Source organism: Gracilibacillus sp. JCM 18966 (assembly GCF_055392695.1).
Genome location: NZ_AP043883.1, coordinates 1,499,459 through 1,557,129 on the forward strand (window position 1 = coordinate 1,499,459; position 57,671 = coordinate 1,557,129).

Genomic DNA, 57,671 nt, shown 5'->3' on the forward strand with positions numbered 1-57,671 from the left:
TCTGGAGTAGAAGCCTTAATCAATGCAGGCCTATTGCCGCTTGCGAACATCATCATAGAACCAGCTAAGGTGCTTTTCTTAAATAATGCCATCAATCATGGGATTTTAAGTCCTCTAGGGGTAGACCAAGCCTCTGAAGCAGGGAAATCGATTTTGTTCTTGTTAGAAACAAATCCAGGACCAGGTCTAGGAATTTTATTAGCCTTTATGCTATTCGGTAAAGGAATGGCGAAAAATTCGGCATCTGGTGCAGCAGTTATTCATTTTTTAGGTGGGATTCATGAGATCTACTTCCCATATATTTTAATGAAGCCAGCACTATTATTAGCAGCTATCGGTGGTGGTGTGAGTGGTGTGTTCACATTCAGTTTATTTAATGCAGGCTTATCAGCACCTCCATCACCTGGAAGTATATTTGCGTTAGTAGCAATGACGGCGAGAGGAGATCATCTTGCTGTTATTCTAGGAGTTATTGTGGCAACCATTGTTTCCTTCTTAATTGCTGCAGTGATATTAAGAACGAGCAAGGAGAGGGAAGAAGATCTTACCGATGCTACAAGTAAGATGCAAGAGATGAAAGGGAAGAAAAGCTCTGTGGCAGATAATTTAACGGAGAATAAAGTGATGGGTGAAGTAAATAAAGTGGTTTTTGCTTGTGATGCAGGGATGGGTTCGAGCGCAATGGGAGCTTCATTGCTTCGTGATAAATTCAAAAAGGCAAACATTGATATTGAAGTGACGAATAAAGCGATAAATGATCTTCAAGAAGATGCAGATCTTATTATTACCCATAAAGACTTAACGGACCGGGCTAAGGCAAAAATACCAAATGCCCAGCATATCTCAGTAGACAATTTCTTAAGTAGTCCAAAGTACGATGAATTAGTTAACGAACTGAAAAATAAAAAATAAAATAATCCGTCAAAGGATAGTTAGCCTATTTAAGGCTAATTATCCTTTTTAATTTATACATGAAAACTTTAAGACGATTGTAGAGTGATTAATCTATAGAGAAACTTCTATAATAACAGACTAAGTATAGCTCTCAGATGGCTTGAGTTAGTTTCGAATCCTTAAAAAAATGGACTTTTTATTCTTGACAAGTGATGCTATTATGTATTACTATATACTAGTAATCAGTAACACTTAATATCTGTATTGCAAAATACCTGTGATACAGAATACTGAAAAAATATAGGGAAATACAAATGGAGTGGGAAACTTGGAAAATAACACAGAAATGCTAAAAGGTGTGCTTGAGGGTTGTGTGCTTGAGATCATCAGCCGTGGCGAAACTTATGGCTATGAAATCACGCAACATCTTCGAGAGCTTGGCTTCACCGATGTAGTGGAAGGCACAGTTTATACGATTACTATGCGACTTGAGAAACATAATCTGGTGGACATCGAGAAAAAGCCATCCACTAAGGGACCGCCGAGAAAATTTTACACACTCAACGCAGCAGGTCAAAAGCAACTTGAAATTTTTTGGAGAAGATGGGATTTTGTCTCAAGTAAAATTAACGAACTCAAAACGAATAAAATCAAAAGGAGAGAAGTAAAATGAATATTTTTGAAAAAATTATTGGAAGTCTGGAAGACAAGCGGGAATGGAAGGCGATGGAGGCGCGTGCAAAGACACTTCCAAGTGAATACCACAACGCTTACAAAGCTATGCAAAAATATCTCTTTAACACTGGAGGCATGACAGATTGGCAAGAAACGAAATTCGTCTTTAATCACATCATCGACCTTCTTGAAGAAGCCGTAGCCGATGGCAAGCGTGTTAAAGAAGTTACTGGCAACGACGTAGCAGCCTTCTGTGATGATCTCGTCATTGATGCAAAATCGTGGGTTGATAAACAACGTCAAAAACTCAACGATGCGATTAAATAATAGTACTTTGCTGAACAGCTTAATATCTTAAAGGAGAATACAATGAACTTTTTAGAAAAAATAACCGGTAGCGATATGACTAAAGAAATAAAAGGTTTTGAAGCACGAGCAAAAGTCTTGCCAGCTGACTATCAAACTGCTTGGAAAGAAATTAATAGTAATCTCTGGGTTCACGGAGATTTCACCGGTCGTAATCTGATGCCGATTCTTGACAGTGCTCTTGAACTGCTTGAAGTTACATCAGCAGACGGCCAGAGCGTCGATGAAGTACTAGGAGATGATATCAAAGGCTTCTGCGCAGCCCTTGTTGGTGACGAAGGCGCAAAAACTTATAGAGATAAATGGCGTGAACAACTCAACAAGAACGTAGCAAAAAAATTAGGAGGACTGAAATGAGTATCAAGGGAATCATCGAAGGCAAAAAAGTATGGAGAGCCCATGTTTCACGTGTCAAAGCGCTTCCGCAAGATTACCAAATTGTTTATAAAGAGATCCAAAAATATCTCTTTAAAGTCGGTCCTGTTGAGCTAAACGAAGGTATCGGACTGCTCTCAGAGATTATCAACTTCTTTGAAGAAGGCGTAGCTGCTGGGAAAGGTGTGCTTGAAGTCACAGGAACAGACGTTGCTGCTTTCTGCGATGCACTGATTGAAGACTCAAAAACTTACGCTGATCTTTATCAAGAATCGATCAAACAAAAAGTCGATAAGGCTAAGAAAAAATAGAAGGAACATAATACTAGACGGCAAAATTCTATCGAACTTTTGCCGGAATATCGTTCGAGTTTGCTTCGTACTAATAATATTATGTTTTTTATTTACCCTGTTGCTTTGCCGACGAACTAATGGCAAATCCTAAAACCTATGTCGACAAGTATCGGAAGATTTGAATCAGAGTATTATTAAGCATTGAGAAAAAAGTAAATTCAATAAATAATTCTGACTGAATAGAAAAATATAGGTAAATTAGCGCCTTGTTGCGCTAATATTATGCGCAGTCCAGATACGATTATTACGGTTGCGATTACGCCGATTATAATGATGGTGTTGTTTGTCTACGTATTCGGCGGTGCTATAGAGACAGGCACCGACAACTACGTCAATTATTTATTGCCGGGAATTTTGCTAATCACTATCGCATCAGGCATTGCTTACACTTCCTTACGACTATTTACAGATGTAAAAAGCGGACTGATGGCGCGTTTTATTACCATGCCCATCAAGCGCTCATCGGTGTTGTGGGCTCACGTGTGGACCTCACTTGTTACCAACGTGCTCACTGTCGGTATCGTTATCCTCATCGCGCTCTTAATAGGGTTCCGATCTAATGCGGATATCCTAGATTGGCTCGCGGTAGTTGGAATACTCAGTCTGTTTACACTGGCGCTGACATGGCTCGCGGTCATTCCCGGGCTGACAGCACGGTCAATGGAAGGAGCGACAGCATACTCGTATCCGCTGATTTTTCTACCTTTTATTAGCTCGGCTTTTGTTCCCACCGAAACCATGCCTAAAATTGTTCGTGCGTTCGCGGAGAACCAGCCCGTTACTTCAATCGTAAATTCGATCCGTGCCCTCTTATATGAAGGCCAGGTTAACAATAGTATCTGGACTGCTCTTGCTTGGTGCATCGGTGTCATGATCATCGCTTACATTATTTCCAATAAATTATTTAAACGTGAATTAGGGTAAAACAAAGGAAAACACATTTTAGGTTTATTAAAATGTGTTTTCCTTTTAATTTCCACTTCTACACAAATAGAATTACCTAGCTCCACGTGAATTCCGCATTTCTAACTTATTAAATTTTGTCAACATTTAACCAGAAAATAAAATAATAAAATAACGTTGAAACGATGGGGAAAGCAGGTATAAACTGAAAGAAAGTAATTTAAATTTGTCTGTCTTGTATTGGAGAAAGGGAGGGGTGTTTATTGTATTTATCGGGTAGAGAAAGACGTACTATTGAATTACTCTTATCGAAACAGGAGCCAACCACTATCAAAACCATTGCCAAGAACTTAGAAGTAAGTGAAAGAACTGTACACCGTGATTTAAAAAATATGGAAGACGTTCTATCGCAATATGAGCTCCGTATAAACAAGCGCGCAGGTGTAGGGGTATCGGTTTTAGGAGACGATACTGATAAAAAGGCATTAAAGCATGCGATCATGAAGCTACAATATACCGATTATACACCAGATGAGAGACAGTCGATTATACTAACAACCCTTCTTGAAACAAGAGAGCCAATCAAATTATTTCATTTAGCCAGTGAACTAAATGTAACGATTGCCACGATCAGTCATGATTTAGATATGCTAGAGGAAATCATGACAAAGTATGAATTGAACCTAATACGAAGAAGAGGATATGGTGTCAAAATAGATGGTGCAGAAGAAAATAAACGTGCTGCCATCAGTTATTTAATCTCTAAGCATGTCAGTGAATCAGAGGTTATCCAATTACTACGTAAGAACATTGAAAAAGAAGATCCGTCTAATGCGATATCTAATCGTTTGTTAGGTATGGTTGATCAAGATAAATTAACCTATATCGAACAAACGGTGAATGCTTACCGCGCGAATCTTCCCTATGAACTCGCAGACAGTGCCTATGTTGGCCTTGTCGTTCATTTGGCTCTTGCAATGGAAAGGCTACAGAAAGGGGAAAGAATACAGTTCGATCCCGTTTATTTAAAAGAGCTGCAGGAGACAAAGGAATATAAGATCGCACACGAAATTACTTTTACGTTGGAGGAACAGCTACAGATTGAAATACCTAATGATGAAATAGGTTATGTAACCATGCACTTACTTGGTGCTAAACTACGAAACCATGAATATTTGATGGAAGAGTCCTCTCTAGACATTGCTTACAAGGCAAAGCAACTAATTTCCTTTGTTAGTAATATATTAAATAAAGATTTACTGAGTTTAGAGCATATTCTAGATGACCTCGTTGCCCATTTAAAGCCAGCCATTTATCGGTTGCAGCAAGGAATGAATATTAAGAATCCATTAATGGAAGAAATAGAATCAGACTACCATCAGCTTTTCTTTATATTGGAGGAAGGGACAAAGAAAGTGTTTCCTGATATCCATTTTCCAAAAGAGGAAATTGCTTACCTTGTGCTACATTTTGCTTCTGCTCTCTTACGAATGGATAAAGAAATAACGTTAAAAGTACTTGTAGTCTGTTCGAGTGGGATAGGGACATCCAAGATGCTCGCATCGAAGATTATTCAACAAATTCCTGAGATCACCGAGATTGAAAGCTCTTCTTTATTTGATTTAGAGAATAGAAAATGGTCGAGCTATGATTTTATTATCTCAACAGTGCCGATCAAGCATATGGAGCATGAGTATATTTTGGCATCACCTATTCTGACGACAGAGGATATTCATAAGATTAATAGTCAAATCCGAAAACTTAAAATGAAAGCTGGCCTAAAAAAAGCAAAGATCACTACATTAAAAAACAGGAAAATAACGAAGCAAGAAACGGTTAACCACATAAAAGGTATAAAATCGATGACAAGTGCAGTGATTTCCTTATTAGAAGGCTTTTATCTTCAATCCTATCAAGGAAATCAAGCATTAGCTTTTATTTTACAAGAGATTTGTAAGGAGTTAGAGGAAAAGCAAGTAATCACCGATGCCAAAAGGGTAGCAATCAAATTGCAAGAAAGGGCAGACTTAGGTGGATTAGGTATTCCAAATACAATGCTGGCATTATTTCATACACGTAGTGAAGATATTATGAAGCCAAGCTTTACGATCCATCCTTTAGCAAAATCGATCATCGTTCAAGGAATGGATGGTAATAGTATGAAAATCAAACATTTCTTGATCATGCTTTCACCAATTAACGCAGAGGAAGCAGAAATGGAGATATTAAGCTTTATTAGCAGCTTGTTAATTAGAAATCAAGAGAGTACGGAAATATTTCAATCCGAGGATCAGGAGAGAATAGGTTCTTATCTCGCTATCCAATTACATCAGTTTATTAAAGAGAAATTAACGATATAAAAAGGAGTGCTTATAAATGACAAAGGATATTTTAACAAAAGATAATATGATGTTAGGGGCAGTATTAAACGATAAGGAAGAAGCAATTCGCTTGACAGGGAATATTTTGAAGGAAAATGGATATGTAGAGGAATCCTATGTTGATAAAATGTTAGAACGTGAAAAGCTAACCTCCACTTATATCGGAAATAATGTAGCCATTCCACATGGAACTGATGATGCGAAGGATGCGGTCCTTCACACGGGTCTATCTGTGGTCACTGTGCCTGATGGGGTTGATTTTAATGGAGAAAATGTCCATATCTTGATCGGAATCGCTGGAAAAGGGGAGGAGCACTTAGAGATCCTATCCAAGATTGCATTAGTTTGTGCAGAGGAAGAAAATATTCAAAAATTGATCCATGCTGATACGAAAGAGGACATTTTAGCTATTCTAGAAGGAGTCAACTAAATAGTAGACAATATTGGAAGAATCACCGTCTTTTTCACTTGATCATAAACCCTCCACTTCAGCCAATAGACGCATAAACCTGTCCAGAAAGGAAACCTTTGGTACAGGTTTTTTTGTTTGAAAGACTCTTATTTCTTTTGTCATGAAATACTCCGATTTTCCTTCCTAGTGCATGAATTTTCAAGCTTTCACCCATACTAAAAAATATTATTTCTTTTAGAGAGGGCTGTCAGATGAATAGGAAACGAAAATTATGGTTTGGAAAGAAAAGTGAAAAGAGTCCAAAAACAGAAATCGAACAAATAAAAGGAAATATCCATGGAAATATATCGGATAATAAAGCTGCCTTACAGCAAATATTTCATCAAAGTACAGACATTAAATATCGAGAATTCAACCTACCGCTTCAAGAGCAGAAAAAAGTACTTCTATGCTATTTGGAGGGGTTAATTAATGCAGAAAGTATTAATAAAAGTATTATGGAGCCAATATTAGAGGAGTCTAGTCATTCAGAATCACCAAAAGCTGAGGTAATTCCCTTTATCCAAAATCGTATTGTGCATAACCTGGATGTAAAAGAAGTTACAAATCTTAAGGATATGGTAAAGGGTATTTTAGTAGGGAAGACAGTGATAATGGTAGAGGGTTCTACTGTTGCATTAGTTGTGAATACGATTCGATATGAGTCCAGAGGGATAGAAGAACCAGATACAGAGTCTACCGTAAGGGGTCCGAGAGAAGGATTTAATGAAGTCTTAAAAACGAATACCTCCATGCTTAGACGGATTATCAAAAATCCAAATTTAAGATTTGAAGATATGCAGATAGGTGAACTAACACAAACCACTGTTAGAATTGGATATGTCGATGGAATTGCCAAAGATGATATCGTAAAGGAAGTAAAGAAAAGGCTGAAAGCTATCCAGTCGGACTCTATTTTAGAATCAGGTTATATTGAACAATTTATCCGAGATCATAAATTCTCACCATTTCCCACAGTAGGAAATAGTGAGAAACCAGATAAGGTGGCAGCCAAGCTATTGGAGGGTAGAGTAGCGATTCTATGTGACGGCACTCCTTTTGTTCTGACAGTTCCTTTTTTATTCATTGAAGCATTACAAGTACCGGAGGATTATTATAATAACTACTTGTTTACTACTTTTATTCGCTTTATTCGTATAATCTCCCTGTTTTTGACGATATATACAGCCCCTTTATTTGTTGCGGCCTCCACCTTCCATCAGGAAATGGTGCCAACCTTATTATTAACAACAATGGCAGCAGCAGAGGAGAAGGTTCCCTTTCCAATTATGCTTGAGGCAATATTAATGCTGATTGTTTTTCAGTTATTAAGAGAAGCGGGTGTGCGAATGCCACGACCTGTTGGTTCCGCGATTAGTATTGTGGGTGCCTTAGTAATTGGGGAGGCAACCGTTCAAGCAGGATTAGTTGGGGCACCAATGGTTATCGTTGTCGCACTCACAGCCATTACGGGATTTGTGGTTACGGTCTATAATGGTGTCTCTATCTTGATTCGGTATTTTCTCTTATTATTAGCTGGAACCTTTGGTCTGTATGGTCTACTTATGGGTTCTCTTATCGTGATCACCCATGTCTGTTCCTTGCGCTCTTTTGGAATACCGTATTTAACACCATATGGACCTATTATTCTGAAAGAGTGGAAGGATTTCCCTTTCCGATTACCAATCCAGTTTATGAAAAATAAGCCGAAATCAACAACAAAGAATACGGGTTCTAAGGGAGATGTGTATAGATGATGAAAAGCGGTCATCTTTTTATACGTAAACGATCAGTTAAAATAGTTGCTGTGTTCTTATCTCTATTGCTATTAACAGGTTGCTGGGATCGTTTAGAGCTAACGGAAGTCGGGATTATTACGGCCCTTGCGATAGATAAAAATCCAGAAACAGGTGAATATATTCTAAGTGCTCAATATCTAAGGCCTGCTGCATTAAGTGCTGTTGCTCCATCGCCAGTAGAGCCGTTTATTGTTATTACTTCGAAAGGAACTACAGTCTCCGAGTTAATTCGCAAGGCAGATCAAAATGTAGGGCGTAATGGATTTTATGCCCATAATAAAGTCGTCATCGTTAGCGAAGAGGTCGCCAAGGACGGGTTATTAAATTTATTTGAAACGTTTCAAAGAGATAAAAGGGTACGTAGTTATGTATGGGTTGCAGTAGCAAAGGGCACAATGGCCAGAACCTTCCTTGAAAAAAAGGTGAAATCGATTGCCTCTGTACCAGCTAATTTTTTAAATAGTCTTTTTATTAGCGCAAAATTTGATGCTGTTACCCACAACTTATTAAACTTTTTTAAAAAATCACTAAAGGAAGGGATTGATCCAGTATTAGGTGTATTAAGCTTTGATAAAGCCGAAGAATTGGAAGAGGAATCGATTAAATTGACTGGAGGTGCTGTGTTTCAACAGGATAGCTTTGTTGGATTTCTTAACGAAACAGAAGCGATGGCATATAATTGGGTACGAACAGAATCAACGAACAAATCACAGGGTACATTTAAGGTCCCAATGGACGATGGTTCGATCATTTCCCTTCGCTTAATTTCTAAAAAAGCAAAGATCATTCCTACAATAAAAGGAGAGGAGCCCATTACCTTTACCATCGAGTTAAATCAGGAAACCCAATTAGTAGAACAAGTAGCCAATAGAAAATTTACTAGTAATCAAGAGGTCGTCGAATATGTCAATAAAGTGAAGGAAACAACGGAGAAACAAGTTGAAGAGGATATCATGCGGTTAGTAGAAAAAACTCAAACAGAATTAAGATCAGATATCTTAGGCTTCGGGGAAACCATTCATAAAAAGAATCCAAAGGTTTGGCACAAAATAAAAGAAAACTGGCAAGAGAATTACCCTAATACAAAGGTAGAAGTAAAAGTTAATGTAACGATTAAGAATGCTGGTTTAATTAAAGGGGAATTGGCACCTGGGGAACAATAATTATTTAAATAACCCTTTTACCAAATAAAATAAAATGAACAGACAGATTACTATGACATAAAGGAGTCCTCCTATCATAATAAAGGCTAAAAAATAGTCTTCTTTTAGAACATCGATAATTTTCGTGATTTCAGATTTCATTTCTTCTTCCCTTTCCTTTCATTCCATTTTTTTACAAATGCGAGAATGAGTAAAAATACAGGAATCAAGGAGTATACAACAATATTGTATACTCCTGCCTCCATCCCCTTCCATCTTTGGTGTTCAAGACTTTCAAATTGAAATAGGGCCAATATTGGCAGAAGTAGGCCAAAGATAGCGATCACCCAATTTGGCTTTCGCTTGCCGACCATCCATGTCATCACAATAGAAAAGGCGAAAAAGTGAATGGCAGTTTTGTAAAATCCACCGACAAACATAATAAATACACCCATACTATCTAAATTGGTAAAAATCATACCAATATGGATAGAGAGCAATGTCTCTAATAACGGAATTTCCATATGTGTTGCTAGGTCTGGACCTAAAACAGAAATCATGACAATCACAGAAGTGATTAATATTAAAGTAGAAAAGGTTACGGCAATATAGGTCGTTTTTCGAATCGATTTCTGCTGTTGAACAAAGTGCCAAAATACTAATACCACTACTAATTCTCCAAAAGGAAATCCAAGAACAGTAGGGACCTCTTTTAAAATCGAACCAAAACCTCTGTCTAAAATAGGTAGAAGATTAATAAGATCAAATTCTTCTGCTACAAAATTGAGAACAAAGATTAATATAAGAAAGATAATGAAATACAAAAATACGATTTCAATAGAACGAACAAGTACTTCCATTCCTAGCATCAAAATATACATAATGACGAAGACAAATATATATAAAATTACTGCTAGAGGGGTAAACGGAAGGGCAGTCATTTTAATTAAACTACCAAATTCATAAAAATTATGTAATGCTTGATGGAGAAAATATAGCCCAAAAAGAAAAAGTAACGGTCTTGCTAACATTTTCCCGAACAAATCGTCTAAAATAAAGGCAAAGTCCTTTTGTGGATACATTTTCGGAAATTGAGTATAACACCAAATTAGTACTAGACTCAGTAGATACGCTACCACTATTACGATCCACGCATCTTGTCTTGCCCCAATTCCTATTGCGAATAGAGTAGTACTACCTACTTCGAATATAACGATTAATGTGAAAAGCTGAATATTTGTAATGCGATCCATATATGTATTCCCCTCATGAAAATTGCCTTATGAACAATAGTGAACATTCTTGTGATAAAATGAACTCCTCTAATGGAAGTCACTCCATATCCTTATTTTGCCCAATTATGTACTGGAATATAATTCGCCCTTAACGGTTAAAAAAATCGATTGAAGCTAGTTGCTCTAACTTCAACCGATTCAGCTTAGATATATTGATTGGTTCGTAAATATGCAAGGATTATATCTACCGACTCCTCAATGGAGTTTTGTTCTGTATTCACGACTAGCTCTGGATGCAAGGGCTCTTCATAAGGTGCATCGATACCAGTAAACTGTTTAATTTCACCTGAACGCGCTTTTTGGTAAAGCCCTTTAGGGTCTCTAGCTTCACAGCTTTCTAAGCTGCATTTGATATAGACCTCGATAAAATCTCCTTTTGCTAATAGTTGTCGCACATTATCTCGATCTTCTCGATAAGGAGAAATAAAGGCGGTTAGTGTAATCAGACCTGCATCACTCATTAATTTGGAGACCTCTCCGATACGACGGATATTCTCTTTGCGATCTTCTGGACTAAACCCTAGGTTATTATTTAACCCATGACGAATGTTGTCACCATCCAAGCGGTATGTGCGAATTCCCTTTTCATATAGTGCCTTTTCTAACGCTACAGTGATCGTTGATTTTCCTGATCCAGATAGACCTGTAAACCAAAGCACTGGACTTTGGTGGTCATTTAGCTTTAAGCGATCCTCTTTCGTAATCGCCGATTCATGCCACACAATATTGGTTGCCTTTGTCATGCTTTAGCCCCTCTCTGCAGCCCTTTAATTAATATTTCTGCTACCTCAGGACGAGAGAATTGTCGAGGTAGAGGCTCACCATTACGTAGCTTTTCTCTTACCTTTGTACCACTTAGATGAACATGATCTTCTTTATCATGAGGACAGGTTTTTTGGGTGGCCATGTTCTCACATTTTGTACAGAAGAAGGCATGCTCAAATTTGAAAATGTGAATACCTAATTCTTCCTCATATTGAGCAATTAACTCTTGTGCCTCATAGGTTCCGTAGAAATCACCAACTCCTGCATGATCACGCCCGACGATGAAGTGCGTACAGCCATAATTTTTACGAACAGTAGCATGTAAAATCGCTTCTCTTGGACCAGCATAACGCATAGCTGCTGGATAAATAACTAGTCTCGTACGATTCTTAGGGTAATAGTGTTTTAATATCGCTTGATAGCTTTCCATTCGAATATCTGCAGGGATATCATCAGCCTTTGTCTCCCCCACTAATGGATTTAACAAAAGACCATCGACAGACTCCAATGCACATTTTTGGATATATTCATGCGCACGGTGAACAGGATTTCTCGTTTGGAAGCCGACAACTGTTTTCCAGCCAAGATCCTGGAAGAGCTGGCGAGTTTCAATAGGATCTAAATAAAAATCCTCAAATCCTTCGTGCTCTGGCCGATTCACTAAATGAATCGGCCCAGCTAAGTAAATGTCGCCTTTTTCATAAAGCTTTTTGACGCCAGGATGGGAATCATCTGTTGTACCATAAACATTTTGAGCTTCTTTCTTTTTGTCATAGCGATAGGCTTCCTCCAAATCGAGAATACCGTATAATACACCGTCTTCACCATATAGGGCAACAGGCTTTCCAATCGTTAGTTTATCGACCTCTTCTTCTGTAACGGCAAGTGTAATCGGAATACTCCAGACAGTACCATCAGCAAGGTGTAAATTGTCTACGACCTCGAGATAATCATTCTCTCCCAAAAAGCCCGTGAGTGGACTAAAGCCACCAATCGAAATTAATTCTAAATCAGATACGCCCCATTTATTGATAGTAAGTGATGGATAATCTTGCGCTCTTTCTATTGCTTTTTCTCGTTCCGCCCCTTTTAGTTCTCTGTTAACTAATTTCCCGCCGTGAGCGGCTATTGTTTGCTTTGCTTCTTCTTTTAATACGGTCATTATAAGACTCCTTTCTTTTCTTTGTGGAAGTTTCGTCCATCATAAACAGCATCGACATAGCCTTTACGAATAACGAAGTCACCGAAATACTCATCTTCTTCCTTTTCTGTAGCATATTCTCTAAATAATTCTTGGAGGGTTGCTAGTATTTCTGCTTCTGCGATATTTTCCTTATATAATTGGTTTAGTCTGTCCCCAATAAAGCTTCCACCTAAATAAAGATTATACTTACCTGGTGCTTTGCCGATGAAGGCAATCTCTGCGAGCGCTGGCCTTGCGCATCCGTTTGGACAGCCGGACATACGGATTACGATTTCTTGCTCTTTTAAGCCTTCTTTCTCCAAAATATCTTCAATCTTGTCGATTAAAGAAGGGAGGTAGCGCTCAGATTCTGCCATTGCTAGGCCACAAGTGGGAAGCGCCACACATGCAATCGAATTTTTCCGCAGCCCTGAATATTGCTTTCCCTCTGTTAGGCCATAAGCATCGATGATTTCCTGAATTTTTTGCTTTTTCTGTGGGGTAACATTGGCAATAACTAAATTTTGATTTGGTGTAAGGCGGAAGTCTCCGGTATGAATATTGGCAATCTCACGCAGTCCTGTCATTAACTTATAATCCTCTGTATCCTTCACACGCCCATTCTCAATAAATAAGGTAAGATGCCATCTGTTTTTCCCTTTTACCCAGCCATAACGATCTCCATTATGGTCAAAGTGATAGGGCTTCGCTTCTTCTAGCTCGTATCCGAGGCGATTAGTGAGTTCTTCTTTAAACCAATCCAAGCCATAGCGATCAATCGTATATTTAAATCGGGCATTTTTACGGTCGCTTCGATTACCATAATCTCGTTGGATTGTTACGACCTTTTCAGCTACATCAATTACATTCTCTTTTGCGCAATAGCCAGCAATTCTTCCTAATTGTGGGTAAGTATTTGTATTGCCATGGGTAGAGCCCATTCCACCACCTACCGTAATGTTAAAGCCGATCACTTCATTGTTCTCAATAATCGCAATGAGTCCAAGATCCTGTGAAAAGACATCAATATCATTGGAAGGAGGTGCGGCAATTCCGATTTTAAATTTTCGTGGTAGATAGGTTTTGCCATAGATCGGTTCTTCCTCTTGTTTGGAATCGATGATTTTCTCATTATCTAGCCATATCTCATGATAGGCACCCGTTTTAGGTGAAAGGTAGTCACTAATACGTTGAGCCCAGTTTTGTATTTGTTCATGAACCTCCGACTGGTATGGATTCGGATTACACATCACATTACGGTTGACATCACCACAGGCTGCAATGGTCGTCATTAGCTCTTCATTAATGGTTTTAATCGTGTCCTTTAGATTCCATTTCAAAATACCATGAAGCTGGAATGCCTGTCTCGTGGTTAATTTAATCGAATGATCCCCATATCTTTGGGCAAGATCATCGACTGCCAGCCATTGTTTTGGTGTAGCGACACCCCCAGGAATAGCCACACGAAGCATAAATTGATAGGCAGGCTCTAATTTTTGTTTTCTTCTTTCATCTCTTACATCTCGATCATCCTGCTGATAGCTCCCGTGGAATTTTAAAAGCTTTGTATCATCATCGGAAATAGCGGCAGTTAGTGGGTCTTCTAAGCCTTCTTTTATTGTCCCTCTTAGGAATCGACTATCTTCTTTTAATTTTTCTATTGGATCAAGCTTCTTTTGATCTTGATTTGCCATAAAACTTCTCCTCTCCCTATTTCTTATTAGACTCCTGATTCCTCTGTGTTAATAGACATCACGTTGGTATCTTTTTTCTTGCTTTAATTGATTCAAAAAGGCTTCTGCCTCTGTAGAGCTAAGCTTTCCTTCTTGTTCAATAATGGTTAGGAGTGTTTGATGCACATCCTTTGCCATTCGCTTTTCATCTCCGCAAACATATATATGTGCACCTTGTTCCAGCCAGGAAAATAATTCTTTTGCTTTTTCTAGCATTCGATGCTGCACATATATCTTTTCAGCAGAATCTCTTGAAAATGCAACATCCATCCTGCTTAGATAGCCATTCTTTAGCCAATTTTGCCAATCGACCTGGTATAAAAAGTCTGATCGGAAGTGTTGATCACCAAAGAATAGCCAGGTTTTCCCCTTTAATTCAAGCTCTTCTCGTTCCTCTATATATCCTCTGAATGGAGCAACTCCTGTTCCTGGACCAATCATAATAACAGGTGTGCTATCATCAAAAGGAAACTTAAAATTCGGATTTCGATGAACATATACATTCAATTGATCACCAGGTTGAATTCTCTCTGCAATCTCGCCTGAGCACACGCCATGACGATCACGTCCATGGGTGTGGTAGCGAACCGTAGCAATCGTTAAGTGAACTTCATCAGGATTTGCCTTATAACTGCTTGAGATCGAATATTGTCTTGCAGGAATTTTCCTTAACCAGTGCATAAGGGAGGCAGGGTCCAAATTGCTCGGTGTGAAATCAAGGATTAGATCTAGTAAGTCCCTGCCATGTATATATTCCCTCATCTTGTCACTATCCTCTATTAGCTTGGTAAGCTTTTCATTATCAAAAAATCCTGCAGCTTTTTCGAGCATTCCTTTTGTTAGTTTTGTAATTTCAAAGATAGAGGTTAATGCCTCTTGGATCGAGCGAATTTCCCCTTGCTTATTTATAGGTATCGTTTGTTCTGCATTCCAATCTAGTTTATTGATGACTGCCTGAACAAGCTCGGGATTGTTCTTTGGATAGATAGCTAGACAATCGCCTGGTTCATAGCTTAGGTTAGAGTTTTCTAATGACAATTCAATATGTCTCGTTTCCTTGTTCGAGCCTCTTCCACTTAGGTCTATATTTTCTAGGACCTCTGCTGGGTATGGATTACTCTTGGAGTATATTGGTGCTTCTGCAGGGGAGGAGGCGACCTGCTGCTCTGAAGCCTGAGTTTGGCTGTCCTCGTTTAATACTTTTAATACACCATTCATCCATTCCTCGGCTAATTCTTCATAATCGACATCACAATCCACGCGTGGGTGAATACGTGTTGCACCTAATTCCTCTAAACGTTTGTCAAAATCCTTCCCTGTTTGGCAGAAATGCTCATAGGATTCATCCCCTAAAGAGAGGACAGAGAATCTTACACTATCTAACTTAGGTGCTTTTCTCCCTAATAAAAACTCATGGAATTGTATCGCATTATCTGGTGGATCTCCTTCACCGTGTGTTGCGGTAACAATTAAGAGATCCTCCACTTCTTTTAATTTCTTTGCCTTAAAATCATCCATGCTTGAAATCACGGTTTTTCGATCCGATGCCTTTAATTGATCATTCAACTGTTCGGCAATTGTTTGACTGTTCCCTGTTTCTGATCCATATAAGATAGTAATGGTTCTTGTTGCTGTCTCGCTCGTTTTAGTCACTTGCTTCGTCGTTTCAGGTGGTGCTGCTGATTGAGATGCAGCAAGGTAGCCGGCAAGCCAATTTTTCTGTGCATCGTTTAAGGTTGGCAATAATTGATTTAAAATTTCTGTTTGTCGTTCATCAAATGGGCTGTTAACCACTTGTAAGGCCAATAAGATCACCTCTCCATTATATTATGTTATGGGAATATTATTTGATTTTCATTATTCCGATAGTTTTACTTAGTTATAGACATAAAAATTTAACCATCTATTTTCTATGGTGTCGTTGTAGTGTGTAAACCACATTCTGTTTTGTTAAAGGAACTCCATCTACCAGCACGCTCATCGTCTGAATTAGTGACAGGGGAGGTACAAGGTATACATCCAATGCTTGGAAAGTTCTGATCATGTAAAGCGTTGTATGGGAGGTTGTGTTTTTTGATGTAGTCCCAAACATCATCCCAGGTCCAATAGATAAGGGGACATATTTTAACAGATTGGAATCTTTCATCCTTGTTAACAAATTGAGTCTTCGCACGACTTAGGGATTGCTCTCTTCTAAGTCCGGATATCCAAGCAACAGCTCCGCTCAGAACCTCCTCTAATGGTTTTACTTTTCGAAGGTAGCAGCATTGATCAGGATTTCTCTTCCAAAGAGCGGATCCATGTTTTTCTGCTTGCTCCTCTACTGTTAATTCAGGTTGCTTCATCGTTATTTGTAAGGAAGGATATTTGTTTTTCACTTCATCAATCAGATCATAGGTTTCTTGAAAATGTAAGCCTGTGTCGAGAAAAACTAATGAAGCATCTGGCTTCACTCTAGCAATTAAGTCTATTAGGACCATACTTTCTGCCCCAAAGCTACAAGCATAAACGAGTGAGTCTCCATAGCTTTTGTAAGCCCAATTAATGATTTGCTCAGCCCCTTTTGTCGGGTCATCTTCACCAGGCGTGAACTCATTCCAAAAACTTTCTTCATAATGAGCATAGGTAATTGCTTGTTCTGACATATTTCTCCTCCTTTTAATCGTCTTTCTCATCAAAAAAACTTCTTATCTGTTCAGATAAGAAGTCTTGTAATCAATCTACACTTCTTATCTTTCGGGATACAACCTAAAGCTGTCCCGCAGGATTTGGCACAGTGTTCATTTGTAAGAACCTGTTGCCGAGGATTCACTGGGCCTGCCCCTCCACCTCTCTGGATAAGAATTCCTTTTATGAATATTTAATGTAATGATAAACCGAATAACAGGAAATGTCAACATGATTTTTTGTAAAAATTGTTAATATATATTTTTATATATATGCAAATAGTCCAATAGATGGGACGAAAATGGGCAGCTAGACCGCCCATTTTATCACCTTAACCGAGAATTTCCTCTGTTTTAGCTAATGTCTCTTGGGAAAGTGTGATGCCAGATGCCTTTGCATTTTCTTCGATTTGTTCTGGACGACTTGCTCCCACAAGTGCGCTCGCTACATTTTCTTGACGTAGGATCCACGCAATGGCTAATTGAGCAAGGGATAGGTTTTCATTTGCAGCAATGGCCTTCAATTTTTCTACTTTCTCTAGATTGTCTTCCGTTAGAATACGTGATAGATTCATATCCTTTTGAGCTGCCCGACTGTTTTCAGGAATTGCTTGTCCTTTTTTATATTTACCAGTTAGTACACCCTGTGCAAGTGGAGAGAAGACAACTTGTCCAATTCCATGCTTTTTACCTACAGGGATCACTTCTTTTTCGATGTAGCGTTGAAGCATACTGTAATTCGGTTGATTGACGACAATACGATCAAGCAATTTTTTGTCAGCTAGATGAATAGCTTCTGTCATTTGCTCTGCCGACCATTCACTAACACCGATATATAAAACTTTTCCTTGTCTAATTAAATCATCAAGCGCTCGTAATGTTTCCTCTAAAGGGGTGTCTTGGTGGTATCTGTGACAATAGTAGATATCGATATAGTCAAGTCCAAGTCGCTTTAAGCTCGCGTCACATTGTTCTACGATGTGTTTTCTCGATAAGCCGTGGTCGTTTGGACCATCTCCCATTTTTCCGAAAACTTTTGTCGCAAGCACATAGGAGCTCCTCGGGTATTTTCTTAATGCTTTACCGACGACCTTTTCTGCATCCCCTCGCATATAGACATTTGCTGTATCAAAAAAGTTAATGCCAAGCTCATAGGCTTTATCAATAGAGGCGATTGCTTTCTCTTCTTCAACATACCCTCCATATGTAAGCCAGCTTCCTAGACTAATTTCACTTACTTTTAATCCAGTATTTCCTAAACGGCGGTATTGCATATCGATCACTCCTTGTTATATTTTAAGCGCTTTCTTAAATAGTATAAAATAGAAAGAAGGAGGTTGCTAGTAATCTGTTTTCAGATCATTCACTAAATCAACGGTGCATTTCGTTCACAACCAGTTTATAATAAAGGAAGACTTCTTACCATCGGAGAAATTACAGACGTTAGTTTAAGGAAAATGGAGGATCAAGATGCGTTATTTCTACTGGGCATGGCTTATTATTTGGTTTATCACTTGGACGGGGACAACATGGATGGGAGTTCAAGCGGGAGGTAGTGTTGCCTTTCTATTTATGATGTCCGCTTTTGGCTTAGGGGTTTTATTTTTTACCTCTGTCGTAAAATACAAACAGAAGATGCATTTTACTCTATGGCTGCTTTTTCTCGTGATTATCACCATAGCTTTTATTTTACCTAGTTTTTCAACACTCAATCCTTTCGTTTTCCTTTTATTTCTTCTTGTTTTAGTAAGTGCTGCAGAAACCTTTCAAAAACATTACTTTTGGACGATTATGATTCTTGTTTTTCTTTTGTTAACCATTTTTACTTATCCGTATTTTAGCCTTTTTAATGGTTTAATCTTTTGCTACATCTATGTATTAATAGCCATAGGATTATCGATCTATCAAATGAATGCTACAAGATTAAGAGAATTAGAGCTGCGTTATAAGACTCTATTACATACACACCGGCAATTAAAACGTAATTCGATCACACAGGAAAAGCATATTAGAGAGCAGGAACGAGTAGTAATCGGTCGAGAGATTCACGATCGAGCTGGTCATTCCTTGACCAATTTGCTTATGTTAATTGAAACATTTCGCCTTAAAAACGAAAATGATCCAAAGGATTGGGAACAGGTAAAATCATTAGCGCAGGAAAGTCTTAACGAAACACGCCAAGCAGTAAAGGCACTACAAAATGAACAGATTACTGGGATGTCTGCCGTTATTCAATTAATTCGGAAGATTGAAGCAGAACACTTCCTTTCGATTACCTTTTCTATGAGACAAAATGCGCTTTCTGTATCTTTAAGTCCAACACAGGCGAGTGTTGTTTATCGGTGTATTCAAGAAGCACTAACCAATGTGATGCGTCACAGTGATTCAAAGAAAGCAGAGATCATTTTTGAGGCTCCTGGCAATAGTCATTTTCGACTGGAAGTTCATAATGCGCTATCCCGTCCGATACAATTAACAGAAGGATTTGGCCTAAAATCGATGCGAAAAAGACTTCAAGCAATAAATGGTCATTTGGAGGTTCTCGCATATGATAGTCAATTCATTGTTCGGGGAAGCTTCCCGATTAACCAAAAGGATGAGGAAAATTGATTAAAATCTTATTAGGAGAGGATCAGGTATTGGTGAGACAAGGGATCAAAATGATGATCGAAACAGATCCCGATTTAAAGGTGACTGGAGAAGTAGGCAATGGGAAAGAAGCCTTAAAGCTAAGGGAAATAGAATATTTTGATATAGCCATTTTAGATGTTCGTATGCCGGAAATGGATGGTTTAAAGGCCGCAAGAGAAATGCTTGGAAGATGGCCTGAAATGAAAATAATGATGTTAACAACTTTTAACGATGAAGCATATGCAGTCGAAGCATTGAAAATAGGAGTACATGGATATTTATTAAAGGATGCGGATGCTAGCTGGTTAATTCATGCGATCAAGGGTTGTATGAAGGGTGGATTGCAGTTACCAGGGGAGGTAGCGAGTAAAGTAATCCCACAACTGTTGGAGAAAAAGTCTGCTGTTGGCAAGAAAGAACACCCTAGCTTAACAAGGCGGGAGCAGGATATTTTGTACTTACTAGGGGAAGGGAAGGACAATAAAGAAATAGCAACAGAGCTAGCATTATCCGTCGGGACGGTGAAGAATCATATTAGTCAATTACTACATAAATTAAATCTGAGAGATCGCACTCAGCTCGCGATTTATGCTATTCAAAATGACTATGTATAAAATAGTGACTGGAGTCATAAAAGAAATGACTAGAGACAGTGTTCGTACTGTCTTTTTTTTATTACACTTATTAATAGGAGATATGGTCAAGGACATATAGGAGGGATTGGCATGTTAGAAACAGTATCATTACGCAAGGTGTTTAAAAAGCAAGTAGCAGTTGATGATGCAAATTTATATCTTCAAAAAGGAGAGTCTATAGGGTTATTAGGGCCAAATGGGGCAGGTAAATCCACCATGATTTCGATGATGGCTACATTGGTCAAACCAACCTCAGGGACAGTGACATGGGAAGGGCAGGATATTATCAAAAACCCGAACATCATACGACCAATATTAGGTGTTGTTCCTCAAGAAATAGCTTTATATAAGGAGCTATCTGCCTACGAAAACGTGAAATTTTTCGGGAAGATATATCGTCTTAGTGGAAAGGAATTGGAAAGAAGAGCACAGGAAGTACTAGAATTAGTTGGGCTTAGAGATAGACAAAAGGAGCAGGTGAAAAAATACTCTGGCGGGATGCAGCGACGTGTCAATATAGCTGTAGCCTTATTACACGAGCCTGAAATAGTTATCATGGATGAGCCAACGGTTGGTATTGATCCTCAGTCTAGAAATTATATTCTAGAGATGGTTCGTACCTTAAACAAGGAGAAGGGAATGACTGTTCTATATACTTCTCATTATATGGAGGAGGTAGAGAAACTTTGTGATCGAATTTATATAATGGATCATGGCAATGTGATTGCGACAGGAACGAAAGAGGAGTTAACGAGTATTTTGTCCAGTGAAGAGACCATTGACCTTACCCTTGATCAATCAAATGCCTCCTTCGCGAAACTGCTAGCACAACAAGATTGGATTTTAAATGTTACCGAATCAGAAAGTAATATAAAGCTAATCGTTCCAAAGAAGAGTAGGAATCTTGCAAGGATTTTTCAATTAGCGGAAAAGGAACATGTTCAAATACTCAGTGCGAACGTACAAATTCCTTCATTAGAAGATGTGTTTTTACACTTAACTGGTCGAAGCTTGCGTGATTAGGAGGTGCACTTATGTTAACTTTTTGGAAGAAAGATCTAAAGATATTATGGCGGGATCGAACCGAATTAATCACTATTTTATTAATGCCATTTGTCTTGATCGTGATCTTAGGATTTGCGTTAAAAGGATTAATGGGCGGAGATGGAAGTGCCTTTGAAATGAAAGTTGCATTTGTAGAAGAGGATAAGACAGAGCAAGGGATCACCGAATTCTCTCAAGAATTACAGCAATCCTCTTTGCCTAATGAGGCGAAGCAACCATTAATGGAAGCTGCACAATCATTTTCACCGAAAACAATACTACTTGAGGTTTTGGAAAATGATCTATCTGAACAAATCGTACTAGAAAAAATGTCAGAAGCGGATGCCAAGCAACAATTAGCAGATCAAGAGGTGGATTCCATCTTAATTATTCCAGATAACTTCACATATCACACATTACAGAATGTTTTCTTAGGTGAAGAAGTGACGGCAACCTTGAGGGTTATAAAGGGAGAACATGCCAATTTAATCGGCACAATTTTTCAAAATATTGTAGAACAATTTAGCCAAAAACTAAATTTTGAAACAGCGTTAGCCAGTGTGGACGGGGTAAATAAAGCTGCATTAGAGCCAGTTGTGTTAGAGGATATAAGGAAAGAAGAAACCGTGACAGATAGAGATCCAATCTCCTCTATGGAATACTACACCATAGGTATGGCAGTAATGTTTGCTTTCTATATTGCCTCTGCCATGGCTTCAAAAGCTTATACAGAAACCGACCAGCAGGTAGTGGATCGAATTCATTTAAGTGGAAAGCACCCTTTTCACTATTTAGCAGGCAAGGTGTTATCGGTCGTTGTCTTAACAGTCATCCAGATAGGTTTATTATTTGGCCTATCCAGTCTTATTTTACAATCATTTCTTCCTTTTTCTTGGGAAATAGTCCTTAGAATAGGACTGATCACAGTCTTGTATGCATTAGCTATTGGGGCAATTGGTGGCATTTTAACTGCTATCACCGTTAGATCAGGTTCAAGTGTCATAGCAAGTATGTTTGCTACAGGTATTACAAGTGTGCTTGCATTACTTGGTGGAAGCTTTATCCCTACAACTACGCTACCTCCTATTATTCAAACAATTGGGAGTTGGACACCAAATGGCATGGTTATGCAAGCATATATGCTCGCAAATCAAGGACTGGCATTAGATGATATTTTTCCATATCTACTTCGCTTAACTATTCTTACATTCGTTATCTTTTTATGTAGTATTTTTATCTTCCCGAAAAGGAGGACTGTGACATGAAATCGATTTTTATACTGCAATGGCAGCGTCTTAAAAGGCAGCCTTTAATGATTGTATCGATGATTGTGATGACAATGCTATTCATTTTTTTTATCGGGGGATCAACCGATCAATCCACGATTCCTATTCCGACTAGTTTTTCTGATGAAATAAGCGAAGAAGCTCAAAATGACTGGATCAAGGAGTTAAATGAATTAGATGGTTTTACATTTCAACCTATTAAGGAAAAGGTTATTAAAGAGCAGGTTGCTTTAGGCAATGCCTCTTTTGGTCTAAGAGTCTCCTCTGACTCCTACACCTTTATCACTGGCACGAAGGATTCGAATCAAGCTATAGTGGATCAATTTTTAAGTAATTTATATATGGAAAACAATCAAATAGAACAAGTGATAAAACAGACAGGTAATAATCAAGTTGAGACGATTGTAGAGAATAAAGAGAATAATCCACCAGTAACTGTAAAAGCTTCAGTTGGTGAAACAGATGGAGATTTCTTTGTTTTTGATAATAAGCTTCATGCATTATTTGGAATGACTCTGTTCTTTGCCATCTATACGATTGTTTTTACTTTAAGTGAGGTAGCAGAAGAAAAACAACGTGGTAGCTGGGATCGCCTTATTTTATCTCCGATTAAAAAATGGCAAATATACATCGGATATTTAAGTTATTCCTTTATCATTGGGATGACACAGATAATCATTGTTTTTGTCATGTTTTACTACTTGTTTGGCTTCGAAATAGGTTCTTATTGGCTAGAGATTCTATCCATTGTTGCCCTATACACATTTGCTATTGTCTCATTGGGGATGCTTTTGATCGGTTTTGTAAGGAAATCCTCCCAGCTAGGCGCTATCGTACCAATTGTAGCAGTGAGTATGGCAATGCTTGGGGGCGCCTATTGGCCGATTGAAATTGTGGAGAATCATTTTGTTTTAGCTCTTTCTAAAGGTATTCCTGTTACTTATGCGATGGATGCATTAAAAGGCGTGACAATCTATCAACAATCACTAGCAGAGAATGTTCAATCACTCGCTACGCTGTTCTTAATGGGAGTTATCTGTATGGGAGTTGGAATAAATTTGATGGAGAGAAGATAGAAATAAGAAGGCATAACTAAAATAGTTGAATCATAAGACGGACGATAAATATACTAATGTATTACAAACAAATACTCTCCCTAAGGTAGACATACCTTAGGGAGAGTTTATCATTTATTTTATACTTTTGTTCCATTTCTTTTATTAAATAACACCTTGTGCAACCATTGCATCTGCTACTTTTAAGAATCCAGCGATGTTTGCTCCGACTACTAGGTTACCTGGATGACCATAATCCTCTGCAGCAGTTATACTGTTTTTGTAGATATTTTCCATGATTTCCTGCAATTTCTCATCCACTTCTTCAAATTTCCAAGAAAGTCTAGCACTGTTTTGAGCCATCTCTAATGCAGAAACGGCAACACCACCAGCATTGGCAGCCTTAGCAGGTCCAAATAATACCTTGTTTTCTAAGAATACATCAATTGCTTCAAGCGTTGAAGGCATATTAGCCCCTTCTCCAACAGCCTTGACACCATTTTCTACTAATGTCTTCGCAGACTCCGTGTTTAATTCGTTTTGTGTTGCACATGGAAGTGCGATATCGCAAGGGATGGACCAGATTCCTTCGAATCCATCAGTATATTCTGCTTCTGGATGTTCATTTACATATTCTTTGATACGTTTTCTCTCTACTTCTTTAAGACGTTTAACTGTCTCAAGGTTAATTCCATTTTTATCATAGATATAACCACTAGAGTCACTACATGCTACAACCTTAGCACCGAGCTCTGTAGCCTTTTCTATGGCATAGATGGACACGTTTCCAGACCCTGATACTACTACTGTTTTTCCTTGGAAGCTATCACCTTGATCTTTTAACATTTCTTGTACGAAATAGACAGTACCATATCCTGTAGCTTCTGTACGTGCTAAGCTTCCGCCATAATTGAGTCCTTTACCAGTAAGGACACCTGCTGCTGTTTGCCCACGCATTTTTTTGTATTGACCGAATAAGTAACCAATTTCTCGCGCACCTACACCGATATCACCAGCTGGTACATCTGTATCAGGTCCGATATATTTAGAAAGCTCACTCATGAAGCTTTGGCAGAAGCGCATAATTTCTCCATCAGATTTCCCTTTAGGGTCAAAATCTGATCCACCTTTACCTCCACCAATTGGTTGCCCAGTTAGTGAGTTTTTAAAAATTTGCTCAAAGCCTAAGAATTTAATAATACTTGCATTAACGGATGGGTGAAAGCGAAGTCCACCTTTATAAGGGCCAATAGCACTATTAAATTGAACACGGAAACCACGATTCACTTGCACTTTGCCATTATCATCAACCCAAGGTACACGGAAAGAAATAATTCTTTCTGGTTCTACCATTCTTTCCAAAATTCCTTGCTCCATATATAAAGGCTGTTTTTCAAAAACAGGTACTAATGAATCAAAGATTTCTTTGACAGCCTGATGAAATTCGCTCTCATTAGGATTACGTTTTTTGACTGTTTCAAATACATCGTTCACATAATTTTGTGCGACTTGATTAGCGTTTGTCATAGTCTATTTGTTCTCTCCTTAATTTGAATTTTGATATATATAAAGCATGAGCGTGACACCAATATTTGTTTGATTATCCTGAAAGTTCAGAATTTTATTCTCAAAATGGTAAGGTTTGCTTTTGAATTAATACCATTAGTTATAAGTCTATTATATCAAAAACAGCTAAACAATACTGATATGAGATATGATTGATGCCGTATTGAGATAGGTTTCGCTATAGCTACTTTATTTTTTTATCAGAAGGAACAAAGGATAGAACGATCATCCCTAATACAAACAGTACAATCAAGCTTAATATTCCCATATTAGATTGACCTGTTAATTGAGCGGTAATACCTAGCAATAATGGTCCTGTAATCGAAGCGAATTTTCCAAAAATATTGTAAAAGCCAAAAAACTCGTTCGCTTTCTCCTTTGGAATCAGTTTAGCAAAGTAAGAACGACTTAGTGCCTGAATACCACCTTGAGAGGTCGCTACAAGCATTGCCAGTACCCAGAAATCAATCGCTGTCTCTAGAAAATATCCATAGATACAGACAATGATATAAATAAAAGAACCAATAAATAGCATCGTCTTAGCAGAGAATTTATCTGCAAGCCGCCCATAAATAATAGCAAAAGGTGCTGCAACCACCTGGGTAACAAATAGTACGACTAATAAGACAGTCGAGCTAATCCCTACATCAGTCCCATATGCAGTAGACATCGAAATAATTGTTCCTACTCCATCTATGTAGAAAAAGTAAGCGATCAAAAAAATACTTAAATGTTTATATTGTTTGATATGTTTCATGGTTTCAAATAATCGAACGAAGCTTTGTAGAACTGGTTTTGTATCTCGTTGAATAAAGTAAACCTGTCCTACATTGCGAATAATCGGTACAGAAAATACCGCCCACCAGAGACAAGTAATGAGAAAGGCAATGCGACTCGCAAATGTACTGGAAATCGGAATAATGCCTTGTTGAGATAGTAAGATAATGGAAATGCTAAGAAGGAAGGGAATAGTACTCCCAATATATCCAAGTCCGAAGCCTCGTGATGACACTTTATTCATACGTTTATTATCCGCCACATCTACTAAAAAAGCATCATAGAATATATTGGCACCTGTGGAACCAATGGAAGCAAGTGTATAGAAAATAAGAAGCCATATCCATTGTCCTTCAGGGACAAAAACAAGTGATGCGGTCGAAAAAACACCTAGTCCTAAAAAGCTTAAGAAAAATCTTTTTTTATAGCCTTGATAATCTGCAATCGTTCCTAGAATAGGACCGAGTATAGCTAATATAAAGGTGAAGATGGATATCGTATAGCCTAAATATGCCGTGGAATTAGCGTTCTCAATCCCAGCGCTAGCTGCCTGTGCCTTATAATAAATCGGGAATATAGCGGTAGTAATAATAACAGAAAAGGCAGAACTGCCCCAGTCATATAACATCCAACTTCGTTCTTGTTTAGAAAACCTTCCCATTTTCTTTCCCCCCATCAACGACAATTTTTAAAAAAACAACCTTTCTCCTATTTTACTAGAACAGAGTAAAAACACTAGATGAAAATCAATAAATTAAAAGAAAATTAACTTTTAGTTTAATCTTTGTGAAAACGGGTACATTAAATACAACAAATCTAATATTCGAAAGGTTGATAACAATGTATAAAACGATACAAGCATTTTTCAAAACCGAGAATGACGCAGAAGCAGTTAAAGCACTTTTGAATAAACTAAAAACGAATGATTTACGAGTCGATCAATTACCGGAGGAGGGAATTGGCTCTATTTTTCTAGTTCCATTAACATATGGTGGTAACAATTCTACGGGAACAGGCACAGGCTCTCCAACGGGTGCAGCGGGTGGTGTTATTGCAGCAGCTGAGCAAAGTAATGATGATTCGGCGAGAGAGCATGTATTAGAAGCAAAAGTTGAGGAAGAGGATCTTCAAGAAGCATTAAAAATCATTATGGAGAATGATGGACACGTTGACAGGGATTCCGTTGATTTTTGATTTAAAAGTTAACAGAGCAGATCATCCTGCTCTGTTTTCCTTATCACAACGCCAAACTCCTGTAGCCAATATATTTTTTTGTTGACAAACTTGTATATACAAGATAAAATGAAAGCGAAATCATTACATGTATATACAAGATAAGGGGGAGGAAGAATCATGAGTAAATATACCGAGCCAGCAAAAGAACTGCTGGAAAAGGTAGGCGGAAGTGAAAATATTTCGGTTGTGACCCATTGTGCGACGAGAATGCGGTTTGTTTTACATGACTCTAAACAAGCGGACGTAGAAGCAATTGAAGACATTTCTCTAGTGAAAGGAACGTTTACACAGGCAGGTCAATTTCAAGTAATAATTGGTAATGAAGTGGCCTCCTTTTACAATGAATTTACCAAAATAGCAGGAGTTGGGGATACTTCAAAGGAAGATGCTAAAGAGGCTGCGAAGCAAAATATGAATTTTTTACCGCGAATGGTTGCCCATTTAGCGGATATCTTTACACCGATTATACCAGCATTGGTAGTAGGTGGTTTGATCCTCGGCTTTCGTAATGTTATTGGTGAAATCAAAATGGTGAATGATGGGACCCAAACATTAATTGAAACCTCCAAATTCTGGACAGGAGTCTATGATTTTCTTTGGCTCATAGGGGAAGCCATTTTTCACTTTTTACCTGTTGCGATTACTTGGGCAATATCCCGTAAGATGGGAACAACACAAGTGCTTGGAATCGTGCTTGGGATTACACTTGTTTCTCCTCAATTGTTAAATGCCTATGGAGTTGCAGGAGCGGAGGAGATTCCGGTTTGGGACTTCGGATTTGCTCAGGTAGATATGATAGGATATCAAGCTCAAGTCATTCCTGCCATATTAGCAGGATTTGTCCTCGCTTATTTAGAGATATGGTTACGAAAAGTTATCCCGCAAGTAGTTTCAATGATTTTTGTACCTTTTTTTGCACTGATTCCTGCAGTGTTAATCGCCCATGTCGTACTAGGACCAATTGGTTGGGAAATCGGTTCGTGGATTTCTAATGTTGTTTATTCTGGTTTAACCTCTGGGTTTGGCTGGTTATTTGCTGCTGTGTTCGGCTTTAGTTATGCTCCGCTTGTAATAACTGGTCTTCACCACATGACGAATGCGATCGATTTACAGTTGATGAGTGAATTTGATGGAACGATCCTATGGCCAATGATTGCACTATCTAATATTGCTCAAGGTTCAGCAGTAGTAGCTATCATATATTTAAATCGAAAAGATAAGAAAGAACAACAAGTTTCTGTTCCGGCGGCCATTTCTTGTTATTTAGGAGTAACTGAGCCGGCAATGTTTGGTATTAACTTAAGATATCTGTTTCCATTTTTTGCAGGAATGATTGGCTCCTCCATTGCGGCGATTATCTCTGTCGGCTCTGGTGTTATGGCAAATTCCATTGGTGTAGGTGGAATCCCAGGTATACTGTCGATCCAGGTTCCAGATATGCTAATGTTTGCTCTTGCAATGATTATTGCGATTGTCGTTCCATTTATCCTGACAGTTGTAATGGCAAAAATGAAAATAGGAAGGGATGCTTACGAGCGCCTAGGGAAATCTTAAAAAATAAAGAGGGTTATAATGAAATAGGGATAAAGAGAATCTAAAAAAACATCTGGCTAAGCATCATGGTATCAAAAAAGTAATGGGCAGATTTGTTCTTCCAACTACTGGAAACATCTCTTGAAATGTCAGTAATAATGAGGATAAGTGCCAAAATACCCGCGATTTCGCATAAAATGGTAGTAAAAACAAGAATAAGTACCAAAATGCCCGCGCTTGCTCTTAAAATGGCACTTATCGAGTGGATAAAGCCCAAAACGCCAGAGCCCGTCCTCAAAATGGCACTTATCAAGTGGATAAAGCCTTCCCTATCTCTTTATAACCCGATCTCTATTCAGTCTAACAAGAAGGTGAACAAAATGAAGGAAAATTGGTGGCAAAAGTCTACCGTCTATCAGATCTATCCGAAAAGCTTCCAGGATACAACAGGTAGTGGAACAGGCGATATACAAGGGATTATCCAAAAACTGAATTATATCAAAAAATTAGGTGTGGACATTATTTGGTTAACACCTATTTATGCATCTCCTCAACAGGATAATGGGTATGATATCTCGGATTATTTTTCGATTCATCCAGAATATGGAACGATGGAGGATTTTGATCAATTGATAAAAGAGGCCCACGCTCTTGGTATCAAGATTATCATGGATATTGTCGTCAATCATACTTCAACAGAGCATGAATGGTTTAAGCTATCCAGAAACCGTGGAGACAAACACTATCAAAATTACTATATATGGAAAGATGGAGAAAAAGAACATCCACCGAATAATTGGCAATCCAAGTTTGGTGGGTCTGCTTGGCAATATGACGAAGCAAGGGGACAATATTATCTCCATTTATTTGATGTAACACAAGCAGATTTAAATTGGGAGAATGAAAGTCTTCGACAGGATGTGTACAAGATGATGAATTTTTGGTTGGACAAAGGGGTGGACGGTTTTCGATTGGATGTGATCAATTTAATCTCCAAAGATCAGCGCTTTTTAAATGATGATGGATCAATATCACCTGGAGATGGGCGAAAATTTTACACAGATGGACCGAGAATTCATGAGTATCTCCATGAAATGAATCAACAAGTATTTCAAGGAAGGAGAACGGTAACCGTTGGAGAAATGTCTTCGACAACATTAGCAGATTGTATACAGTACACGAATCCAGAAAATGAAGAGCTTGATATGGCCTTTCAATTCCACCATCTAAAAGTAGATTATCCGAATGGAGAAAAATGGGTAAATGCTCCCTTCGATTTTATACAATTAAAAAAGATTTTATCTGATTGGCAGACAGGTATGCAAGCTGGTGGTGGCTGGAATGCCTTGTTTTGGTGTAATCATGATCAACCAAGAATAGTCTCAAGATTCGGTGATGACGGCACATACCATCGAGCGTCTGCCAAAATGCTTGCGACCACTATTCACCTTATGCAAGGTACTCCTTACATTTATCAAGGGGAAGAATTCGGTATGACCAATCCAAAATTCACTTCGATGGATCAATATCGAGATGTTGAGTCCATTAATATGTATCATATGAAAAAGGAAGAAGGGATGAAGGAGGAAGAGATACTAGATATTCTAAAAAATAAATCTAGAGACAATGCGAGGACACCAATGCAATGGAACAAGGAGGAAAATGCAGGCTTTACTACTGGTACTCCTTGGATAGAAGTAGCAAAAAATTACCGCCATATAAACGCCGAACAAGCATTAGAGGATCAGGATTCTATTTTTTATCATTATCAAAGGCTGATTCAGCTAAGAAAAGATTATCAGGTCATCACAGATGGGACCTATCGACATATTTTACCTGATGACATTGCCATTTTTGCTTATATAAGAGAGAATGAAGAGGAGCAGATGCTTGTAGTGAATAACTTCTACGAGGATGAAGCCATCTTTCAGTTACCAGAAGACGAAACAGGCTTCACAGCAAATGGGGAAGTTATTTTGTCGAATTACACGACAGACTTTGAGGATCTGCAAAAGGTAAAGCTTCGCCCATTTGAATCATTCGTATACTATGAAAGAAAATAAACAGGAGATTTTATCATGAAGAATAAATACATGGTGATCTATCAAGAAATGGTCAACCAGATAGACCAAGGTGAATTTAAAGCAAATCATTTCTTACCATCAGAGAATGAGTTAACGGAAAGCTACCAAACCTCGCGCGAAACCATACGGAAAGCTTTAAATTTACTGGCGCAAAATGGTTATATACAAAAAATCCGAGGGAAGGGCTCCTTAGTTATCGATCGAAGCAAGTTTGATTTTCCTGTCTCTGGTTTGGTTAGCTTTAAGGAATTAACGGAAAAACTCGGACAAGCTCCCAAAACAAAAGTACACAAATGCCAACTAATTGAAGCTCCATCCCCTATTCGTCACCATTTAAAGTTAACCAAGAAGGAGCAAGTATGGGAGGTCGTTCGTTCTAGATCCTTTTCTGGTAGTCGAATTATTTTAGATAAAGACTATTTATTAAAAAAATATGTACCCTATATGTCCGAAGAGATTGCTAGTGATTCGATTTACGTACATTTAGAAGATGAACTCCAATTAACGATTAGCTTTGCTAAAAAAGAAATTGTTGTCGAAGAGCCGACAGAAGAAGATAGGGAGTTGTTAGACCTTGAAGGCTTTCACAATATTGTTGTCATCAAAAATTATGTATATTTAGACGATGCTAGTCTTTTTCAATACACAGAATCAAGACATAGACCAGATAAATTCCGATTCGTAGATTTTGCAAGACGGCATCATTAAAAGAATAGAGGCTAGAGACAAGAGGGTGTCCTAGCCAATTTACGCTTTTAACAGTAAATAAATGAAGTAAGGTGTGCTCAATAAAGCAATGATCACTCCGACAGGCAACGAGGTTGGGGAGAATAGATTCTGTGCCAAAATGTCAGCTGTAATGAGAATAAAAGCACCGATTAGGGTAGCAACAGGAATCATATATTGATGTAATGGCCCTACAATTCGTTTGGCGATATGTGGGGCTACTAAGCCAAGAAAGGCAATGCCTCCACCCGCTGCTACCGAGGCACCTGCTAGTGCGACAGCAGCAAATAAAAGCCACAATCTTTCTGCCTCAACTCTTGCACCTAAACTGGAAGCAATTGAATCTGTTAATGTCATCACATTTAAAGTATTGGACTTCCAAATAACAAAAGGAATGAAAACAAGCATCCATGGCAATAGAGCATAGACGAATAACCAGTCAGCATTCCATATATCCCCTGATAGCCAAACCGTTACTTGTCTGAAATCCTGTGGGTCCATTTTTAGCTGAAAGATGATTAAGGCAGCACCAAATCCAGCGTTAACCCCAATGCCGACAAGGATCAGTCGTATGGGATTTATTCCTTTACGCCAGGATAATAAATAAATGATGACTGCTGCAGTGAAAGCACCAAGTAACGCAAAAATCGGCATGCTAAAAATAGATAGACTAGAATCGATTGGGATGACTTCTTGGAAAAAATAGATAAAGAGCACAATGAAAAAGCCTGCCCCAGCATTAATTCCGATAATCCCTGGTTCTGCTAATTCATTTTGAGTAATCGATTGTAGGACAGATCCTGATACCGAGAGTCCCATACCAATCAGTAATGCCAGCACAATACCTGGTAGACGAAAGTCGAATAAAACAAGCTCTTGTTGCTTGGTTCCTTGACCAATGATGGTATTCCAAACCTCCATCGGAGAAATAGAAATAACCCCAAGGTTTAAGCTGAGTAAACTGCTAGCGAGTATCCCCAAAATAAGTAAGCTTATAATCAACATATATTTCTTTTTTTTCATAGATTACTTCCCCCTCTACCACGCGCTAAATACAGGAAGAAAGGCACTCCAATTATCGAAGTGATGGCCCCAACTGGTGTTTCATAAGGAGCATTAACCATTCTTGCCACAATATCTGAAGCAACAAGTAGGACTGCTCCAAACACTGCAGAAATCGGCAATATCCAACGATAGTCATTCCCGACTAAAAAACGAACGATATGTGGAATAATCAATCCGATGAATCCAACTGCTCCGGCTGTTGTCACTGCTGCCCCTGTAAGCATAAATACAGAAATGATCGCCAAGCCTTTAATAAGGATATTTTTTTGACCTAATCCAGTAGCTACATCATCGCCAAGACTTAATAGAGTAAGAGAATTAGAAATAAATAAAGCGATAATGAGCCCCACTGTTCCTGTAATAATTAAAATTTTGACCGTCGACCAGTCTGTATTAGCAAGACCACCTGCAATCCAAAAGCTTAGCTGCTTTTCCAATTGGAAGTGTAAGGAGATAATCGATGTGATGGACTGAACGAAAGTACCAATAGCAACACCAGCTAATGCTAGTTTAACCGGGGTTAACCCTGTCTTTGAGGCATTACCGATAATAAATACGACGATGACTGTTATTCCCGCCCCGATAAAAGCGGCATACGTTTGACCTAGTGTCGATAGCGCAGGAAAGAAGGCAAGTACGGTAACTAATCCTAATCCTGCCCCATCTGTAACTCCCATGATGGAAGGGGAGGCAAGGGGATTTCGTGTCATACCCTGCATAATGGCACCAGCCACGGCTAAAAAGGCACCGACAAATGCCGAGCCAATCCCGCGTGGTAAACGGATCTCCCGAATGACCAAATGCTGTGAATTGTCATGATTAAAGTGAAATATACTGTCAAATATGGTTGATAGATGTATATCGGTGGAACCATAGATAATGGAACCAATCATCGCCAAACCTAAAAATAAAATGCCGATAATTATATAGACAAAATGTAATTTTTGTTTTTTATGGTAATTTGCTTGCATCTTTTTTCCCTTCTTATACAAATGTACAGGTATTCTTTAAGCTTATCACGCTAGGTTACTGTCCGTCCATTACTTAATAAACCAATTTTAGTTAAACGCTGTGATGAAAGGAATAGGTAAGAAATCATAGGGGAGCTTGACTGAATCATTTGACTTTTCAATTGAAAATGAATATCATAATCACTATATTACCTAAGAAAGAAAGGAAATGAAGCATGAAGAAAAGCCTTTTAGCTATATTACTGTTTATGTTATTTTTCCTAGCAGCATGTGGTGGAAATGAACAAGAAAATGATGATAATACAGAAGAATCAAATACAGAAGATACAAGTGAATTTAGTCCTGTTACGGTAGAAGGAGAAAACGGAGAGGTTACCATCTCTGAAAAGCCAGAAAGAATTATTGCACCATATATGGAGGATGCCTTAGTTGCTCTTGGAGTGAAGCCTGTTGCTCAGTGGTTCCTAGGTGGATCACCACAGGAGTATTTACAGGATGAGCTAGCAGATGTGGATACCATAGAATGGAATATGCCATTAGAGCAAACATTGAGCTATGAGCCGGATCTTCTTATACTAAGTGCGTTAGATAATATGGAAGGACAATTATCCGATTACGAAAATATTGCGACAACCTATGTATTTAAACCAGAGGATCTAGCAGATGTGCGGAAGCAAGTAACTATTGTTGGAAAGTTATTAGGTAAGGAACAAGAAGCGGAAGATCGTATAGATCAATATGAGGAGAAGATTGCCAGTGCGAAGGAAGCTCTCTCCGATACAGTTGGTGAAGAAACAGTAGCTGTATTATGGGCGATAGGGGATCAATATTTCATGTTTGAACAAGATCGACATACTGGTGAGGTAATCTATGGTGAATTGGGCTTAAAGCCATCACCACTAACGGTTGAACTCGGTGAAGCCGAAGAAACGTGGAATCCGATATCATTAGAAAAAATTGCGGAATTAGAAACAGATCACCTCTTCTTACTAGGGGAGGAAGATGCTGCGGGAATTCAAACATTACAAAACAGTGAAGTGTACAAGAGCCTTCCTGTTGTCCAAAATGAGCAGGTTTATCGAATAACAGATGCAAGCAATTGGACCAATAGAGGAATCGTTGCTTTTGAGAAAACGGTCGATGATATATTGGAGGCATTTGGAGAATAATAGAGGTTGGGCATGAAGCCCAACCTTTTTTCTACTTTTCTACCAGAAGAAGAATGGTAAAAAGGCGATAGTAGCAATGGCCCCTAAAGCAATGCCGAGGCCAAATCCACCCCAACCCCATCCACCATAATAGCCAATTCCATATCCACCATAATAGCCAATTCCATATCCACCAGGACCCCGATTTCCATCAATCGGATCTAAAAACACCTTGGAAGGATTGACTTTACGGATTATTCCTCTATGTGTCTGACCATCGTGAGTAACAATCTTAACTGGACGCCCAACGTTTTGACGACAAAAATCATAGTGACGAGACAAAATTTCGCTCCCCTTTCTCCATGTTTCAAAGAATGATAATAGCACTACTATTACGTTATGTGAGTTAGATATAATGGAGTGGACACCTGTTAACTGGCATTTGCACCATTTTTCTATCCTTTGATAATGGAGAGAAACTCCTCATTTGGGGTATATAGTATTTTTTTGGAGGAGTAGTTTTGCTTAGCTGCATAATTAGATACAAGGTAATAGCCGATGTTATAGCCAAGATGGTTAGGGAGTCCGTGTTTCCCATACATTATAAGATCATGCTTTGTATCAAGCCGCTTAATATCCCGATATTTTTTTATCCATTTATCCCATAAGGCCTTTGCTTGTTTCTCGGAGAGGGTTTGGATAATTTGACTTCCAGAGGAAGAACCGAGTAACCTTCGAACAAGATATTCTGCCGTCCCCTCTAAAATAATGGCATCTAATAAGGTATAGTCCTCCTCGGCCTTTTCAAAGTAATGAAGCCTACACGTATGGCTGTATTCATGTAAAAAAAGTGCTGTTAAAGCCTTAGGTGTTGCCTTAGGTGATAGGAATAGAAAAAGCTTTGAAGGATAGCTTAACCCCGCGTTTCCCTTAAATTGTTCCTGAAGTTCTCTGCTGTTCTCATTGGATGGAAATAGAAAAATATCGGCCTCTGGTCCGTCCCATGCTCGTTTCAATTTTTGATATAGTTTCTTAAAAAATGGATAAAAGTCTTTCTCTAACCACTCTGATAGATATTTAGAATTATTTTTGTGGGGGAGAAATAATCCATGACGTATAAGGTGTTCTTGTAGTGTCTTCTCATCTATGCTCCTAAAAAAGGAGGTGAGCGGTTTACAAATCAGCTTTTGATGTTCCACCAATGGTTGTTTTTGGGAAGTCTTTATTTTGTCTAAATAGGTATCTAACCATTGATCTGTTCGGTGAATGGTCATGTGTATCCCAATCCTTTTTGTGCGATATATAAATAGGCTAAGAGCTCTTTGTCGTAGAGCTGATTCCAATGATAGTGGGATTGGAGTGTGGAAAGCTGTTGTTCATTAAGCTCAGTGATAGCACCTGTTGGCACACTATCTTGGCTTTGCTTTTTCATTTGCTGTACATCGATACGCGTAAATCCATAATCCAACAATAGGGTGAGCCATTCCTTTTTCGTATATAAATGAGGCATTTCATAGAAATTCTGAATCACTTCTCTATCTAATTGGTCCAATGATGGTGATATTGTCATTTCATTGAGAACTAGTGTGCTTTCCTCTTTCATCACACGATCTATTTCTTTTAAACTTCTTCGAATATTCGTAAACGCCAGAACAGATTCGCAGATAATAAGATCAAAGGATTGATCTGGAAATGGAAGATTTTCTACATCACAGGGAAGAATGCTTACATCATCTAGACTATTGCTAAGCGGCATCGCTTTATCCACCATCTCCACGTTGTGATCAATTGCCGTAATAGGAGTGTTTGTGAGCTTTCGTAGCTGCTCCACCGTTTTTCCTACTCCACAACCAATTTCAAGTATATTTTTCACATTTGTTAATGGAATTCGATTCATCCAGTTATTTGTTGCCTGTAATCCTCCAGGATGAGCATAGCTTATACCTAGCTGTGCTAAAAGTTGTTGATAACTCATAAGTAGTCTCCTTTTCGAAATTGTCATGGTTTATATTTGAAATGAATTGTAGTAAGATTAAATATAATTGCTATAAGCTAGTGTATACATAATGGTTAAAGAAGGTGAATGGATTGGAACAAAAGGAAATTGAACTGCTGAAGCTTTTAGAGAAAAACGGAAGAATAGATACGAACACGATAAGTAAAATGATTGATGTGGAACCAGATAAAGTGGAAGAAATGATTGCCAATCTAGAAAAAGAGCATGCGATATTAGGATACTCTACGCTTGTGGACTGGTCTAATGTCTATGAATATGAAGGGGTTGCTGCACTTATTGATGTAAAGGTGACACCTGTTAGAGGGGTAGGATTCGATAAAATCGCCTCAAGAATATATCGATTTCCGGAAGTGAAGGCTGTTTATCTAATGTCGGGAGCATACGATTTAAGTGTTTCTGTAGAAGGTAAAACAATGATGGAGGTTAGTCGATTCGTCTCCGAGAAGCTGTCAACATTAGATACGGTTATTTCTACTACTACACATTTTATCCTAAAGAAATACAAACATGATGGCATTATTCTAAATGATGATGAAGATAACGATAAAAGGATTATGGTGTCGCCATGAGTTCTTATTATTTATCCCAACAAGTACAAGAGATAAAGCCATCAGGTATTCGTAAATTTTTTGATCTAGCATCAAAAATGGAAAATGTTATTTCTTTAGGTGTAGGTGAACCAGATTTTGTCACTCCATGGAGTGTCATTGAGGCAAGTTACCATTCGCTTGAACAGGGATATACTGCGTATACGGCGAATGCAGGCCTTTTTGAATTGCGAGAAGAAATCAGCTATTATTTAGAAAATAACTTTGACGTGACATATAGCCCAGAGTCACAAATACTTGTTACTGTGGGCGGTAGCCAGGCAATTGATTTATCCTTGCGTGCAATTATTGATCCAGGGGATGAAGTGATTATTGTGGAGCCTTGCTTTGTAGCGTATAGCCCGATCGTTAGTTTAGCTGGTGGGGTGCCAGTGACGGTAAGTGCGACAAATGACAATGCATTTAAAATTACTGCAGAACAGATTGAACAGGCGATTACCAAGCGGACAAAAGCTATCATATTATGTAGTCCAAACAATCCGACAGGGGCAGTCCTTAGTAAAGAGGATTTAACAAGTATCGCTGCTGTGGTAAGGAAACACGATCTACTCGTGATCTCGGATGAAATTTATGCAGAGCTTTCCTATGATGATAAGGCGCCAAGTGTTGCTTCCATTAATGGCATGAAGGAACGTACCATTGTTGTTACTGGTTTTTCTAAAGCTTTTGCCATGACAGGCTGGCGCTTAGGTTATACGGTGGGCCCTGAAAAAATTATTCAGGCAATGTTAAAGATACACCAATACACGATGATGTGTGCTCCAACGATGGCACAACATGGAGCGCTTGAAGCACTTCGTAATGGAAGTGAAAGTGTGCAGGAAATGAAAACAAGCTACAGGCAAAGGCGGAATTTTGTCGTGAAGGCTTTAAATGAAATGGGACTTTCCTGCCATTTACCAGGTGGAGCGTTTTATGTTTTTCCTTCGATTAAGGCAACAGGAATGAGCTCAGAGGAGTTCGCCCAAAGGTTACTAGAAGAAGAACGTGTAGCCGTTGTACCAGGGGATGTATTTGGCGAAAGTGGGGAAGGTTATATTCGTTGTTCCTATGCGACATCTATTAAACAATTAGATCAAGCAATGAAAAGAATGAGTCGATTTGTAGAAAAGTACACTAAATAGACAATAGGGAAAGATTTTAGTCTTTGTATCAGTATTTAGCTGATCCAAAGACTTTTTTGTTTTGTCTTTCATTTATAAGTACAAGTTCTCAAATAAAAGATAATAATATTCAGTTGTAAGTACAAGTGAGTTTGTCTATAATAGAATTTATAGAGAGCAGAGAGGATGTACAAGATGAAAGTGAAACGTATACATGAGGTGAATACAACAACGAATGTAGGGGAGGCTCCTGAATTACCGAATCAAGTAGACGTCGATTTGAATGATGATATAACAGCACCGTTTGACGTAGTTTGGGAAGACACTGATCCTTCTCTTTTGAATCAACAAGGGACAATAGAGATAGAAGGAGAAATTCAACATAAGGATTACCCAAAACCATTTATTGAAAAACGGGCAGACCCATATTTATATAAACATACGGATGGGTACTATTACTTCACTGGCTCTTACCCATTGTATGATCGAATTGTATTAAGAAGAGCCAAAACCATTGATGATTTACCAGAAGCAGAGGAAAAAGTGATTTGGTGGAAGCGTGAGTCAGGTATTATGTCGGAGCATATTTGGGCACCAGAAATTCATTTCATTAATGGGAAATGGTACATACACGTTGCTGCCGGGGAAAAGGATGATGTTTGGGCAATTCGTCCATACGTGTTGGAATGCGAAGCGGATAATCCTTTAGAAGGGGATTGGATAGAGAAAGGGCAGGTTAATACAGCGTTCCATAGCTTCTCTTTGGATGCAACCACTTTTGAGCATAATGGGAAACGTTATTTAGTGTGGGCACAGAAAGTAGAAGATGATACGATCTCTAACCTTTATATTGCGGAGATGGAAAATCCATGGACGATTAAAGAACAAGTGTTACTTTCAACCCCAGAATATGATTGGGAGAGAATTGGATTTGATGTAAATGAAGGTGCTGCGATGCTCAAAAATGATCAGAAGATTTTTATTGCGTTTTCTGGTAGTGCTACCGATGAAAATTACGCAGTAGGCTTGCTTTATGCTGATATCAATAGTGATTTATTAAATCCAAAGTCTTGGACGAAAATGAAGGAACCTGTTATGGTATCTAGCGAGAACACGGAAGAGTATGGCCCAGGACACAACAGCTTTTCCGTAGATGAGAAGGGCTATGAGTTAATCATCTATCATGCTCGCCCATATAAAGGGTTTAATACAGATAACCCACTATATGACCATAATCGTCATGCGAGAATCCAGCGTTTATTTTGGACGAAGGATGGTTTCCCATACTTTGGGGAACCAGGTTATTCGATAGACTTTTCAGGGAAAAAAGCAAAAGCTATAGTTGAAATAAAATAACAAAAAGACCTGCGGTAATATGTCAAGATACAAAATAAAAAAGATTTAGATATCAAGGTGCAATTTTGTTAAAAAAGGCAATAGGAAACTAGACCATTAATCAAATGTAAATTAATGGTAATTACACAAGGGTTGTAGAAGCTACTTTCTAAGCTTCATGTTTCACGCTCCCTTGTGGCGTGTAGATTTGATGGTTGCGTAGTAGCGCATCCACCAAACGCACTAATTTTCTAGCGGTTAAGACGAGTGCTCTTTTATGTTGGTGTTTCGGTACTTCACGGTATTTCTTCTCGTAATAAGCTTGGTATTCAGGTACATGCCTTCTCACCGAGTTGGCGGCTTCAACAAGGTAATAACGCAAATACTGATTCCCGTTACGAGATAAGGAAGTATCATCTGCCGTAAACCTGCCTGATTGGTGTTTTCGCCAGTATAGTCCTGCATATTTGGCTATTTTGGCCTCTGCTTCAAATCGTTCAATCTGACCGATTTCTGCGATGATACCAGCAGCGAATACAGGTCCAATTCCGGGTGTGGATTGCAGGGTATTGGGTAAGCCAGCCATGATTTTAGTGATCGCTTTATCGATTTGCTTGATTTGTGCCTTCATGGTGCGAATCAGCTCAATAATAGTGCCCAAGATGAGATCAATCGAGTCTTCCACTACCTTATCCAAACGATAGGAAGAACGTACTGCTTTTTGAATGGACTTGGCCACTTTTTCAGGGTCGTGAAAACCATTTTTACCTTTGGTTTGGAGGTAATCAGCTAGGTCTTCGATCGACATCTGAGCGAGTTCTTCCAGGCTATATTTTTCAAAGAATAAGTCCATCATAGCTTGTCCAAACACGGAAGATTCGACGTTTTCTTGAAACGTATTACACTTATAACTCAAGTGTTGAAGAAAATGTTGCTTTTCTTTGGTCATCTGATGTACGAGTTGGTAGCGAGAGCGTGTCAACTGTTGTAGGGCAACGTATTGACTCTCTTTGACCACCGACATCGATAAACGACCAAATCGTAAATAATCGGCAATCACAAATGCATCAATCTCGTCGGTCTTGTCCATGTCTGGATAACTCTTTTTGAAGTTGGCAATCTGTTTTGGATTCATCACAAATACTTGTGCACCAAGCTTACGGAGCTCTTCATCCTGATGAAAAAACATCGCTGGATGAAAACTGTACACGGAAGTGGATTCTAAGCCAATCTTTAATACTTCCACAGATTGTCCATCCATGGTACGAAAAATAGCTTCACGTAAAGCAGTAGCACCAGGTAAATCATTCGACACGGTGAAGGAAGATAACTTTACACCTTCACTATCTAACAAACAAACCTTGATATCAAAAGAACTAACATCTAATCCGACAAATAATCGCATGGGGAATTCCCCTCCTTTCTAAATTAGAATCATTGGAACCTATCTTGGACGCCTCGGGATATCCCTAGTGTGAACGCCGATCAACAACCTCGTGTATCAGTACTATCTCTGTATCGAAAGCCGCCTTGGAGCTACTACCATCCAAGTTCGAGGGACAGAGTGCACAGCCTGCGAGTAGGAAGGTCTGCACGTACACTGGGAAACAGTCTTTAAATGTGGTTAGCCACAGGAGATGACAGAATTGTCCCAAATGATCCTTAAGACCATTATCTAGGAACATCACAAGACGTCCAAGTGTTTTTTGAAATTTATTGCAGGTCAAATGAGGAAAATAGTGAGTCCAACAGATGGGCTTAAATATAATATACGAGGAGGTGTCATGATGGTGGCACCTCTTTTTCTATTTTATTACATACTCTATTTCATCATATTTTCTTGAATATTTTATATGAAAATTTTTGTTATCAAAATACCACAAGTCCGATTCCTCTACAAAAAACAAAACACCTTCTTCGAAGATTTTTAATCCGGCATTGACTGGATCTGTTTTTTCTAATGCTAATGAAAATCCCTTATGTACGCCTCCGAATCCACCGTATCTAGCAAAAAAACGAACAGCATCGTTTTGTTGTAAGTCAAGCTCTTGAATAAACCAGCGGGCTGCAGGTTTAGTGATGGTCATTTCCATTCTTTCGTCCCCCTTTGTTTCAATATAGCAGACAAGCCAGTAAAATGGCAATGGAATCCACCTTTAATGTTGTTAACTAAATGTTTGTCAGATTATCTTACATAACTTATTTAATCTATAGTTAAAAGGTGTATACTTTTAATCAAGAGGTTTTTACGAAACTAAGCATGGGTGGTGTCTCCTTTGGCTGAAGATCCTTCATATAAAACGCGTAAAGTGATCACAATAGGTGTTGTTAGTGAGTTAACAGGCTTATCAGAAAGACAGATCCGTTATTATGAGGAAAGAAAATTAGTTTTTCCAGAACGATCGGCAAAAGGTAATCGCAAGTATTCCTTTGCGGATGTAGAATTATTGATTGATATAGCTAACAAGCGGGAAGAAGGAGTACAGACATTTGAGATCAGGCAAGACATGCTTCGTGCGGAAAAGAGAAAAGAGAAAAAGAAGAAGCGAGAGCTACTACGTGGTGAAATAAACGCAAGATTCGGTATACAAAAAGAACGATAAGCAAGGTGTTTGTCATAATAGAAGAGAAGCCTAATGAAAATCAGGCTTCTCTTCTTGCCGTTCAGGATTATATCTCGTGAATTTGAAGCTGTTTTGAGTCGTACGATCTAATTCAAGACAAAACTTTTCGTAATCATGCACGATTTCACTTATAGGTTTATTGTAAAGCTCTTGGTTATCTTCTTTTACCACGCCGCTTGCGATTAACTGCTCGATAAGAAATATTTTTTGTTTTTCCACTGCTTCACGTAAAAATGCCATCTTCAAGCCTCCTCAAGAGAAAATCATCATTAATGTAAGTATTACCATGTTTGTTATATGATATACGGATGATGAGTATGCATTTGTTTCTGAATCGTGACGAAATTGTTTTGAATTTGTAATATAAATTGATTTGCTGTATGAATTTCAATTATTTTCACTGGCATTTTAGTTGATATATAATAGAAATTGCTTCATCGATTTTTTTGCTCGACTATATCATATGCTTTTATTCTATCGATGTCTTGGCTAGTGTCAATAAAGTTTACATACAATTTAAACAAACTTAATTTAGCCGCAAAATATATGGAAAAGGTGTGTATTTTCTGTGAAACCTACTATTTCTGTTATTATTCCAACATATAATCGTACTGTTGCCTTAGCAGAGCTACTAGCAGCATTAGAACAGCAAACCTATCAGGACTTTGAGGTGATTATTGTCAATGATGCTGGGAAGGATATCTCGGATGTTGTCGCTTTGTATCCAGAATTAACTACTAAATTACTCAATTTAGATAAGAATAGTTACCATGTTAAAGCAAGAAACACAGGTTTAGCATATGCGCAAGGGGAATACATTATGCTTATAGATGATGATGATTTAATCCTCTCGACACATATGGAAAAAATGCTGAATGAAATCACTGGGTATGATTTAGTATATTCGGATGTAGAAATTGTGAATTACCGTGAAACGGAGAGCGAAAGAATCCCTATTAATCATTATTTATTTGCCTATCGAATGGATCTAGAAGCTATGCGTCAATTTTCAACATTTGTACCGTCAGGCTGTTTGTATAGAAAGGCAATTCATGAAGAAATCGGGATATTTGATGAGGCAGTTCGTAATTATTGGGATTGGGATTTCTTCTTGCGTGTGGCGGAAAAATATCGCGTGAAACGGGTGCCTGTGGCTAGTGTGCTTTATGAGTTTTCTGAGACAGGTAATAATCAATCAAAGAATTTAGATAAGATGCGAATTTATTTAGATAAATTATCGCAAAAGCATCAATTAGGTGAGCTGCCGACTAAAAACTTTTTCCTGTTATTGAAGGAGCCTGAGGTAAAGGAAAGAGAAGCCGAGAGCAAGCGCATTTGGGATGGCAAAATGATTCCTTCCCGTTTAAAGCTATAGCTAATTGAAGGAGAGAGGAAAATTGAAGCAAAGAGATTTTACAAAGGGAAATATATGGGCCGATTTATTTTATTTCTCTGCCCCCATCATGTTCGCCAATTTGCTTCAAGTATCGTATCAATTTGTGGATAGTTTATGGGTTGGTAATTTGCTTGGCAGCAATGCACTGGGATCAGTAGCAGTAGCTGGTACCGTTATTTTTACTGTATTGTCTTTCATTATTGGTATTAATAATACGACCTTGACGATTTTGTCCCAACAGAAAGGAAAGGGTAATGATGAAGGACTTCAGAGTTATGTCAATGCTTTTATTGTAACATTGTCTGGCTTGGCTATCCTGATGGGGATAACGGGCTATTTACTTGCAGAGCCGATTCTGAATCTGCTTAGTACGCCTGAGAGCATGATGGAAGATGCTACGATTTATTTACGTATTAACGCTTCTGGTATCCTTTTTTTAGTTGGTTATAATTTTATTAGTACAGTATTGCGTGCTGTTGGAGACAGCAAAACGCCATTGCTGTTTGTTTCCATTGCTGTAGTATTAAACATCGTGCTAGATCCGTTATTCATTTCAACATTTGGCATGGGGATTCAAGGGGCTGCTCTTGCCACGATATTATCACAAGGATTTTCTTTTATCTTCGGAGTTGTTTATATTATAAAGCAAGGATTGATCCCGTTAAAATGGCCATCTAAACCAGAATGGCAAGAGGTAAAACTGATTCTTCATCTTGGTATTCCTTCTGGATTACAGATGGCTGTTATATCAGCAGGGTCTGCTGCTATTATGAGTGTTGTCGCTTCACATGGGGAGGGCGTAGTAGCAGGCTATAGTGCGGCTCAACGTTTAGATAGCTTATTTTTACTCCCCGCCCATGCGCTGAGTGCAACAGTTAATAGTATGGCAGGTCAAAATATTGGGGCTGGCTTATGGAGCAGGGTGAAGAAAATAGCACTATTTGCTACGGTTTATAATGCGATTATTATGTTTGTTTTTGCAGGGCTGATCGTGTTTTTTGCTTCTTTCGGCATTCAACTATTTATTCGAGATCAGGAAGCGGTCCGGTTTGGTGCTAGGTATTTGACCATTGTGGCCTTTTTTTACCCATTCTTAGGAATTAATTTTGTTTTAAATGGAATTGTCCGTGCGTCAGGCGCAATGTATCAAGTATTAATACTCAACCTCTTATCCTTTTGGCTTCTAAGATATCCATTGTCTTATCTTTTCTCCAAATGGTTAGGTGAGGATGGAATTGCTTATGGTATTGGTGTAAGCTTTATGTTAAGTAGCCTGTTTGCATTCGGCTATTACCGATTTGGAAAATGGCGTACGAAACAAATTTTTCAAAAAGAATAGGGGAGTGGAGAAATGACGATAAACATTGGCTTTATTGGTACAGGCGGATTCACTAGGCATCATGTGCAAATCCTATCCAGCTTTGATCATGTGAATGTAGTCGGTTTTGTTGGTTCAAGTCAAGAGAAAGCTGAAAAATTCGCAGAGGAGTTTAGTGGTACTAACGGGTACGCATCACTGGAAGAGATGATGGCAAAGGAAAAGCTGGATGCCGTCTATATTTGTGTGCCACCAATGGGGCATGAATCCTATGAGAAGACATTGATTGAAAATCAAATTCCTTTTTTTGTAGAAAAACCTTTAGGATTAGAGGAAGAGGCAGTCCGGAAGATCAAACATTTAGTGGAGGAAAGAAACCATTTAACTTCCGTTGGTTATCATTTTCGATATGCAGATATTGTAGATAAGTGGATGGAGCTCAATCATACTGTCACGACAGGAATGGTAACGGCAGGATGGATGGGGTCGATGCCTCCTGTTTATTGGTGGAAAAATCAAGCGCTTTCTGGAGGCCAATTTAATGAACAAACTACTCATTTAGTTGATTTGATTCGTTATCTCTATGGGGAGGTGCAATCTGTTTATGCTGTCGAAAATCAGACATCTGCTACTCAATCAGATGATACGGTAACCGTTGCAGATGTCGGGTCGTTTACATTGACAATGGACAGCGGGATAGTCGTACAAGTAGCTAACACCTCCGTATTGCCTGATGGCTTAGGGGATGTCCATATTAAAGCATATACAAATAAAGGGATGGTTACTTGGAGAATGAAGGAGCTAGAAGTCGCAACAGTAGGCAAAAAATCAATTTATTCTGCTAAAACCAATCCATACCATGAAGAAGCAAAAGCTTTTTTACAAGCAGTAGAGACAGGGGATCGCAGCTTTATATTATCCTCCTATGAAGATGCTTGGCAATCCTTTAAAATAGCGATAGCTGCAAGAAGGTCTATTGAAGAAAATCGTGTCATTGATTTAAAGGAAATCTCTGACTGAATAAAATTTAAAAGAACGTACATAGTAAGGATTGCATAGCTAAAAATGGAGGTAATCCTTATGTACAAATTATTTTTTATAATAAGTTTATTGGTAGGTATGTTTATTACTGGCTGTAACCAATCCTCATTAGAGCCTGAGGATGAAAACATAAACCCTGATTATGTGAACTATACAGATGAACAAGAAAATCAAGCAGATCAAGATCAGGATGGTGGACGCTTCCGTGTTCCCGTTAATCCAGGTAGGGAGCAAAATATTTTCCGATATGACAATCCTGAACCCGGGCAAAATCAGCAGGAAGCAAATGAAATGCCAAATGCGGATAAAGAACAACAGGATCCAAAAGTGGAAAATCAACCAAAATCACAACAATCCAATGCTAATTTTAAACAACGAGTAATCGAGCTGACAAATCAAGCAAGACAAGAAAATGGAGTCGAACCACTTAGTGCTGATCAACAAGTAGCAGAGGTCGCCCAAAAAAAGTCGGAGGACATGTCAGAAAACAATTACTTTTCTCACACTTCTCCAACTTTTGGTTCCACCTTTGATTTGCTCGAGGACTCAGGTGTAGAGTATTCAGAAGCATTAGAAAACATTGCAGCAGGTCAACAGTCACCGGAACGAGTTGTAAAAGGCTGGTTAAACAGTGAAGGCCATCGCAAAAACATTCTAGACCCTAATGTAACACATATCGGAATTGGTTATGATAAAGATGGAAACTACTGGACGCAAGTGTTTATTAAGAAATAGTATGTATCGAACTAGTTGCAGAAAAGCGAGCCGGACTCGCAAAAATAAAGAGTGAGTTGCAAAAAAGGAAGTCCAACTTGCAAGAAAAATGTGTGAGTTGCAAAAAAGCGAATTCACTTGCAAGAATAAAGAGCAAGTTGCAAAAAAAGGAGTCCAACTCGCAAGAATAAAGAGTAAGTTGCAAAAAAGCTAGTCCACTCGCAAAACTAATGAGCAAGGTTGCAAAAAAAGTAATCCCCAATAAAAAATACAAGGGAGTGGAGAAACGCGTTTCTCCACTCCCTCTTATATTATTTTCTTCCTTCTCCATATAAAGAGTCCAATTCCTAGCACCAATAAGATAATCCCACCAAACAGAAAATTATATTGCTGTGTTGCTGTATCTGGTAACCTTTGCTCTTCTATAAAATCAGTTGTTTGTTCTTTTGTTTGAGTTTCTTTGTTTGGAGCCTCAGAGTCTTCTGTTTTCTCATTCTTTTCATTTTCCTCATTGTTTCGTTCCAAATGTTTGTCTTCATCATCTATTCCTTCTGGTACATCTTCTTCTTTTTCTGTTTCATCATTTGAATCCTCTGGATCAGGTTTTGGTTCAGGTTCTTTTTCTGTATCTTTCTCAGGTGGAGCTGGCGTTGATTGTCCAGAAGTCCCTTCAATGCTTGTACCATTTTTTACAATCGTATAGTCCACTTTTTCTCCACTCCAGAAATGGAAAGTTAGTTGAACCTCGCTATCGTTAACCTCTTGGAAGAAATTTTGTTTGAGTTCAATTGTTCGGTTTTCATAGTTCGGAGAAAATGTATAATCAAATTCTTTAAAGCCTGTCCAGTTTTGGGGGCCTGCGATGGATCCATCTGGATAATAGGCCTCCATTGTTGCTAGCTGATCACCATCAAATGCGGTTGGTATCTGGAAGCTTTCGGTAGTGCCTACTGCATCCTCTAGTAAAGGGGTTTGGTAATTAATGATATCTATATCCCAATCAAAGCCACCAGAGAAATCAACTGTTAAGGTAGCTTGATTTCCTGTTTGGTTAGGATCAACAACTGAAGCGAGAAGTTCTTGATGGAAGGTAACTGCATCAGACGAAACGGTATAGTCTTCAGCTGCTCTTAATAGCTCGCCATCTAATAGGATTTGATTAATCGTATGACTATTGAATTCGAAGGAAATTGTCTTATCCGTAATCTTCTCCCCTTTTTTCAAATAAATAAAATTCTCATTTGGAAGAGCAGATCTTGTCTCCCAGCTTGTTTGGATCATATCGATTAGTTCTGGATCAGCCCATTCTAGACTAGTTCTGCCTAAATGCTGACCGTTATCCCAAAGCATATGCACAAAGCCTTTCTCCTGTGCGTAATGAAGCATATATTCAAAAAACTTTAATTTTTCTCCTTGTTGAATGACGCCAGTATGTCTGTCAAAGCCTAATAAGCCATATTCACCGATGACGACAGGAATGTTATGAGGAGCAAAGGTATTATAGACCCGATCAAAATTATCGATGATATCCTGTTTCACTTCCTCATTAAAGCGTGTATATCCAGCGATATTCACACTAAAGGGCCAAAATCCATAATAGTGCACGGTTGCAATAATATTTGGATCATTAAGCTCAGAAATGAATTGGGACAAACCATCTAACTTCTCTGGCTCTTGTCCTGTATCTAATGTTGGTAGAACCAGTGGGCGAATATCATTCGATCCTCCAGAATTTCGAACAATTTGATAAAATGCTTCGTTTAACTCATCTAAATGCTGTTGCTCATTCTCTTCTACAGCAAATCTTGGCTCATTGATACTTTCAAACATGACTTTTGTTGAATAGTTCTTATAACGATCAGCGAGCTGTGTCCATATCGCCCGATAGCGTTTTACGGTGTTATCATGATCAGTCTCCATTCCATTTTCCATCCAGATCCATGAATCGTGATGGACATTAATCATGACATATAAACCTTCCTCTAAAGCCCAATTAATCGTTTGATCAATCCTGTTTAGAAAATCCTGCTCAATGGTGTAATCTGGACCGGCTGCCATTCGTTGATCAAACGTTATCGGGATGCGAATACTACGGAAGCCTTCTGCTGCTACTTTTTGAATGAGCGCTTTCGTAACAAAAGGATTTCCCCATGCTGTTTCATCCTCTCCTACTGCATCATAGGAATTTCCTAAGTTCCAGCCTGGCTGCATATTCTGGGCATAATCCTCGATGTCGATTTCTTCCTCTGCAAAAGTCATTATGGAAGTAGTACTAAGAAGGAATAAAACCAAGAGCAATACCTTTAATAAAGAAGCTTTCATAGAATGTTTCCTCCTACATGTTTTTTGTAAGCAAAAAAGAAAACGCTTACTAAACACAAGATATCATAGCTAAAAATGGAAAAATACCACGAAAATAAGTGGTGTTTTGCTGTAAAAATTAGACATTTTTTAAAAGTTGTGAAAATACAAGCCTTTTCTTTAAATACTAGAAGACGTATAATAGTTAGATTAGTTCTTTTGATTAATCAACAAGAAGGGAGCCATTTATATGGCTAGGGGAGAATCGACCGTACCATTAAAAATGCTTTTGTTTTGGTTTCACGGGGCTAATACGATTATCGTAAGCTTTTTACCATTATATTTACAATACTCAGGGTTAGATGGAACGGAGATTGGTTGGGTAATGGCGATCGGTCCTTTTATCGCAATATTTTCACAACCATTCTGGGGTTATATGAGTGATAAGTATCAAACAGTAAAAAAAATACTTCTACTATGTTTGATAGGATTGCTTATTAGTAGTGCGATTTTTTTGCAAATGAAAACATTACCATTACTGTTATCGCTAGGTGCAGTCTTTTTCTTTTTCTCTTCACCTATTGGGGCATTAGGGGATAGCCTGTCACAACGACGAGCAGATCAGCTCGGAATTTCCTTCGGTTCCATTCGAACATGGGGATCGATAGGGTTTGCAGTGTCTTCTCTTCTAGTAGGAGAAATATTAGCTAAAATCGGGGTTCAATATATCTTATGGCCATACATAATCTTCGCTTTCTTAGCATTACTTGTTGCTACAAGGCTAGTAGACGTAAAGGTCGAAACAAGACCAATTCAATTTCAGGATATTGGCTTATTAATTAAAACGAAACCGTTTGTCATATTCCTTGGTCTCATCACGCTTCTTACCATATCACATCGTGCTAATGATAGTTTTGTAGGTATCTATATTGATTCTCTTGGCGGATCGGAGAATTTAATTGGTTACGCATGGTTTGTTGGGGTTGCAAGTGAGGCATTAGTCTATGCAACAGCTGGACTTTGGTTTCGAAGGTATCATCCTTTAATTTTTATTATTGCTGCTGGTATCTTATATTCTATTCGATGGTTCTTCTATGCTAGTTTTGACGAACCGATTTTTATCGTTGGGCTACAATTTTTGCATGGTCTTACTTTTGGTGTATTTTATCTAACCGCATTTCAATATGTGACAAGACTTATTCCCAAACTATTACAATCAACAGGACATCTAGTTTTTGTATCCGTATTCTTTGGTCTATCTGGTATCATTGGTTCATTATTTGGTGGGATGATCATGGATGCATTTGGTGGTGATACCTTGTATCTGTATATGGGTATTTTGACTTCATTAGGGACTCTGTTGTTGTTGCTGTATCATATGTTACCATTTGGTAAAGTATAATATAGAAGTAGTAGTAAGTTATAAGGTAAAACAAGTTTTCAGAATTATTTTAAAATAAAGACTTTAATCAAACTTATTGTAATTGGAAAGAAAATATCATATGATAAAATACTGTCATGTATAAATACAAAACGGAGTGAATATTTATGAATAAATGGATATTAAAAATAGTACCAGTTTTATTGTTAGCTCTTTTGGTAGCTTGTGGTGGGGACGATGCAGAAGGGGATGCGCAGAGTGACAGCCAAACATTGAATGTATTAACTGAATCGGGATTTAAGCCATTTTCTTTTCTAGATAAGGGAGAGGTTGTTGGCTTTGATATTGATTTGATGGATGCATTAATGAAAGAGGCTGGCTACAAATATGAGCTTAAGAATGTCGGTTGGGAATCGATGCTTGCATCTGTCCAGAGTGGTGAAGCTGACCTAGCTATTGCTGGAATTACGATGAATGAAGATCGTAAGCAAACATACGATTTTTCTTCACCATACTTTGAGTCAACACATAAGATTGTATTTCGTTCAGGGGAAAATATAACAAGTGGTGAGGATATTAAGAACGTAAAAGTAGGCGTCCAAACAGGAACAACAGGTGCAGAAGCAGTAGAGAAAATACTAGGTAAAAATCATGAAAATATTGCAAAATACGAATCCAATACGTTAGCATTTATGTCCTTACAATCAGGGGATGTTGATGCAGTAGTGACAGATAATGTCGTAGCAGATGAGTATGTAGCCAATAATCCGGATGCGAATGTTGAAATGATAACAGATCCTGAAACATTTGAGTCGGAATTCTATGGAATTATGTTCCCTAAGGGTAGTGAAGTGAAGGAAAAGTTCGATGCTGCTCTAGAAACATTAATAGAAAACGGAACATATACAGAAATCTATAAAGAATGGTTTGGAGTAGAGCCAGACTTGGAAGGATTAAAATAGTTCTCCATATCAGATAAATAAAGAAAAGCGAGACTTTATAAAGCTCACAATAAAGGCGTAGCGGTTTCGTTGCGCTTTTCTATTTTGTAAATTAAGAAGTATAAAACAGGCACCCAAAGGCGCATTGAAAAACGTCCAGCGCAAGCGTCCAGAAACGGGTGCCCAGCGCTTTTGTTGTTTGTTCAGAAACTTATTCGGGAAACAATAGGATAAATGAAATGAAAGAAAGAAGGAGGTTGAAAAAATGGACTTAAGAATGGACATCGTCGTCGAATATTTCCCTTATTTTATGCAAGGGATGGGTTTAACCATTTTAATGTCTGTTGTTGGGGTACTAATGGGATGTATTCTAGGTTTTTTTATAGCATTAGGAAAAATGTCCTCCATCTTCATCGTAAGGCTACCATTTGTTTGGTATATTAATTTCCTTAGAGGAACACCGCTCTTAGTGCAATTATTTTTATTCCATTATGCTGTTTTACCAACAGTATTAGGTTCCACAACTGCTATTACATCCGTTATGGTAACTCTATCGCTTAACTCTTCAGCATATGTTGCGGAAATCTTCAGAGCAGGTCTCCAGTCAATCGATAAAGGACAAGCAGAGGCAGCTCACTCCTTAGGGATGAATAAATTTCAAGTGATGAGGCATGTTCTTTTGCCTCAGGCATTTAAAAGATCAATACCTCCGCTTGGCAATGAGTTTATTGTCTTATTAAAGGATTCTTCTTTAGGTGCTATGATTGCTGCTCAAGAGATACTTTATTGGGGAAGAGCAGCTGCGGGACAGTACCTACGTGTATGGGAGCCATACATCATGGTAGCATTGATGTATTTAGTTCTAACGTTAAGCTTAACCTATCTGCTAAACTATTTGGAAAGAAGGCTTGATGTGAAATGATCTCTGTAAAGCATTTAAAAAAAAGCTTCGGGAAATTAGAAGTATTAAAGGATATTAACGCGGAAATTAAACAGAGCGAAGTGGTTGTGGTAATAGGTCCATCAGGATCAGGTAAATCCACCTTTTTGCGTTGTTTAAATTTAATTGAATCCATTACAGACGGAACGGTTACAATTGATGGAGAAGTCATTACTGATAAAAGTGTAGACATTAATAAATTGCGTACAGAAGTTGGCATGGTATTCCAACAATTTAATTTGTTCCCTCATAAAACGGTATTACAAAACATCACACTGCCAATGATTACGGTAAGAAAATGGAAGAAAGAAGAGGCAGAGAAAAAGGCGCTTCAACTACTTAAAAAAGTTGGACTTGAGGAAAAGGCAGGGGTTTATCCTGATTCCTTATCTGGTGGCCAAAAGCAACGTGTAGCCATCGCCAGAGCGCTCGGCATGGAACCTAAAATCATGTTATTCGATGAGCCTACCTCTGCCTTAGATCCAGAGATGGTCGGAGAAGTACTAGAGGTCATGAAGGAATTAGCTCAAGAAGGTATGACAATGGTAGTAGTTACACACGAAATGGGCTTTGCTCGAGAAGTTGGCGATCGAGTAATATTTATGGATGAGGGATACATTGTGGAAGAAAATGAACCCCAAAGTCTCTTTCAACATCCACAGCATGAAAGAACAAAGGCGTTTTTGAGTAAAGTATTATAAGTGAAGGGATAACCCGAGTTTAGCCAAGCTCGGGTTATTTCTTTATAAGGTCAGAAAGTATAAAGTTTTTGCAGGAAGAATAGCGACGAAGCTTTTGAAGTCCAAAATATAAGAAAAGCTAACGATCCGCTAAAGGACGTGCGAATATGAGTTTTTCTAAAGTGTTCTACATCGATTTTCGCACTGGTGCAACAATTTGATTAGCTTCTACTAGCTCTTCCTCTGTTAAATAATAGTTTTCTGCGAAGGAGTTCTTTGGCTCGTCTAGCATAAAATAACAGATGATAAAACTAATGATAGCACCTGTTGCCAGCAGAAAAAAGAATTGCTGGGCGCTAACAAAGGTATATAAAGTTAAATATACAGTCGATCCCACATTTCCGTATGCTCCTGACATGCCAGCTATTTGCCCTGTTATTCTTTTCTTTATGAGGGGAATGACGGCAAAGGTTGCTCCTTCCGCTCCTTGAATAAACATGGAAGTAATGATCGTAATGGCGACAGCAAATGCTAATGGCCAGCTCGAATTAATGAACCCCATAAGAAGAAGGCCAATGGAAATACCGATCATATAAACGAGCATAACTTTTCTACGACTTCCTAATCTGTCCGATAACACACCCCCTAATGGCCGTGCAAGTAAATTTACAAAGGCGAAAGAAGAGGCGATGAGCCCAGCTTGTGCCGCCGATAAAGAAAAGGTTAGCTGGAAGAACATCGGGAGCATGGAAACAATAGCAAGTTCCGCTCCAAAATTAGCAAAATAAGTACTATTTAATGCCACTACATTACGGAACTTATAGCGATCCTCCTTAGGCACTCCTTTTTTCAGAATGGGAATATTGATTTTTAAGATGGTATAGAGCTGGTAAAACAGGACAATAAGGATAACTGTATAAACAACATATAATATTGGCTTCGAAATAAACCCTAATCCTTCTAATCTCCATGCACTAATTGCTACTGCTCCGCCTAATGGTAGGGTCCATATCATTAACTGAATTAAGTCGCCCCAGCTACTAACCTCTAATGCAGCAGTTCGCTTAGGCCTGACCAGCTTTTTTCCCTTAGGGGTATCCCGAACGACAAAATAATAGAGGATTCCATATAAAAAGCAAACCACCCCTGTAAATGCGAGGGCGTATCGATAGCCATTATCCCCAGCAAAAACGGTTAACGCCAACCATGGCAATAAAATAGCTGCAGCTGCAGAGCCAAAATTCCCCCACCCGCCATAAATGCCTTCCGCAAATCCGACATGCTTAGGAGGAAACCATTCGGCAACCATCCGAATACCAATCACAAAGCTTGCACCAATACTTCCAAGCACCAATCTTGAAATCATTAATTGAATCCATGTATCACCAAAAGCAAAAATAATAGTAGGTAGTGACATCGTTATAAGTAACCCTGAAAAGACGATTCTCGGCCCCCATTTATCTAACAATTGGCCGATGATAATTCTAGCAGGGATCGTTAACACCACATTACAAATACCGAGAGCTGCTAGGTGTTCTGCCGTGAGCCAATCCATGTTCTCCATCATCGTTGTAGCAAGTGGTGCCATACTGAACCATGCAAAAAAGGAGACAAAAAAAGCAAACCAGGTAAAATGAAGAACCTTTATTCGTTCGCTTTTAAATGAAAACAAATCTTTGATCGTCATGAAAACACTCCCTATAAATAGCTATCTATTTGTCAGACCTGCCAATGGCAGAAGTCTCATTTTATAGTTTGCCATGACTGATTCCCATTTGTCTTAGTAGTTGTAAGAAGGGTTCACATACTTTTTAAAATAAGGGAGGATACAGTGGAAAAATGCTGCATATAATGATGTTGTCCTTTGAAGTAGGTGTTCTTCTTATTCTTTTTCTTTCAATTCCATGATAAGATGATACTAAAGATGGGAGGAGTTAGAGGTGAAGCTGGTAAACTATCGTTTAAAAAATGATTTTTCATTAAACAGGATCGGTATCATGCGTGATGATATGGTGATCGATTTATCAAAAGGCTATGCACAAATGAAATTAAAAGAAAATAATTTAGCGAGTATAGGTGTATTCCCGAGTGATCCAGATCAATTTTATTCCAATGGAAAAGCTATACTAGAAGAAGCAAAAAAGATCGATGCTTTCTTGCAAAAGGAACCACCAGAATACCAATATAAAAAAGAAGAGGTTGTGATAGGGCCTCCTGTACCGAATCCTTCGAAAATTATTTGTGTTGGGACTAATTATGCGGAGCATATAGCGGAGATGAAAGGGGTAGTTCCCGATTACCCAGTGCTCTTTGCTAAATTTAATAATGCTTTAATAGGTCCTGAGGATAGTATTTATAAAACGGATCAAACGGAAAAGTTAGATTATGAAGCAGAGCTTGGTGTAGTAATCGGACAAAAAGCATCCAATGTGAAACAAGAAGATGTTTTCGAATACATTGCGGGATATACAATCGCTAATGATATATCTGCTAGGGACTTACAGAAGCGGACATTGCAGTGGCTACAAGGGAAATCCCTTGATCATACCACCCCTATAGGTCCATATATCGTTACAGTCGATGACATCCCGAATCCAAATCAATTAAATATTAAGTCATATGTAAACGGAGAAATGCGACAATCCTCTAATACGAAGCACCAAATCTTCAATATTCCACATATCGTAAGCTTTATATCAGAACTAATCACACTAGAGCCTGGAGATATTATTTTGACAGGTACTCCAGACGGGGTCGGTATGGGAATGAACCCACCAACATACCTTAAGCTAGGAGATAAAGTAAGAGTAGAAATTGAAGGCATTGGTATGATGGAAAATGAGGTTGTAGCACCAAGGCATTAGCTCACTCTTTTTAAGGGTGAGTTTTTTATTTTACGTTAAGAAAGTATAAAATTTTTGCAAGTAGTAAAGCGATGAAGCGGAAATTTTGAAGTCCAAGGTATAAGAAAAGCTAACGCATTCGCTAAAAGGACGAGCGAATGCGAGTTTTTCTAATCTTACAATAGTGTTTATATTTTACGGATGTGGATGACTTTAGTAATATATTCATAGATATATTTTCCTTTGTCGAGCATATAATGGACAGAAAATAAACACTTCTAACAAGTAAAAAGCCCCATACAGATAGAGCTTTATTAGATAAGGAGGACTTATGGAACAAACCTTTGAAAAGAATATGTCTCATTTCTTTACTGGAGTTTTTCTCGTCTTAATACCTTTATTTATTCTAGATCGCCAGCATCATTTAGAACTACTTTATACACTTGTTGGATTCTACACATTCGTACAAATAGTAAGGGATTACATTTGGAAACTATCCTTAGAAGATACCAAAGGCATATTATTTTTATGCTTCCAGCTTTTAATAGTTTCTATCATTATAAGTGTCGACCAGTCTTTTATCTCACAGGTATACTTACTTGTTTTAATAGGGGAGGTTGTTTTTCACCATCCATTAAAGGTAAGTATTCCGTTTGCTGCCACTGGATATATCACTTTTGTCGTCGGAAAATGGATAGCGTTTGGGTTTCCATCCTTTCAGGAAATAAGCTTTATTATACCTAGGATTACCGAATTCCTTGTGGTCTTTTTGTTCAGTTATATGGTGTCTAAGTCAGTAAAACAAAAGCAAATGCTTGAAGAAGCCTATGAAAAAATTAAAGCATCTTCTTTGAAATTAGAGGAGAACGTGATTATTTCGGAAAGAAGACGCTTTGCTCGTGAAATGCATGATACCATCGGCCATTCTTTTTCCACATCCTTGATAGGATTACAAGCCGTAATCGCTTTATTGGAAACGAATAAAGCAGAAGCGAAAGAAATGCTACAAAAAATACGAGGTAATTTAGATAAAGGGCTACAAGAAGTACGTCAATCTGTTCATTATTTACAGGAAAGTCATTTTTTTATTGATTTTGAAACTGCTGTCCGTGCATTATTAAACGAAACGGTGGAGCAAACAAGTGTTATCATAGATCAAGATTTACAAATTGAAGAAGAATGGATGAAACCAGCTCAGGAAATAGTTATTTATCGTGCGTTGCAGGAAGGTTTAAATAATGGAATTAGACATGGAGGAGCAGATCGTTTTTTCTTAAGTATTAAGACAGAAGAGAATCTTCTCCATTTTCGACTAGAGGATAATGGCTCAGGTATTGAGAAGACAAAAGTGGAAAAGGGCTTTGGCTTAACAGCAATGGAGGAGAGAGTGAAGGAAATAGGCGGTAGCTTTCAGATGGATTATGATAATAGAAGAACAGGACTTGCACTTATCATTGTGTTACCTCGGGAGCAAGTAAACTTTGGAGAAATGTAGGGTGGAATTATGAGTGAAAATCAAGTGAAGTTAATGGTGGTAGATGACCAAAAGCTTATATGTGATGGCCTTTCCGTTGTCCTCAATCAAATGGATAATTTGGAGGTTATAGCAATTGCCAATGACGGTAAAGAGGCTATTGATAAAGCGGAAGAACTACAGCCAGATGTGATATTAATGGATATTCGAATGCCAA

The 57,671-nt window shown here is 38.3% G+C and carries 54 protein-coding genes and 1 riboswitch (2 of these 55 running past the window's edge); of the genes, 35 read left to right on the forward strand and 19 right to left on the reverse strand.

Annotated features, from left to right (window positions below; translation table 11 throughout):
- The 10 genes from ACZ5N5_RS07260 to ACZ5N5_RS07305 all read left to right on the forward strand — a co-directional run.
- Positions 1-912, forward strand: the 3' portion of a protein-coding gene (locus ACZ5N5_RS07260) for a PTS mannitol transporter subunit IICB (protein ID WP_109983146.1). Its footprint begins 489 nt before the window's first position; the window shows 912 of its 1,401 coding nt (coding positions 490-1,401); its start codon lies beyond the left edge, outside the window; it ends in the stop codon at positions 910-912.
- A gap of 310 nt (positions 913-1,222) precedes the next feature.
- Positions 1,223-1,567, forward strand: a complete 345-nt coding sequence (locus ACZ5N5_RS07265; protein ID WP_054788294.1) for a PadR family transcriptional regulator — start codon at positions 1,223-1,225, stop codon at positions 1,565-1,567.
- Positions 1,564-1,896 carry a DUF1048 domain-containing protein gene (locus tag ACZ5N5_RS07270; RefSeq protein WP_464373557.1) on the forward strand — a complete coding sequence of 111 codons (333 nt, stop codon included), beginning with the start codon at positions 1,564-1,566 and terminating at the stop codon, positions 1,894-1,896. The genes ACZ5N5_RS07265 and ACZ5N5_RS07270 overlap by 4 nt, the downstream gene beginning before the upstream one ends.
- Positions 1,897-1,938: 42 nt before the next feature.
- A complete protein-coding gene (locus ACZ5N5_RS07275) occupies positions 1,939-2,292 on the forward strand; it encodes a DUF1048 domain-containing protein (protein ID WP_054860143.1) in 354 nt (117 codons plus the stop codon).
- On the forward strand, positions 2,289-2,621 hold the full coding sequence (locus ACZ5N5_RS07280) for a DUF1048 domain-containing protein (RefSeq protein WP_109983145.1): 333 nt from the start codon (positions 2,289-2,291) through the stop codon (positions 2,619-2,621). The genes ACZ5N5_RS07275 and ACZ5N5_RS07280 overlap by 4 nt, the downstream gene beginning before the upstream one ends.
- A gap of 264 nt (positions 2,622-2,885) precedes the next feature.
- The gene (locus tag ACZ5N5_RS07285; protein WP_464373558.1) at positions 2,886-3,587 is read left to right on the forward strand and encodes an ABC transporter permease; all 702 of its coding nucleotides are present in this window, start codon (positions 2,886-2,888) and stop codon (positions 3,585-3,587) included.
- Positions 3,588-3,829: 242 nt separating this feature from the next.
- Entirely contained in the window at positions 3,830-5,926 is a 2,097-nt protein-coding gene (locus ACZ5N5_RS07290; protein ID WP_464373559.1) for a BglG family transcription antiterminator, read from the forward strand.
- Between the two features lie 16 nt (positions 5,927-5,942).
- Positions 5,943-6,377: a PTS sugar transporter subunit IIA gene (locus tag ACZ5N5_RS07295; protein ID WP_277678045.1), complete on the forward strand. Its 435-nt coding sequence runs from the start codon at positions 5,943-5,945 to the stop codon at positions 6,375-6,377.
- A 233-nt stretch (positions 6,378-6,610) separates the two neighbouring features.
- On the forward strand, positions 6,611-8,155 hold the full coding sequence (locus tag ACZ5N5_RS07300; protein ID WP_109983140.1) for a spore germination protein: 1,545 nt from the start codon (positions 6,611-6,613) through the stop codon (positions 8,153-8,155).
- Entirely contained in the window at positions 8,152-9,360 is a 1,209-nt protein-coding gene (locus ACZ5N5_RS07305) for a Ger(x)C family spore germination protein (RefSeq protein ID WP_464373560.1), read from the forward strand. Before ACZ5N5_RS07300 ends, ACZ5N5_RS07305 begins: the two co-directional genes overlap by 4 nt.
- A gap of 137 nt (positions 9,361-9,497) precedes the next feature.
- Here ACZ5N5_RS07305 and ACZ5N5_RS07310 read toward each other — a convergent pair whose 3' ends face one another.
- The 7 genes from ACZ5N5_RS07310 to ACZ5N5_RS07340 all read right to left on the reverse strand — a co-directional run bounded on the left by ACZ5N5_RS07310 (position 9,498) and on the right by ACZ5N5_RS07340 (position 18,255).
- A complete protein-coding gene (locus ACZ5N5_RS07310) occupies positions 9,498-10,592 on the reverse strand; it encodes a GerAB/ArcD/ProY family transporter (RefSeq protein ID WP_464373561.1) in 1,095 nt (364 codons plus the stop codon).
- A gap of 185 nt (positions 10,593-10,777) precedes the next feature.
- The gene (gene cysC, locus ACZ5N5_RS07315; protein ID WP_054788284.1) at positions 10,778-11,377 is read right to left on the reverse strand and encodes an adenylyl-sulfate kinase; all 600 of its coding nucleotides are present in this window, start codon (positions 11,375-11,377) and stop codon (positions 10,778-10,780) included.
- The gene (sat, locus tag ACZ5N5_RS07320; RefSeq protein WP_464373562.1) at positions 11,374-12,561 is read right to left on the reverse strand and encodes a sulfate adenylyltransferase; all 1,188 of its coding nucleotides are present in this window, start codon (positions 12,559-12,561) and stop codon (positions 11,374-11,376) included. The genes cysC and sat overlap by 4 nt, the downstream gene beginning before the upstream one ends.
- The gene (gene cysI, locus ACZ5N5_RS07325; RefSeq protein WP_464373563.1) at positions 12,561-14,276 is read right to left on the reverse strand and encodes an assimilatory sulfite reductase (NADPH) hemoprotein subunit; all 1,716 of its coding nucleotides are present in this window, start codon (positions 14,274-14,276) and stop codon (positions 12,561-12,563) included. Before cysI ends, sat begins: the two co-directional genes overlap by 1 nt.
- A gap of 48 nt (positions 14,277-14,324) precedes the next feature.
- Positions 14,325-16,121 (reverse strand): assimilatory sulfite reductase (NADPH) flavoprotein subunit, encoded by a 1,797-nt coding sequence (locus tag ACZ5N5_RS07330; protein ID WP_464373564.1) that lies wholly within the window; start codon positions 16,119-16,121, stop codon positions 14,325-14,327.
- A 104-nt stretch (positions 16,122-16,225) separates the two neighbouring features.
- Positions 16,226-16,960, reverse strand: a complete 735-nt coding sequence (locus ACZ5N5_RS07335; RefSeq protein WP_109983134.1) for a phosphoadenylyl-sulfate reductase — start codon at positions 16,958-16,960, stop codon at positions 16,226-16,228.
- Between the two features lie 81 nt (positions 16,961-17,041).
- Positions 17,042-17,159, reverse strand: a riboswitch (SAM riboswitch).
- 154 nt (positions 17,160-17,313) lie between these two features.
- A complete protein-coding gene (locus tag ACZ5N5_RS07340; RefSeq protein WP_109983133.1) occupies positions 17,314-18,255 on the reverse strand; it encodes an aldo/keto reductase family protein in 942 nt (313 codons plus the stop codon).
- Between the two features lie 196 nt (positions 18,256-18,451).
- On the opposite strand from ACZ5N5_RS07340, the gene ACZ5N5_RS07345 reads away from it, so the two are divergent.
- From ACZ5N5_RS07345 to ACZ5N5_RS07365, 5 genes are all read left to right on the forward strand, one after another.
- The gene (locus tag ACZ5N5_RS07345; RefSeq protein WP_464373565.1) at positions 18,452-19,591 is read left to right on the forward strand and encodes a histidine kinase; all 1,140 of its coding nucleotides are present in this window, start codon (positions 18,452-18,454) and stop codon (positions 19,589-19,591) included.
- Positions 19,588-20,226, forward strand: a complete 639-nt coding sequence (locus ACZ5N5_RS07350; protein ID WP_054788281.1) for a response regulator — start codon at positions 19,588-19,590, stop codon at positions 20,224-20,226. The genes ACZ5N5_RS07345 and ACZ5N5_RS07350 overlap by 4 nt, the downstream gene beginning before the upstream one ends.
- 111 nt (positions 20,227-20,337) lie before the next feature.
- Positions 20,338-21,270, forward strand: a complete 933-nt coding sequence (locus tag ACZ5N5_RS07355; protein ID WP_464373566.1) for an ABC transporter ATP-binding protein — start codon at positions 20,338-20,340, stop codon at positions 21,268-21,270.
- An 11-nt stretch (positions 21,271-21,281) separates the two neighbouring features.
- Positions 21,282-22,556, forward strand: coding sequence for an ABC transporter permease (locus ACZ5N5_RS07360; protein ID WP_464373567.1), 1,275 nt, complete (start codon positions 21,282-21,284; stop codon positions 22,554-22,556).
- Positions 22,553-23,653 carry an ABC transporter permease gene (locus ACZ5N5_RS07365; RefSeq protein ID WP_464373568.1) on the forward strand — a complete coding sequence of 367 codons (1,101 nt, stop codon included), beginning with the start codon at positions 22,553-22,555 and terminating at the stop codon, positions 23,651-23,653. The genes ACZ5N5_RS07360 and ACZ5N5_RS07365 overlap by 4 nt, the downstream gene beginning before the upstream one ends.
- Before the next feature lie 144 nt (positions 23,654-23,797).
- Here the strand turns inward: ACZ5N5_RS07365 and gdhA are convergent, their stop codons facing one another.
- Complete coding sequence (gene gdhA, locus ACZ5N5_RS07370; protein WP_464373569.1) at positions 23,798-25,159, reverse strand: NADP-specific glutamate dehydrogenase; 1,362 nt, start codon at positions 25,157-25,159, stop codon at positions 23,798-23,800.
- Between the two features lie 223 nt (positions 25,160-25,382).
- Entirely contained in the window at positions 25,383-26,636 is a 1,254-nt protein-coding gene (locus tag ACZ5N5_RS07375) for an MFS transporter (protein ID WP_464373758.1), read from the reverse strand.
- Positions 26,637-26,815: 179 nt separating this feature from the next.
- On the opposite strand from ACZ5N5_RS07375, the gene ACZ5N5_RS07380 reads away from it, so the two are divergent.
- From ACZ5N5_RS07380 to treR, 4 genes are all read left to right on the forward strand, one after another.
- Positions 26,816-27,169 (forward strand): hypothetical protein, encoded by a 354-nt coding sequence (locus ACZ5N5_RS07380; RefSeq protein WP_054788276.1) that lies wholly within the window; start codon positions 26,816-26,818, stop codon positions 27,167-27,169.
- Positions 27,170-27,328: 159 nt separating this feature from the next.
- The gene (gene treP, locus ACZ5N5_RS07385; protein ID WP_464373570.1) at positions 27,329-28,765 is read left to right on the forward strand and encodes a PTS system trehalose-specific EIIBC component; all 1,437 of its coding nucleotides are present in this window, start codon (positions 27,329-27,331) and stop codon (positions 28,763-28,765) included.
- A 359-nt stretch (positions 28,766-29,124) separates the two neighbouring features.
- Positions 29,125-30,807, forward strand: coding sequence for an alpha,alpha-phosphotrehalase (gene treC / locus ACZ5N5_RS07390; RefSeq protein ID WP_464373759.1), 1,683 nt, complete (start codon positions 29,125-29,127; stop codon positions 30,805-30,807).
- Positions 30,808-30,822: 15 nt separating this feature from the next.
- A complete protein-coding gene (gene treR, locus ACZ5N5_RS07395; RefSeq protein WP_277678034.1) occupies positions 30,823-31,536 on the forward strand; it encodes a trehalose operon repressor in 714 nt (237 codons plus the stop codon).
- A 39-nt stretch (positions 31,537-31,575) separates the two neighbouring features.
- Here the strand turns inward: treR and ACZ5N5_RS07400 are convergent, their stop codons facing one another.
- Positions 31,576-32,577: a FecCD family ABC transporter permease gene (locus ACZ5N5_RS07400; protein ID WP_277678033.1), complete on the reverse strand. Its 1,002-nt coding sequence runs from the start codon at positions 32,575-32,577 to the stop codon at positions 31,576-31,578.
- Positions 32,574-33,590 carry a FecCD family ABC transporter permease gene (locus ACZ5N5_RS07405; protein WP_109983122.1) on the reverse strand — a complete coding sequence of 339 codons (1,017 nt, stop codon included), beginning with the start codon at positions 33,588-33,590 and terminating at the stop codon, positions 32,574-32,576. The genes ACZ5N5_RS07400 and ACZ5N5_RS07405 overlap by 4 nt, the downstream gene beginning before the upstream one ends.
- A gap of 215 nt (positions 33,591-33,805) precedes the next feature.
- Here ACZ5N5_RS07405 and ACZ5N5_RS07410 point away from each other — a divergent pair, with 215 nt between their 5' ends.
- Positions 33,806-34,759: an ABC transporter substrate-binding protein gene (locus ACZ5N5_RS07410; protein ID WP_109983121.1), complete on the forward strand. Its 954-nt coding sequence runs from the start codon at positions 33,806-33,808 to the stop codon at positions 34,757-34,759.
- A gap of 39 nt (positions 34,760-34,798) precedes the next feature.
- Here ACZ5N5_RS07410 and ACZ5N5_RS07415 read toward each other — a convergent pair whose 3' ends face one another.
- From ACZ5N5_RS07415 to ACZ5N5_RS07425, 3 genes are all read right to left on the reverse strand, one after another.
- Positions 34,799-35,080, reverse strand: coding sequence for a hypothetical protein (locus tag ACZ5N5_RS07415; RefSeq protein WP_054789302.1), 282 nt, complete (start codon positions 35,078-35,080; stop codon positions 34,799-34,801).
- A gap of 113 nt (positions 35,081-35,193) precedes the next feature.
- Entirely contained in the window at positions 35,194-36,012 is an 819-nt protein-coding gene (locus ACZ5N5_RS07420; protein ID WP_277678032.1) for a DUF2268 domain-containing putative Zn-dependent protease, read from the reverse strand.
- Positions 36,009-36,713: a class I SAM-dependent methyltransferase gene (locus ACZ5N5_RS07425; protein WP_054789299.1), complete on the reverse strand. Its 705-nt coding sequence runs from the start codon at positions 36,711-36,713 to the stop codon at positions 36,009-36,011. Before ACZ5N5_RS07425 ends, ACZ5N5_RS07420 begins: the two co-directional genes overlap by 4 nt.
- Before the next feature lie 113 nt (positions 36,714-36,826).
- Here ACZ5N5_RS07425 and ACZ5N5_RS07430 point away from each other — a divergent pair, with 113 nt between their 5' ends.
- From ACZ5N5_RS07430 to ACZ5N5_RS07440, 3 genes are all read left to right on the forward strand, one after another.
- The gene (locus tag ACZ5N5_RS07430) at positions 36,827-37,324 is read left to right on the forward strand and encodes an Lrp/AsnC family transcriptional regulator (RefSeq protein ID WP_109983117.1); all 498 of its coding nucleotides are present in this window, start codon (positions 36,827-36,829) and stop codon (positions 37,322-37,324) included.
- Positions 37,321-38,487 (forward strand): aminotransferase, encoded by a 1,167-nt coding sequence (locus tag ACZ5N5_RS07435; protein WP_109983116.1) that lies wholly within the window; start codon positions 37,321-37,323, stop codon positions 38,485-38,487. The genes ACZ5N5_RS07430 and ACZ5N5_RS07435 overlap by 4 nt, the downstream gene beginning before the upstream one ends.
- A gap of 174 nt (positions 38,488-38,661) precedes the next feature.
- Positions 38,662-39,822 carry a family 43 glycosylhydrolase gene (locus ACZ5N5_RS07440; protein WP_054789298.1) on the forward strand — a complete coding sequence of 387 codons (1,161 nt, stop codon included), beginning with the start codon at positions 38,662-38,664 and terminating at the stop codon, positions 39,820-39,822.
- A gap of 148 nt (positions 39,823-39,970) precedes the next feature.
- On the opposite strand, the gene ACZ5N5_RS07445 is transcribed toward ACZ5N5_RS07440, so the two are convergent.
- Together ACZ5N5_RS07445 and ACZ5N5_RS07450 are read right to left on the reverse strand one after the other, a co-directional pair.
- Positions 39,971-41,206 (reverse strand): IS110 family RNA-guided transposase, encoded by a 1,236-nt coding sequence (locus ACZ5N5_RS07445; protein ID WP_054789366.1) that lies wholly within the window; start codon positions 41,204-41,206, stop codon positions 39,971-39,973.
- Between the two features lie 400 nt (positions 41,207-41,606).
- Positions 41,607-41,894, reverse strand: coding sequence for a HesB/YadR/YfhF family protein (locus tag ACZ5N5_RS07450; protein ID WP_464373571.1), 288 nt, complete (start codon positions 41,892-41,894; stop codon positions 41,607-41,609).
- A gap of 183 nt (positions 41,895-42,077) precedes the next feature.
- On the opposite strand from ACZ5N5_RS07450, the gene ACZ5N5_RS07455 reads away from it, so the two are divergent.
- On the forward strand, positions 42,078-42,404 hold the full coding sequence (locus tag ACZ5N5_RS07455; RefSeq protein ID WP_054789076.1) for a MerR family transcriptional regulator: 327 nt from the start codon (positions 42,078-42,080) through the stop codon (positions 42,402-42,404).
- Positions 42,405-42,434: 30 nt separating this feature from the next.
- On the opposite strand, the gene ACZ5N5_RS07460 is transcribed toward ACZ5N5_RS07455, so the two are convergent.
- Complete coding sequence (locus ACZ5N5_RS07460; protein WP_054789077.1) at positions 42,435-42,665, reverse strand: Fur-regulated basic protein FbpA; 231 nt, start codon at positions 42,663-42,665, stop codon at positions 42,435-42,437.
- A gap of 328 nt (positions 42,666-42,993) precedes the next feature.
- Between ACZ5N5_RS07460 and ACZ5N5_RS07465 the strand changes: the two genes are divergently transcribed.
- From ACZ5N5_RS07465 to ACZ5N5_RS07480, 4 genes are read left to right on the forward strand one after another with little or no spacing between them, the layout of a single operon-like run.
- Positions 42,994-43,800: a glycosyltransferase family 2 protein gene (locus ACZ5N5_RS07465; RefSeq protein WP_109983114.1), complete on the forward strand. Its 807-nt coding sequence runs from the start codon at positions 42,994-42,996 to the stop codon at positions 43,798-43,800.
- A gap of 22 nt (positions 43,801-43,822) precedes the next feature.
- Positions 43,823-45,160, forward strand: coding sequence for an MATE family efflux transporter (locus ACZ5N5_RS07470; protein ID WP_109983113.1), 1,338 nt, complete (start codon positions 43,823-43,825; stop codon positions 45,158-45,160).
- Between the two features lie 12 nt (positions 45,161-45,172).
- On the forward strand, positions 45,173-46,159 hold the full coding sequence (locus tag ACZ5N5_RS07475) for a Gfo/Idh/MocA family protein (protein WP_464373572.1): 987 nt from the start codon (positions 45,173-45,175) through the stop codon (positions 46,157-46,159).
- 60 nt (positions 46,160-46,219) lie between these two features.
- Positions 46,220-46,915 carry a CAP domain-containing protein gene (locus tag ACZ5N5_RS07480; RefSeq protein ID WP_464373573.1) on the forward strand — a complete coding sequence of 232 codons (696 nt, stop codon included), beginning with the start codon at positions 46,220-46,222 and terminating at the stop codon, positions 46,913-46,915.
- 285 nt (positions 46,916-47,200) lie between these two features.
- On the opposite strand, the gene ACZ5N5_RS07485 is transcribed toward ACZ5N5_RS07480, so the two are convergent.
- Complete coding sequence (locus ACZ5N5_RS07485; protein WP_109983110.1) at positions 47,201-49,216, reverse strand: cellulase family glycosylhydrolase; 2,016 nt, start codon at positions 49,214-49,216, stop codon at positions 47,201-47,203.
- A gap of 229 nt (positions 49,217-49,445) precedes the next feature.
- Between ACZ5N5_RS07485 and ACZ5N5_RS07490 the strand changes: the two genes are divergently transcribed.
- From ACZ5N5_RS07490 to ACZ5N5_RS07505, 4 genes are all read left to right on the forward strand, one after another.
- Positions 49,446-50,597: an MFS transporter gene (locus tag ACZ5N5_RS07490; protein ID WP_109983109.1), complete on the forward strand. Its 1,152-nt coding sequence runs from the start codon at positions 49,446-49,448 to the stop codon at positions 50,595-50,597.
- Positions 50,598-50,743: 146 nt separating this feature from the next.
- A complete protein-coding gene (locus tag ACZ5N5_RS07495; RefSeq protein WP_054789082.1) occupies positions 50,744-51,538 on the forward strand; it encodes a basic amino acid ABC transporter substrate-binding protein in 795 nt (264 codons plus the stop codon).
- A gap of 244 nt (positions 51,539-51,782) precedes the next feature.
- Complete coding sequence (locus tag ACZ5N5_RS07500; RefSeq protein WP_054789083.1) at positions 51,783-52,439, forward strand: amino acid ABC transporter permease; 657 nt, start codon at positions 51,783-51,785, stop codon at positions 52,437-52,439.
- Positions 52,436-53,158 carry an amino acid ABC transporter ATP-binding protein gene (locus ACZ5N5_RS07505; RefSeq protein WP_109983107.1) on the forward strand — a complete coding sequence of 241 codons (723 nt, stop codon included), beginning with the start codon at positions 52,436-52,438 and terminating at the stop codon, positions 53,156-53,158. Before ACZ5N5_RS07500 ends, ACZ5N5_RS07505 begins: the two co-directional genes overlap by 4 nt.
- 166 nt (positions 53,159-53,324) lie before the next feature.
- Here the strand turns inward: ACZ5N5_RS07505 and ACZ5N5_RS07510 are convergent, their stop codons facing one another.
- Positions 53,325-54,824 (reverse strand): NarK family nitrate/nitrite MFS transporter, encoded by a 1,500-nt coding sequence (locus ACZ5N5_RS07510; RefSeq protein ID WP_109983106.1) that lies wholly within the window; start codon positions 54,822-54,824, stop codon positions 53,325-53,327.
- A 253-nt stretch (positions 54,825-55,077) separates the two neighbouring features.
- On the opposite strand from ACZ5N5_RS07510, the gene ACZ5N5_RS07515 reads away from it, so the two are divergent.
- The 3 genes from ACZ5N5_RS07515 to ACZ5N5_RS07525 all read left to right on the forward strand — a co-directional run.
- Positions 55,078-56,001 (forward strand): fumarylacetoacetate hydrolase family protein, encoded by a 924-nt coding sequence (locus ACZ5N5_RS07515; RefSeq protein WP_464373574.1) that lies wholly within the window; start codon positions 55,078-55,080, stop codon positions 55,999-56,001.
- Positions 56,002-56,311: 310 nt separating this feature from the next.
- A complete protein-coding gene (locus ACZ5N5_RS07520) occupies positions 56,312-57,475 on the forward strand; it encodes a sensor histidine kinase (protein ID WP_464367298.1) in 1,164 nt (387 codons plus the stop codon).
- Between the two features lie 9 nt (positions 57,476-57,484).
- Positions 57,485-57,671, forward strand: partial view of a response regulator transcription factor gene (locus tag ACZ5N5_RS07525; protein ID WP_109983103.1) — the beginning only. 482 nt of this gene lie beyond the right edge of the window; only the first 187 of its 669 coding nucleotides appear in the window; it begins with the start codon at positions 57,485-57,487; the stop codon falls past the right edge of the window.

Coding starts and splice junctions, on each gene's coding strand:
- cysC (WP_054788284.1), bottom strand. CDS start 11,377: ATGACAAAGGCAACCAATATTGTGTGGCATGAATCGGCGATTACGAAA.
- ACZ5N5_RS07310 (WP_464373561.1), bottom strand. CDS start 10,592: ATGGATCGCATTACAAATATTCAGCTTTTCACATTAATCGTTATATTC.
- ACZ5N5_RS07450 (WP_464373571.1), bottom strand. CDS start 41,894: ATGGAAATGACCATCACTAAACCTGCAGCCCGCTGGTTTATTCAAGAG.
- ACZ5N5_RS07380 (WP_054788276.1), top strand. CDS start 26,816: ATGTATAAAACGATACAAGCATTTTTCAAAACCGAGAATGACGCAGAA.
- ACZ5N5_RS07400 (WP_277678033.1), bottom strand. CDS start 32,577: ATGAAAAAAAAGAAATATATGTTGATTATAAGCTTACTTATTTTGGGG.
- ACZ5N5_RS07300 (WP_109983140.1), top strand. CDS start 6,611: ATGAATAGGAAACGAAAATTATGGTTTGGAAAGAAAAGTGAAAAGAGT.
- ACZ5N5_RS07365 (WP_464373568.1), top strand. CDS start 22,553: ATGAAATCGATTTTTATACTGCAATGGCAGCGTCTTAAAAGGCAGCCT.
- cysI (WP_464373563.1), bottom strand. CDS start 14,276: ATGGCAAATCAAGATCAAAAGAAGCTTGATCCAATAGAAAAATTAAAA.
- treP (WP_464373570.1), top strand. CDS start 27,329: ATGAGTAAATATACCGAGCCAGCAAAAGAACTGCTGGAAAAGGTAGGC.
- ACZ5N5_RS07425 (WP_054789299.1), bottom strand. CDS start 36,713: ATGAGTTATCAACAACTTTTAGCACAGCTAGGTATAAGCTATGCTCAT.
- ACZ5N5_RS07345 (WP_464373565.1), top strand. CDS start 18,452: ATGCGTTATTTCTACTGGGCATGGCTTATTATTTGGTTTATCACTTGG.
- ACZ5N5_RS07285 (WP_464373558.1), top strand. CDS start 2,886: ATGCGCAGTCCAGATACGATTATTACGGTTGCGATTACGCCGATTATA.
- ACZ5N5_RS07305 (WP_464373560.1), top strand. CDS start 8,152: ATGATGAAAAGCGGTCATCTTTTTATACGTAAACGATCAGTTAAAATA.
- ACZ5N5_RS07495 (WP_054789082.1), top strand. CDS start 50,744: ATGAATAAATGGATATTAAAAATAGTACCAGTTTTATTGTTAGCTCTT.
- ACZ5N5_RS07520 (WP_464367298.1), top strand. CDS start 56,312: ATGGAACAAACCTTTGAAAAGAATATGTCTCATTTCTTTACTGGAGTT.
- ACZ5N5_RS07275 (WP_054860143.1), top strand. CDS start 1,939: ATGAACTTTTTAGAAAAAATAACCGGTAGCGATATGACTAAAGAAATA.
- ACZ5N5_RS07480 (WP_464373573.1), top strand. CDS start 46,220: ATGTACAAATTATTTTTTATAATAAGTTTATTGGTAGGTATGTTTATT.
- ACZ5N5_RS07280 (WP_109983145.1), top strand. CDS start 2,289: ATGAGTATCAAGGGAATCATCGAAGGCAAAAAAGTATGGAGAGCCCAT.
- ACZ5N5_RS07435 (WP_109983116.1), top strand. CDS start 37,321: ATGAGTTCTTATTATTTATCCCAACAAGTACAAGAGATAAAGCCATCA.
- ACZ5N5_RS07375 (WP_464373758.1), bottom strand. CDS start 26,636: ATGGGAAGGTTTTCTAAACAAGAACGAAGTTGGATGTTATATGACTGG.
- ACZ5N5_RS07340 (WP_109983133.1), bottom strand. CDS start 18,255: ATGCAATACCGCCGTTTAGGAAATACTGGATTAAAAGTAAGTGAAATT.
- treC (WP_464373759.1), top strand. CDS start 29,125: ATGAAGGAAAATTGGTGGCAAAAGTCTACCGTCTATCAGATCTATCCG.
- ACZ5N5_RS07410 (WP_109983121.1), top strand. CDS start 33,806: ATGAAGAAAAGCCTTTTAGCTATATTACTGTTTATGTTATTTTTCCTA.
- ACZ5N5_RS07500 (WP_054789083.1), top strand. CDS start 51,783: ATGGACTTAAGAATGGACATCGTCGTCGAATATTTCCCTTATTTTATG.
- ACZ5N5_RS07405 (WP_109983122.1), bottom strand. CDS start 33,590: ATGCAAGCAAATTACCATAAAAAACAAAAATTACATTTTGTCTATATA.
- ACZ5N5_RS07270 (WP_464373557.1), top strand. CDS start 1,564: ATGAATATTTTTGAAAAAATTATTGGAAGTCTGGAAGACAAGCGGGAA.
- ACZ5N5_RS07420 (WP_277678032.1), bottom strand. CDS start 36,012: ATGACCATTCACCGAACAGATCAATGGTTAGATACCTATTTAGACAAA.
- ACZ5N5_RS07445 (WP_054789366.1), bottom strand. CDS start 41,206: ATGCGATTATTTGTCGGATTAGATGTTAGTTCTTTTGATATCAAGGTT.
- ACZ5N5_RS07360 (WP_464373567.1), top strand. CDS start 21,282: ATGTTAACTTTTTGGAAGAAAGATCTAAAGATATTATGGCGGGATCGA.
- ACZ5N5_RS07485 (WP_109983110.1), bottom strand. CDS start 49,216: ATGAAAGCTTCTTTATTAAAGGTATTGCTCTTGGTTTTATTCCTTCTT.
- ACZ5N5_RS07490 (WP_109983109.1), top strand. CDS start 49,446: ATGGCTAGGGGAGAATCGACCGTACCATTAAAAATGCTTTTGTTTTGG.
- sat (WP_464373562.1), bottom strand. CDS start 12,561: ATGACCGTATTAAAAGAAGAAGCAAAGCAAACAATAGCCGCTCACGGC.
- ACZ5N5_RS07335 (WP_109983134.1), bottom strand. CDS start 16,960: ATGTCAGAACAAGCAATTACCTATGCTCATTATGAAGAAAGTTTTTGG.
- ACZ5N5_RS07505 (WP_109983107.1), top strand. CDS start 52,436: ATGATCTCTGTAAAGCATTTAAAAAAAAGCTTCGGGAAATTAGAAGTA.
- ACZ5N5_RS07295 (WP_277678045.1), top strand. CDS start 5,943: ATGACAAAGGATATTTTAACAAAAGATAATATGATGTTAGGGGCAGTA.
- treR (WP_277678034.1), top strand. CDS start 30,823: ATGAAGAATAAATACATGGTGATCTATCAAGAAATGGTCAACCAGATA.
- ACZ5N5_RS07460 (WP_054789077.1), bottom strand. CDS start 42,665: ATGGCATTTTTACGTGAAGCAGTGGAAAAACAAAAAATATTTCTTATC.
- ACZ5N5_RS07355 (WP_464373566.1), top strand. CDS start 20,338: ATGTTAGAAACAGTATCATTACGCAAGGTGTTTAAAAAGCAAGTAGCA.
- gdhA (WP_464373569.1), bottom strand. CDS start 25,159: ATGACAAACGCTAATCAAGTCGCACAAAATTATGTGAACGATGTATTT.
- ACZ5N5_RS07510 (WP_109983106.1), bottom strand. CDS start 54,824: ATGACGATCAAAGATTTGTTTTCATTTAAAAGCGAACGAATAAAGGTT.
- ACZ5N5_RS07475 (WP_464373572.1), top strand. CDS start 45,173: ATGACGATAAACATTGGCTTTATTGGTACAGGCGGATTCACTAGGCAT.
- ACZ5N5_RS07440 (WP_054789298.1), top strand. CDS start 38,662: ATGAAAGTGAAACGTATACATGAGGTGAATACAACAACGAATGTAGGG.